Source organism: uncultured Hymenobacter sp. (genome assembly GCF_964243305.1).
Lineage (GTDB): Bacteria > Bacteroidota > Bacteroidia > Cytophagales > Hymenobacteraceae > Hymenobacter.
In genome coordinates this window covers 1-55,845 of sequence record NZ_CAXTEF010000011.1, presented here as the reverse complement: position 1 = coordinate 55,845, position 55,845 = coordinate 1, and the positions used below count along the sequence as shown (strand labels likewise).

Below are 55,845 nucleotides of genomic sequence, written 5' to 3'. Positions count from 1 at the left end.
ACCTACAACCGCGTCGCATTCAGCGGCAACAAGTTTCCAATTGAGGCGGAATTGGCGTTTGAGGACTACGCCGGCAGCGCGGCGACCGTGGAGCTGCGCGAGGCCGGCCGGGTGCTGGACAGCCGCCGCGTGGCCCTACCCCCCGGCCGGCGCCGGACCAAGACCACGTTCCAAATCACGGCGCCCGCGCCCGGCAAGCGGCGCTACGAGGTGCGCATCGTGCCGCAGCCCGGCGAGTTCACGGCGCTTAACAACGCCCGCACGGCGTTCATCGAAATCGTAAAGGGCAAGCTGCGCGTGCTGCTGGCCGGCGCTGCCCCGCACCCCGATTTCAAGGCGCTGCGGGCCGCGATTCTGAGCAACGACAACTTCGACCTCACGCTGAGCCTGCCCGGCGTGGCGCCGCTTAAAGCCGGTGCCAGCTTCGACGTGGCGATTCTGCACCAGCTGCCGGCGCTCGATGGGCTTAATAGTGAGGCGCTGGCTTTGGTGCGCAATGGCCGGCTGCCGGCCCTCTATATTCTGGGCGCGCAGTCTGATTTGAGCGCCTACAACCAGCTTGGTACGGGGCTGACCATTAGCCCGCGCGGCGCCCAGACCGACGAGGTGACGCCGCTGCCCAACCCGGCCTTCACGCGCTTTTCGTTTGAGGAAGAAACCGCCCGGCGCTTTGCCGCCTACCCCCCCGCGCCGGTGCCATTCGGCGACTACCGCCTGGGCCGGGGCGCCGAAGCCGCCCTCTGGCAGCAGGTCGGCCGGGTGCCCACGCAGAAGCCGCTGCTGGTGTTCGGCGGCCTGCCCACGCAGCGCCAGGCTACGCTGCTCACCGATGGCGGCTGGCAGTGGCGCCTGACTGAAGCCGCCGCCCACGACGACCGCCCCGAAGCCTACGACCGCCTCATTATCCGTACGCTTCAACTGCTGACTCAAAACGCCAACAAAAAGCGCCTCGACGTGTACCCCACGCAGGACAGCTTCGGCACCCAGGACGACGTGACGCTGGGCGCCGAAACCTACAACGCCGTCTTCGAGCGCATTTATAACCAGCCCGTTACCGTCACCCTCACCGACGCCCGTCAGAAGACGCGCACCTTCAATTTCAGCCCCGCCGAAGACGGCGCGCCCCTGCACCTGGGTTCGCTGCCGGCCGGCCTCTACCGCTACCAGGCCCGCGCCACGCTCGGCGGCCAGCCCCAGCAGGACGCCGGCGAGCTACTAGTCGAGAGCCAGCCACTGGAAGCCCTGGAGTCGCGCGCCGACCACAATTTGCTTTCGCAGCTGGCGCGCCGCAGCGGGCAGCGGCTCTACTACCCGGCGCAGATGACGCAACTCGGGCAGGATATTCTCAGGGCTGGTTATAAACCCGTGATTACCGAGGAAGAGGAATTGAAAGATTTGATAAATCTGAAGTGGCTGTTTTTCCTGATTGTCGGATTTCTAGCCGTGGAGTGGGCCGTGCGCAAGTATTCGGGCAGCGTGTAAGCTAAGTAGCGTGGACTCTGCGAGTCCGCGCGGGCACCTGACCCAGCTTGTAAAGTAGAATAATGCTGGATACGTCTGCCGCACCGATTACTGAGGCGCTGGCTCACTGCAAAACTGCCGCGCCTACCCATGAGTAAACGCCTCAAAACTTTCCTTGTGACCACCAGCGGCATTCTCGGCACTTTACTTCTGGCGGTGGCCGCCTTCACCGGCCTCAGCCCGCAGCTCGGCGGCACCCCTACCAAGGCGGAGCGGCAGGCTTACGCCCGCTCAGGTCACTACGCCGATGTCGAATTCGTGAATCTGGTGCCGACGAGGGTATCGACCGGCAAGAGCTTCGCGGCCACGATGTGGAAGTTTATCTTTCACAAAGACCCGCGGGCCAAACCGCCTGGCCCGCTGCCAATGCAGCCGCTGGACTCGCTCAGCATTGTCCGCAAAACGCCGGGGCTGACGCGCGTCACCTGGTTCGGGCACTCGGCCAGCCTCGTGGAGCTGGCCGGCTACAACATCCTGCTCGACCCGATGCTAAGCATCGAGATGGGCCCGGTGAGTTGGGCGACGCCCAACCGCTACAACCGCCGCCTGGCCATCACGCCCGAACAGCTGCCGCCCATCGCTGCCGTGCTCATCTCGCACGACCACTACGACCATCTCGACTATCAAACTATCCGCAAAATCAAGGATAAAGTGGCGCAGTTCTACGTGCCGTTGGGCCTGGGCCCGCACCTGCGCCGCTGGGGCGTGGCCTCCGCGCGCATCACCGAAATGAACTGGAGCGACAGCGTGCAACTGCCGGGCCTGACGCTGCGCTGTACCCCCGCCCGCCACTTTTCGGGCCGCGGCCTCACCAACCGCAACTCCACGCTCTGGGCCTCTTGGGTGCTGCAAACGCCCAGCAAACGCATCTTTTACAGCGGCGACGGCGGCTACGGCCCGCACTTCGCCGCCATCGGCGCTGCCTACGGCCCCTTCGACCTCGCCCTGATGGAATGCGGCCAGTACGATGCCGATTGGGCTGAAATCCATATGCGCCCTGAGCAAAGCGTGCAGGCCGCCCGCGACCTGCGCGCGCACGTAATGCTGCCCGTGCACTGGGCCGCCTTCACCGAGGCCAACCACGCCTGGGACGACCCCATCCGGCGGGCCACCGCCGAGGCCGCCCGCCTGGGCCAGTCCCTGACCACGCCGCGGCTGGGCGAACCGGTAACTTTGGGCGCTGGCCCGCTGCCGCAAGCCCGGTGGTGGGAACAGTAGCGCGGACTTTGTAGTCCGCGAGTCGAACAAATTTAACTAACGGCCCCCGCGCGGACTTGCAGAGTCTACGGTACATTCTTCCACTCGCGGACTACAAAGTCCGCGCTACCCCTGCCATGCGCTACATCCTCGTCAACAAGCCCTACGAAGTCCTCACGCAATTCACCGACGAGCACGGGCGGGCTACGCTCAAGCAGTTCGTGCCGCTGCCGGGCATCTATCCGGTTGGGAGGCTGGACTACGACAGCGAGGGCCTGGTTTTGCTCACCGACGACAAGCCCTTGCAGCACCGCCTGAGCGACCCCAAATTCAAAGTCCCGAAAACCTACTGGGCGCAGGTCGAGGGCGTCCCGACCGAGGAGCAGCTGCAAAAACTGCGGCGCGGCGTGCCGCTTAAAGACGGCCTCATGACCCCTGCCCAGGCCGACCTGCTGCCCGAGCCCACTGCCCTACCCCCCCGCTCGACGCCCATCCGCTACCGGGCCAGCATCCCCACGTCGTGGCTGCGCCTGACCATCTCGCAGGGCAAAAACCGGCAGGTGCGCCGCATGACGGCCGCCGTGGGCCTGCCCTGCCTGCGCCTGCTGCGCGTCAGCATCGCCTTTCTCACCCTCGACAGCCTTGCCCCCGGCGAGTGGCGCGAGCTGACCGAGGCCGAGGCTAAGAAGCTGAAAGCCGCCTTCTCGGCCTCGAAGAATCCGGCGCAGCGCGGCCCCTTGCCCAAGGCCGGCGGGGCCGCCGCTACCCACGCCGCTCGCCCAGATCCTACGGCCGCCGCTGTCCGGACGGCACCTAAACCAGCCGCTTCGGGGCGCCGCAATGGCTGAACTGATTTCGCGCCTACCCCCCTCTTTAGCGGCAATCGGCCCGGACCCGGCGTGGAGTGTGCTGGAAGTGGCCGCCAGCCGCGGGCAGTCGCGGCTGGTGCGCTGCCACAACGTGCAGCCCCTGAAGCTGTTGCAGCCGGCGGCGCCTGGCGGCCTCTGCCACGTGGTGTTTTCTAGCTACGGCGGCGGCCTGGTGGCCGGCGACTGCCTCCGGCTCCGCGTTCGGGGCCAGGCCGGCACGCGGCTGTTGCTGAGCACCCAGGCCAACACCCGGATTTTTCGCTCCCCCGACGGCGCCGTGGCCGAGCAGCACACCATCGGCGAGCTGGCCGACCAGGCCCTAGCGGTGGTTTTTCCCGACCCTGTGGTGCCGCAGGCCGGCAGCCGCTACCGCCAGCGGCAGCATTGGCACCTGGCGCCCACGGCCACGCTGCTGCTCGTCGACTGGTTTCACGCTGGCCGCACCGACCAGGGCGAGCAGTTCGCCTTCCGCACGTTTGAAACCGAGCTGCGCGTGAGCGTGGCCGGCCGCCTCGTGCTGCTCGACCGGTTTGCCTTCGCCCCGGACGAGCACATTGCCGCCGCGCCGGCCAATTTCGCCGGCCACCAGACCTTCTTTTCCGCCTATCTCATTGGCCCGCCCGGCGACCCGCGCTTCCAGCGCTTGGCTGCCTGCTTGCAAGCTCAGCAGCTGCCCGGCCGCGTCGAGCCGCATTTCCAGCTGCGCGGCCGCCGCTACGTGGTGGCCGTCGCGCAGGCCCGCGAAAACGTGTGGGTGCTGCGCGCCGCCGCCCACAGCCGCCAGGAGCTGCAACCGCTGTGCGATGAGATTTTAGCGGCGCTGGCAAATGAGAAACTGCTGGGATTTAACCCCTTACAGCGGAAATACTGAGCAACTGCGCTCATAGCGCCTGGCAAACAGGCGGTCATGCAGAGTGCAGCGAAGCATCTCGCATAGGGGAGTAATCTAATTGTTGTTTATCATTGATTACTACCCGCCCGAGATGCTTCGCTCTGCTCTGCATGACCGTGTTACGAGCCTGTAGTGGCCCGGTATCTTCAACGGTGTCGTTCACGCGCCGGGCGGGGGCCGGCCCCCTACCGCCGGTCTTCACGCACGGCGGCCAGGGCCCGGACTTTGGCGGCCTGAATGTGGGCAATTACCTCGTCCAGCCCGAACCCGTCGATGGCGCGGGCGAAGAGAAAGGGGCCGTTGCCGCGCATTCGGCGCGAGTCGCGCTCCATCACGCCGAGGTCGGCTTTGATGAGGTCTTTGAGGTCAATCTTGTTGATAATGAGCAGGTCGGACTGCGTGATGCCGGGGCCGCCTTTGCGCGGGATTTTGTCGCCGCCCGACACGTCGATGACATAAATCGAATAGTCGACCAGCTCGCGGCTGAAGTGGGCAGCCAGGTTGTCGCCCCCGCTTTCCACGAACAGGAAATCCAGCTCGTAATTAAAGCGCACCATCAGACCCTCCAGCGCATCCATATTGAGCGAAATGTCCTCCCGGATGGCCGCGTGGGGGCAGCCGCCAGTTTCGACGCCCACAATTCTATCCTCGCTCAGGGCGCTGTGCCGAATCAGAAACTCGGCGTCCTCGCGGGTAAAGATGTCGTTCGTGACGACGCCCAATTCGTGCTGCTGGCGCATTCGCTCGCATAAGGCCTTGAGCAGCGCTGTTTTGCCCGTGCCCACCGGCCCGCCGATGCCCACGGTGAAGGCGCGCTTGCGGAAGTTGCGGTAGGAGGGCAGCCGCCGCGTTTCGCGCTCGGCGAAGTCGCCCGGCGACTCATACGCCTCATGGCCGTGGCCGTGGAGCAAAAGCGCAAGTTTTTCAACGAAAGCCATTTTGAGGGGGGTAGGAATTTGAGGATTAATTTCAGAGCGTTATGCCGAAAGGCGGTCATGCTGAGCAAAGCGAAGCATCTCGCGTGGGAAAGTAAACCAATCGTTGCAGAAGCTGATTACCACCCGCCCGAGATGCTTCGGCAAGCTCAGCATGACCGCCTTTCGGTGACGTTTTCTAATTCTGAAACAGCCGGGAATACAAATCATTGTGCAGCACCTGCGCCATTTCCAGCACGAACGCCGAGCGCGCCGCCTCACCATATTCCCTACCCCCCTCTTGAGCCAGAATGTGTTCGAACACCGCGTAGAAATCGTGTTGGAGGCGGTGGCCTTCCAGCGGCCCCAGCAGGCCCAGCCGGATGGCGGCGCTGAGCTGGTCGCGCAGCAGCAGGTGCAGCAGCATGGCTTGCAGCTCGGGCAGCGCAAAGCCGGCCCGTTGCAGTCCCAGGGCGAACACGAGAGTGAAATGCGGCGGCAGCTCCTGTGCCGCGAACCACTGCCGCAGCGCCGTGATGCCTGCTTCGGGGTAAAACGAGGCCAGCAGCTTCAGCCAGGTGCGGCCCTGGACCGCGCTGGCCCGGTGCAGGGCCGGCACCAGCAGCTGCGCGTCGTAGTCGGCGGCCAGCTCGCGCAGCTCGTCGCCCAGGGCCGGGCCGAGCGCGAAGCAGGAGTTCAGAAACGGCAGCTCCAGGCGGCCGGCCTGCTGCAAGTAGGCGTAGAGGTAGTTGCGCAGCCCGGCGTCGTCGCGCACCAGGCCCAGGGCGAGGCTGCTTTCCAGGCCATAAGAATAGGCGAAGGCGCCGGTGGGCAGGGCCGAATCAACGAGGTGCAGCAGGCGGGCGAAGTGCATGTTGTAGGGTGCGGGGCTTGTCCCCGCCCGGTGCGTGAATAACGTTGTTGGTCGAGAACATACCGGCGCGAACGTCGGGCGGGGGCAAGCCCCGCACCCTACCCCAACACTGCCCTAAAACAGGTTATACAGCTGCGCCAGCGGCAGTTTCTCGGCCGGCGCGCAGGTCAGGTGCACGCCGTCCACGGTCACGCGGTAGGTCTCCGGGTCGACTTCAATGTTGGGCAGGTAGTCGTTCAGGGCCATATCCTTTTTAGTTACCGCGCGGCAGCCGCGCACCGCCACCACGCGCTTGCGTAAGCCGTACTCGGCCTGCACCTTCGCTACCGAAGCCTGCGAGACGAACACCAGCGCCGCCTGCCCCACGGCCCCGCCCAGCGCTCCGAACATGGGCCGCGAAAATGAGGGCTGCGGCGTCGGAATCGAGGCGTTGGCATCGCCCATCTGCGCCTGCACGATGATGCCGCCCTTGAGTATCAGCTCCGGGCGGGCGCCGAAAAAGGCTGGTTTCCAGAGCACCAAATCGGCCAGCTTGCCCACTTCCACCGAGCCCACTTCGTCGGCGATGCCGTGGGCGCGGGCCGGGTTGATGGTGTACTTGGCCACGTAGCGCCGCACCCGGAAGTTGTCGTGCGGCGCGTCGGCGGGGCCGGCGGCGTCTTCGGGCAGCGGGCCGCGCTGCTGCTTCATCTTGTGGGCCGTCTGCCAGGTGCGGGTGATGACCTCCCCTACCCGGCCCATCGCCTGCGAGTCGGAGCTGATGATGCTCAGCGCGCCCAGGTCGTGCAGAATGTCCTCGGCCGCGATGGTCTCGCCCCGGATGCGGCTCTCGGCGAAGGCCACGTCTTCGGGGATGTTGCGGTCGAGGTGGTGGCAGACCATGAGCATGTCGAGGTGCTCGTCGAGCGTGTTCACGGTGAAGGGCCGCGTGGGGTTCGTGGAAGAGGGAATGACGTTGGGCTCGCCGCAGATTTTGATGATGTCGGGCGCGTGGCCGCCGCCGGCGCCTTCGGTGTGGTAGGCGTGGATGGTGCGGCCCCTGAACGCGGCGGTGCTCGTTTCCACGAAGCCGCTCTCGTTGAGCGTATCGGTGTGGATGCACACCTGCACGTCATATTCCTCGGCGATGCTCAAGCACCTGTCGATGGCGGCCGGCGTGGTGCCCCAGTCCTCGTGCAGCTTGAAGCCCAGCGCGCCGGCCTCGATTTGCTCGCGCAGACCTTCGGGCTTCGATGAGTTGCCTTTGCCCAAAAACCCGAAATTGAGGGGGTAGGCCTCGGTGGCCCGGAGCATCATTTCCAGGTAGAAGGCGCCGGGCGTGCAGGTGGTGGCGTTGGTGCCGGCGGCCGGCCCGGTGCCGCCCCCAATCATAGTCGTAACGCCCGAAGCCAGCGCCTCCGGGATTTGCTGCGGACTGATGAAGTGAATGTGGCAGTCGATGGCGCCGGCCGTGAGGATTTGCCCCTCGCCGGCCACGACTTCCGTGGTCACGCCCACCACCATGCCGGCCGTCACGCCGGGCATGATGTGCGGGTTGCCCGCCTTGCCGATGCCCACGATGCGCCCGGCCTTAATGCCGATATCGGCCTTGTAAATGCCGGTGTAGTCCACGACTAGCGCGTTGGTAATCACCAAGTCCAGCGCGGCGGCCGGGCCGATGCCGGCGGCCTGCCCCATGCCGTCGCGCAGCACCTTGCCGCCGCCAAACTTGCATTCCTCCCCATACACGCAGTAGTCGCGCTCGACCTGAATCAGCAAATCGGTGTCGCCCAGGCGGATACGGTCGCCCACAGTGGGCCCGTACATGTCGGCGTAAGCGCGGCGGGAGAGGGGTAGAGACATGATATCTATTTTACAGGTGGTTTACTTTGTTCAAAAACTCGTCCCCTACCCGTTTATTCTCTTTTTGTTCAGTAGGGAGCAATGAAGAATCAATGTTTATAACCCTGCCACTTAGTGTGCTTTGTAATAGCTTGTAGTCTTGTGTATCAATCTCAATCTTGCTTTTACTTATGAGGGAATGTAATGCAAATAGTAAATAGGTTTTAGGGTATGGCAAAATACTCTCTGGCAGAAAATACTTGCCATTGTATTGGCTCTCAATAATTGCGTTACGACATTCCATCACTATTTCTCGCAAGAAAGAATGAGCGCCGTAACGATGATTAAGTTCATGTACGTTAGGCAACATTAGTTCGCTAGCTGTTATTCCGGCCAGAATAGAATACCTTTTCGCATCTAGTTCAGGCTGTGAAGTCGTGAGTACATTTACCGATACATAACTAAAGATTTTATCATGAGCTACCTTTGAAGCCCATAGTTTCTCAAGCTTAATTTGTCTTAATTCCTCCGCATCATTCTTCATTGAAGCTAATCTTTCTCTTTTATTCAGAACCCTAATATACTTGTGATATGGCTTAGTCCTGTTTGTGAAATAGTTGTAAATTCTGAATAATGCAACAGCTATTATCAAACCGGCGAAAATCCAGCCTGCAATATCATCTTCGAGTGATATACCAAACATGGTTTGTTGTTAATCTCTAGATTTATTCAACGCCGCCTGCTTATTCTCCTCACCTAGCTGCCCATCAATCCACCCGTTGCCGCCGTACACGATGCGCTCGCCGGCTAGCGCCACTAGCGTCACGCGCTTGCGCTCGCCGGGCTCGAAGCGCACCGCCGTGCCAGCCGGAATGTTGAGGCGGAAACCGTAGGCGGCGGCGCGGTCGAAGTGCAGGGCCGCGTTGGTTTCAAAGAACGGGTAGTGCGAGCCGACCTGCACGGGCCGGTCGCCCATGTTCACAACGTCCACGTCCACCGTGGCGCGGTTCTCATTCAGGATGAGGTCATCCGAGCGCAGCTGGTATTCCCCTGGCAGCGCGTGGCTGGCGTTGTCGGGCGCGGCGAGGGGGGTAGGGATTCTGGTCAGGCCGGAGCCGTAGAGGGCCAGGGCGGGGTTGCCGGTTTCGCGGCAGATGGGGTGGTGCACGGTCACGAGCTTGGTGCCGTCGGGGAAGGTGCCCTCGATTTGGACTTCGGCCAGCAGCTCGGCCACGCCGGGCAGCACGTCGGCCAGGCCCAGCAGTTGCTTGCCCTTGTCCATGAGCACGGCCACCCGCTCGCCGTCGCGGATGAACTCCAGCAGCTGCGTAGCGAGCAGGGCCAGGGCTTCGGGGTAGTTGAGGAGCAGGCCGCGGGCATAACGCTTCTGCGCCACCACGCCGGCCTGGTGCAGAATGAGCTTGTCGAGGTCTTTGGGGGAGAGGTGCATGGGTAGGGTGCGGGGCTTGCCCCCGCCCGGCGGGCGCGCCGCTTGGTTTAGTATTTCACCGGCTGGTTTGTCATCTCAACTTCCAACGAATATCGTTCACGCGCCGGGCGGGGCAAGCCCCGCACCCTACAGGTTCCCATACATCATCCACCCGCCGTAGCCGATGCACAGCAGCGAGGACAAGGTAACGAAACTGCCCTGCAACGTCCGGCTGATTTTCATGCGCCTGGTGAACGGCACGCCGCACAGCCCCGCCACGGCCACCATGCCCAGCAGCGAGCCGGCGCCGAAGAGCAGGAAATACAGCATACTCAGCCCCAGGCCCCGGATTTCGCTCAGCACCAGCAGCACCAGGGCGCCGCTGCCGGCCAGCCCGTGCAGCAGCCCCACGGCAAAGGCGGCGCGCGAAGGCACCGCGCCGGGCCGCACCTTGGCGGGCGGCCGGCGCTGGTCGAGCAGGCGGCTGATGCCCATCAGCACGAGCACGCCCCCCACGGCGGCTTCGAAATAGCCGGAAGTGAGGACCGTAGCCCGCCCCAGCAGGATGAGACTCCCTACCCCCACCAGCATGGTCGTGTGGCCCAGGCCCCAGTAGAGGCCGTCGCGCAGGGCCTCGGCCAGCGTGTCGCGCCGCGAGACGAGGTTGCCGACGGCCAGCAGGTGGTCGGGCTCGAAGGCGTGGCCAAGTCCGGCGAGCAGGGCGAAGAAGAGTGGCAGCAGGGCGCCCATAGGTGCGGCTTTTGGCGCAAGATAAAGCCAGCCGGCCGGTAGCTACGCGCGGGCTGCGCGCAGGAATGGCAGATTCGGCGCGGGCAACGGTGGCCGCAGCCGCAACAACGACAGCATCAGGGCATAACCACCCGCGGGACAGCCCCTAAACGGGCGCCGACAAGCCAATCTGTCACCCGCCGGGGCCTTGGTACGCGGCTTGTAAAAGCCCCGGCGCGACCAGTTCGCACTCTTGAACCTGACACTCATCACTTCTAACATACTTCCCAACATGGGCAAAATCATCGGTATTGACCTGGGTACTACCAACTCCTGCGTGGCCGTCATGGAAGGCAACGAGCCGGTCGTCATCCCGAACTCCGAAGGCCGCCGCACTACCCCCTCTATCGTGGCCTTCCTCGACGGCGGCAAGGGCGAGCGCAAAGTGGGCGACCCGGCCAAGCGCCAGGCCGTGACCAACCCCAAGAACACCATTGCCAGCATCAAGCGCTTCATGGGCCGCAACTTCTCGGAAGTGTCGGCCGAAAGCAAGTACGTCGCCTACGACCTCACGCCGGGCTCCAACGCGACCGTGGCCGTGAAAATCGGTGACCGCAACTACACGCCGCAGGAAATCTCGGCGATGGTGCTTCAGAAAATGAAGCAGACCGCCGAAGACTACCTCGGCCAACCCGTCACCGAAGCCGTCATCACCGTGCCGGCCTACTTCAACGATGCCCAGCGCCAGGCCACCAAGGAAGCCGGCGCCATCGCGGGCCTCGACGTGAAGCGCATCATCAACGAGCCTACGGCCGCCGCGTTGGCTTATGGGCTTGACAAGCAGCATAAAGACCAGAAAATCGCCGTCTATGACCTCGGCGGCGGCACGTTCGACATCTCGATTCTGGAGCTGGGCGACGGCGTGTTCGAGGTGCTGAGCACCAATGGCGACACCCACCTCGGTGGCGACGACTTTGACCAGGTAATCATCAACTTCCTGGCCGACCAGTTCAAGTCTGACAACGAAGGCCTCGACCTGCGCAACGACCCGATGGCCTTGCAGCGCCTGAAGGAAGCCGCCGAGAAAGCCAAAGTGGAGCTGTCCAGCTCGAACGAAACCGAAATTAACCTGCCCTACATCACGGCCACGGCCTCCGGCCCCAAACACCTGGTGGTGAAGCTGAGCCGCGCCAAGTTTGAGCAGCTCGCCGACGACCTCGTGCGCCGCTCGATGGAGCCCGTGAAAAAAGCTTTGCAAGACGCCGGCCTGAGCACCTCGGATATTAACGAAGTGATTCTGGTGGGTGGCTCGACCCGCATCCCGCGCATTCAGGAAGAAGTCGAGAAATTCTTTGGCAAGAAGCCCAGTAAGGGCGTCAACCCCGACGAAGTTGTAGCCATTGGCGCCGCCATTCAGGGCGGCGTGCTGACGGGTGAAGTGAAGGACGTGCTGCTGCTCGACGTGACCCCGCTCTCGCTTGGTATCGAGACGATGGGCGGCGTGATGACCAAGCTCATCGAAAGCAATACGACCATCCCGACCAAGAAATCGGAGACGTTCTCGACGGCTTCCGACAGCCAGCCCAGCGTGGAAATCCACGTGCTGCAAGGCGAGCGGCCCCTGGCCAGCCAGAACCGCACCATCGGCAAGTTCCACTTGGATTCGATTCCGCCCGCGCCGCGCGGCGTGCCGCAGATTGAGGTCATCTTCGATATCGACGCCAACGGCATCCTGAACGTGACGGCTAAGGACAAGGGTACGGGCAAAGAGCAGAAAATCCGTATCGAAGCCTCGTCGGGCCTCTCCGACGCCGACATCGAGCGGATGCGCACCGAAGCTAAGTCGAACGAAGCGGCTGACCGCGCCGAAGCCGAGCGCATCAAGAAGGTGAACGACGCCGACTCGATGATTTTCCAGACCGAAAAGCAGCTCAAGGAGTACGGCGACAAGCTCAGCGGCGGCAACAAAACGGCCATCGAAAACGCCCTCGCCGACCTGCGCAAGGCCCACGAAAGCAAGGACCTGGCCCAGATTGACACCGCCATGACGGCCATCAATGCCGCCTGGCAGGCCGCCTCGCAGGAGATGTACGCTCAGGGCGGCCAGCCCGGCGCCGACGGTGCGGGCAACCCCTTCGGCGGCGACGGCCAAGCACCCAACGGCAACGGCCAGCAAGGCCAGCCCCAGGCCGCCGATAACGTAACCGACGTGGACTACGAGGAAGTCGGCACCAAGTAATCACTGATTTTAGCTGATCAGGCTGATTTCGCTGATTAATTTTAGTTGAACTAAGAGGGCCCGGAGCAATTGCTCCGGGCCCTCTTAGTTTGCAAAGTTGTTGGGGAATTAAGGCGGGGCGGGCGGGCGGCGAAAAGCCAACCGCCCGCTTGAAGTAAGAACGAGGAGGTAGGAAATCGGCGCTAACGGCGCACCCTTCGAGCGGGCGAGCGGCGAAAAGCCACCCGCCCGCCCCGCCTTACTGCGCTCTTTAGCCTTGCTCAAACCTCCTTCCGTAGTAGAAAACAACGTCTTTGAGCCATGAAATTTTCAATCATTGGGGCCGGAATCGGGGGGCTGACGGCGGCCCACGCGCTGCTGCAACTCGGGCACGAGGTGCAAGTGATGGAAGCGGCGGCCGAGCTGCGCGAAGTGGGCGCGGGTGTGGTGCTGGGGGCCAATGCCATGCGGGCGCTGCACCGGCTGGGCCTGCACGATGTGGTGCGGGCGCTGGGGCAGCCGGTGCGGCGGCTGGCCTTGCGCGGGCGCCGGGGGCAGCTGCTCAGTGAGGTCGATACCGACCCGCTCACGGCGCGGCTGGGGTTTGAGAACCTGGCCATTCACCGGGCGGCGCTGCAAAAGGTGCTGCTGGCGGCCCTACCCCCCGGCAGCGTGCGGCTGGGCCAGCGGCTGACTCATTTTGAAGCCAACTCGGCGGGCGTGACAACTTTTTTTGATAATGGCAATTCGGTAGCGGCTGATGCGCTGCTGGGCGCCGATGGCCTGCGTTCGCGGGTACGGCAGCAGCTCGTGCCAGCCGCCCAGCCGCGCTACGCCGGCTACAGCTGCTGGCGCGGCGTGATCGACGCCCGGACGCTGGACCTGCCGGCCGGGGACTCCTGCGAAATCTGGGGCGCCGGAGGCCGCCGCTTCGGCTACGTGCCGCTGGCCGACGGGCAGGTGTACTGGTTTGCCTGCCTCAACAGCCCTACCCCCCAGGACCCGCGCTTCCGCGGCTTCCGGCTCGCCGACTTGCAGCGGGAGTTTGCTGGCTTTGGCGCGCCGGTGCCTGCCCTGCTGGCCCTGACCTCCGACGAGCAGCTGCTCTGGAACGACATTCTGGACCTCAAGCCCCTGGCGCAGTTTGCCTTCGGGCGGGTGCTGCTGCTCGGCGACGCCGCCCACGCGACCACGCCCAACCTGGGGCAGGGCGCGGGCCAGGCTGTGGAAGACGCTGCCGCGCTAGCCGCCTGCCTGACGGCCCAGCCGGGCGACGTGGAGGCCGCATTCCGGGCCTTCGACCAGCGCCGGCGGCACCGCACGACGCGCATTGTGGCGCAGTCGTGGCACCTGGGCAAGCTCGCGCAGCTGGAAAATCTCCTGCTCGCTGGGGTACGCGATGCAGTGCTAAGCCGGGTGCCCGCGCGGATTAACGAGCAGCAGATGAGATTTTTGTACGAAGGCGAGTAGGTGCCCGTCTACCTGGCTTGGTTGTCGCGGCGGCGCAAGACCATCACCTGGCCGCCGCCGGGGAGTAGGGAAATTTCCAATTGGTCTTTTCGACTTACCGTGCGGGTCTGCTTCACCAGATGATTGGGGTTAGACGCCACGTCGGGGGCGTCGGCGTAGAGGGTGGCTTCGTAGAGGCCGGGGGGTAGGAAATCCAGCGGGAGCGTCAGGGTGCGGGCCTCGCTGTTGTTGAGCGTGCCGACAAACCAGTCGGCGCCTTTGCGGCGGGCGAAACAGACGTATTTCGCCACCTCCGCCAGCGGCACGCGGGTTTCGTCCCATGTGGTGGGCAGGAATTTGATAAACTCGAAGCCGGGCTGGTTTTCGTAGGCCGCGGGCTCGTCGCAAACCATACCCAGGTAGCTTTCCAGCACCACGTACATGGCCAGCATATGGGCGCGGGTGCCCACCATCAGCGGCCGGACGTAGTGGGAGCGAAACCGCGCCTCCGGCACCGCCCGGAAGCCGCCCAGGTGGTAGTCGGTGGGGCCGGCCAGCAGCCGGCTAAAGGGCATGTTGAGGTCGTGGTCGGGCCGCATCGGGCCGCCCCACTTGTTGTTTTCGTAGTTGAGCGTGGCCTCGCGGGTCAGCTCGTTGGGGTAGGTGCGGCTCAGGCCGCTGGGCTTGGCCACGCCGTGAAACTGCACGTGGATGTGGTGCTGGGCGGCTTTGCGCAGGATTTCTTCCTGCATGTTGACCATGAGCTGGTCGTCGCGGTCCATAAAATCGACCATCATGCCCTGCACGCCCCAGTGCGCAAACTGGGCCAGCGCCGCGTCGAGCTGGGCATAAAACGGCTGCCAGTGCACCCACACGCGCAGCCCTACCCCCCTGCTTTTGGCATAGTCACCGAGGCGCTGCATGTCCAGGCCGGGCACGGGCCGCGTCACGTCGGAGTGCGGGCCGGGCGCGTAGCTCTCGCCATCGTTCTGGTACCAGGCCACGCCGCCGTAGCCGATGACGGTGTGGTAAGCCAACTTATTGCGGGCGCAGAAGTCGATGTAGTATTTATTAAACTCAAAGTTCAAGCCTGGGCTGAAACTGGTGTCGGGCAGCACGTCGCCATTCCACCAGTGAAAGGTGCTCATCCCCGGCCGGAGCCAGCTCAGGTCTTTGATAGCCGTCGGCTCGTTGAGGCTGGTGAGGATGTTGGATTCGAGCAGCGTTTTCACCTCGCGGCCCAGCAGCAGCACGCGCCAGGGCGTGCGGTGCGGCAGCGTGGCGCGCACCTTTTCCGCGGTCTGGCCGGGCAAGGGCGAAAGCCGGCTGGTCAGCGCGCCGTCGGGGCGGCGGGCCAGATACATCGTGGCGTAGTCGCGCACGGCCGCCTCGGTGATGGCCAGGTACGCCCGGCCCGGATACTCGAACAGGGTAGGCAGGTCCAGTAGTGTGTCGGCCTTGATTTGGCGCAGCGGCAGGCGGCTGTAAAATCCTTCATGCGAGGTCAGGTAGCTTTCCCGGAACAGCGTGAGCGCGGTCGGGTCGCCGGTCAGGTTGAAAGTCGTGTTTTCGGCGGTGAGCACGTAGGACGGCCAGTTGGGTTGGGCTGGAAATTCGTAGCGAAACGCCAGGCCGTCGTCAAACGCCCGCACCCGCACATCCAGCCGGCGCCCCTCCCTACCCCCCTCCTGGAGCCGCAACACGACCTCCTGGCAGCGGTTATGCACCCGGCTGGCTTTGCCCACCGGCAGGCGATAGAACTCGTCAATCTTTCGGCGCTCGGTGCCCAGCAGCCGCAGCCCGGCGCCCAGCGGCGGCGCCCCCTTGAACGTCAGGCCCAGCGCCGAGGGCAATACCACCGGCTGCCCCTCGAACTCCACCCGGTAGGTGGGCGCGGCCGGCGTCAGCGTCAGCGTGCAAACCAGGTGCCCATCGGGCGAGGTGAGCCGGACCGGGCGTTGGGCCCGCGCGGCGCCGGCCGCGCTCAGCAACAGGAAAAGCACCCAGACCAGGCGAAGTAATGAAGCCATCATATGGGTGGGAAAGGGGTAGAAGCTGTCGGGCCGGGGCGGGCCGGCCGCCGCTAACTTTAAGCTACTAAAGCAAAGCTAAAACCATGTGCTTACCGGCTACGCCTGCTGTGGTGTCACCCTCAAGCACTTCAAGGGCCACGGCCCCAACACTTGAGGCCTGACGGCCTCCGACAGCTACCAGGGCTATGGGGCCCACAACCCCAAAGAGGACGTGGGCGTGATTTCGGCCACCGCCGCGCTCTCGGCCTTTCCCTACGCGCCGGAGCAATCCATGCGTGCGCTCAAGCACTTCTATTTCGACCTGAACGACCAAATCTGGGGCGAGTATGGCTTCGTGGACAGCTTCAGCGAGCAGCACAACTAGGCGGCCGAATCCTGCCTGGCCATCGACCAGGGCCCCATCGTGGTAATGATGAAGAATTACCGCTCCGGCCTGCTCTGGGAACTGCTGATGAGTTCGCCGGACGTGCAGCGCGGGCTGACGAAGCTGGGATTTGAGAGCCCGCTGATTAAGTTAGTTGGCAAGTAAATCAGTATTGTTGGCTCTGACGGCCTATCGGCGCGGGCAGTAGCGGTGGGGCAGAGAATCTAATCCCGGTGCCTGGCTAAAATTGCACCACTCTGAGGCTGCCGACCCTGAGAACCGGCGGCGAACCCAGCCCTACCCCCTTGCGTATGCCCGGCGCGTAGTATCTTAGGCCATTCATCTGACGCAGCAATTTTATATTTTGCACTTTTCCAGCTTATGATTTCAGTGTTTCCTATAAATTATCGCCAGGCCCTGGCCCTGGGCACCCTGCTGGCGGCTGCGGCCGGCTGCTCCGTGAGCGAGCAGCGACAGGAAGGCGGCAAGTTCCCCGTAACCAGCGCCGTCCCGGCCGCGCCAAGTCAGCGCCAGCAGCTCAAGGCCGTGCGCACGTTCGCCAAGACTACTTTTCAGCTCGCCGCGGTGGAGGAAGTCCGGCTGGCCGGAGTAGATATTCCGGCGGCAGCGAACAATTCCCTACCCCCCTCCGCGCCGGCCAGCGAGCTGAAAGCCGCCGCCAGCGGAACCGGCGCCGTGCCGCTGCACCTGCGGCTGCGCCTGGAAGCCCGCAACCCCAACCGCGACAAGGTGCTGCTCAACCAGCTGGAATATCTGGTGCTGGTGGATGGCCGCGAAGTGGCCACTGGCAGCACCGACAACATGCTCGAAATTGAGCCCCGCAGCACGTTGAGCATTCCGCTTACCCTCGATGCCAACGTGCGCGAAGCCCTGGCCGCCGGCCTCGCCCCCGAAACGCTGGCCAGCGCCCTCGGCACCTGGAACCGCCCCTCGGCCCGCCTGCGCGTGCACGTGCGCCCCACGTTTCAGAACGCAACGGGCCGCGCCTTCCGCACCACCGATTTCGAGCCTATCGAGGTCCTGGTCGCCGGGCGCTAGCAGCGGCGGGGGCAGGAAGCCAGCCGGGGGCAGCGGCGCTTTGTGCAGCAGAAACTGCGGTTTGTGTAGTCCCGGTCCGGGTGGAAGCCAGACCTTTGCGGGGCCGTTGCCAGTCAGGCCGGCGCGCCGTTCACTTCCCTACCCCCCCCTCCGCATGAGCAACCTCACCGACTTTCGCACCCTGGGCCGCTCCGGCCTGATTGTCAGCCCGCTGGCGCTGGGCACCATGACCTTCGGCACCCCGCGCTGGGGCTCGCCCGATGAGGTGTCCGAAAGTATTTTCAAAGCCTATACTGAAGCCGGCGGCAATTTTATTGATACGGCCGACGTGTATTCGGGTGGGCGCAGCGAGGAGCTGGTGGGCCGCTACGTGGCCGGCCACCAGCTGCGCGACCAGCTGGTGCTGGCCACCAAGTTCGGCTTTGGCTCGCAGCCCGGCAACCCCCACGGCGGCGGCAACGGCCGCAAGCACATCTACCAGGCCCTGGAAGGCTCGCTGCGCCGGCTGAAAACCGACTACGTGGACCTCTACTGGCTGCACGTCTGGGACACGGTGACGCCCGCCGAGGAAGTGCTGCAAACGCTCGGCGACCTGGTGCGGGCCGGCAAAATCCGCTACTTCGGCTTCTCCGACATGCCCGCCTGGTACACGGCCAAGGCGGCCACGCTGGCGCAGGTGCACGCCGTGCCCGGCCCCATTGCCATGCAGCTCGAATATTCGCTCGTGGAGCGCACCATCGAGCGCGAGCACCTGCCCGCCGCCCGCGAGCTGGGCCTGGGCATCCTGCCGTGGAGCCCGCTGGCGGGCGGCTTCCTGGCTGGCAAGTACGCGCGCGAAACGGCCGGGGCCGGCGGCGCGGGCCGGCTTAGCGGCCCGAATCCATTCGCGGGCGAGCACACGAAGTTCACCGACCGCAACTGGGCGGTGCTCGCCAAGCTGCGCGAGGTGGCCGCCGAGCTGGAACGCCCCTTGGCGCAGGTGGCGCTGGCCTGGGCGGCGGCGCAGCCTGGCATCACGGCGCCCATCATCGGGGCCAGCCGGGTCGAGCAGCTGCACGACAATCTGGCCTCGCTCGACGTCCAGTTTGTTCCCGCTCAGCTGCAAGCGCTCAACGAGGCCAGCGCCCCCGCGCCCACGTTTCCCTACCCCATCTTCACCCCGGCCCTGAACCGGGGAGCCGTGTTCGGGGGCGCAAGCGTGCAGGGCTGGCGGTAGCAGCCGGCACGCGCCGAATCGTGTACTGGCTGGCGGTAGCTTTGCATCCTCATCTTAAAAAGAACAGCGAATGCAGCTTGGCATTGACAGTTTTGCGGCGGCCGTAGCCGCGAGCGGCGCCGGCCCCGCCCACGACGGCGCCGCGTCCATCGAGCAGCTGCTAGCCCGCATCGTGCGGGCCGACGAGGTGGGCTTGGATGTGTTTGGCGTCGGCGAGCACCACCGGCCGGAGTTTCTGGACTCGGCGCCCACCATCATTCTGGCCGCCGCTGCCGCCCGCACCCGGCGCATCCGCCTGACCAGCGCCGTCACGGTGCTCTCGGCCGCCGACCCCGTGCGCGTGTTTCAGGAGTTCGCGACGCTGGATTTGATTGCGCAGGGCCGCATCGAAATGGTGGTCGGGCGCGGCTCGTTCACGGAGGCGTTTCCGCTCTTTGGGCTGAAGCTCCAGGACTACGACCAGCTGTTCAGCGAAAAGCTGGAGCTGCTGCTCAAAATCAGGGATAATGAGCAGGTGCACTGGGCGGGGCGGTTCCGGCCCGCGCTCACGGGGCAGGGCATCTATCCGCGGCCGTGGCAGCAGCCTTTGCCGGTGTGGCTGGGGGTAGGCGGCACGCCCGAGTCGTTCAGGCGGGCGGGCGCGCTGGGTTTGCCCCTGATGGTGGCCATTATCGGCGGCGAAACCCACCGCTTCCGGCCGCTCGTGGACCTCTACCGCGAGGCCGGCCGCCGCGCCGGCCACCCGCCGGAGCAGCTGCAAGTAGGCCTGCACTCGCTGGGCTACGTGGCTGACACCGACGCGCAAGCGGCCGAGGAGTTCTTTCCCGGCTACGCCCGCACCTTCACCAAAATTGGCCGCGAGCGGGGCTGGGGGCCGGTCACGCGGGCGCAGTTCGAGCAGCTGCGCGGCCCGCGCGGCGCCCTGCTGCTGGGCGGTCCTGAGGAGGTGGCCGAGAAGATAAGGCGCCACAGCGAGGCGCTGGGCGGCATTTCGCGCGTCACGTTTCAGATGGATAGCGCCGAGCTATCGACCGCGCAGCTGCTGCACGCCATCGAGCTGCTGGGCACGCGCGTGGCCCCGCTGCTGGCCGAAGCGGTGGCCCCCGCCGCGTAGGCTGCTCAGGGCCGCCGCGCTGGCTTTGCCTACGCTGCTGGCTGATATGCTACCAATTCCCTACCCCCCGCTGCTGCTTCAAGCCCAAAGCGGGGGGTAGGGATTCGGCGAGTTGGGCGGCGTTTTGTGTTGGAGAAACCGGGATTTATGTAGCCCGGAGCTAAGGGCGCCGCCGGACCTTTGTAGCGTAAAACAACCGCTTTATTTTCCGCACTATGAGCACCCTCAAACAAGTAGCCCTGGGCAGCCAGGGCCTGGAAGTCGCTAATGAAGGCCTGGGCTGCATGGGTATGACCACGCTGGCCGGCATGACTATCTACAGCCCCGCCGACGAAACCGAGAGCATCGCCACCATTCACCGGGCGCGGGAGCTGGGCGTGACGATGCTCGACACGGCCGACCTCTACGGCCCGCTGCTGAATGAGCGCCTGGTGGGCAAAGCCATTGCCGGCCGGCGCGACCAGTATAGTATCGCCACCAAGTTCGGCTACGAGATTGATGACAGCGAAAACTTGCGGCCGGACTTCGGCATCAACGGCCGGCCCGACTACATCCGCAAGGCCATCGACCGCTCCCTGCGCAACCTGGGCACCGACTACGTGGACCTCTACTACATGCACCGCCCCGACCCCAACGTGCCCATCGAGGACTCAGTGGGCGCGATGAGCGAGCTGGTGCGGGCGGGCAAGGTGCGCTACCTGGGCTTGTCGGAAGTATCGGCCGACCTCATCCGCCGGGCCCACGCCGTGCACCCGCTCACGGCCATCCAAACTGAGTATTCGCTCTTCGACCGGGGCGTGGAGGAAGACGGCGTGCTCGAACTCACCCGCGAGCTGGGCATTGGCTTCGTGGGCTACTCACCGCTGGGCCGGGGCTTTCTGACGGGCGACATCAAGAGCCTGGACGATATGGATGCCGGCGACTTCCGCCGCCACATGCCCCGCTACCAGCCCGAAAACTTCGCCAAAAACCTGGAGCTGGTCGAGAAGCTTAAGCAGATGGCCCAGGCCAAAGGGGTGACGCCCGCCCAGCTGGCCCTGGCCTGGGTGCTGGCCCAGGGCGTGGTAGCTATTCCGGGCACCAAGCGCGTGAGCTACCTGGAAGCCAACGTGGCCGCTGCCGGCCTGCCGCTGAGCGCAGCCGAGCTGGCGGAGCTGGACGCCATTATGCCGGTGGGCAGCGTGGCCGGCGCCGCGTATTAAGCCGCGTATTAAATGGGGGGTAGGCTTTTATTTTAGTAGACCGTCATGCGCTACGGCGCATGACGGTCTTTCAGGTTAAGTAAGCTATCAGTAGCTCCTTCTTTATGAAACAACCCGCCCAGGAATTCCAGGTGCTGGCTTCCGTCACCGAGTACACCCGGTTCTACAGCTTGCCCGCTCCGGTCCACCCGCTGCTCACCATCGTGGACCTGGCCAGCCTGCGTGAGCGGAGCCCGTCCGCGCAGGCTGCGGCCACGGCGGCGGCGCTGATGCCAGTTGTGTCGCAGCTTTATCAGGTGTCGCTCAAGCGCAACTTGCAGGGCGCCGCGCTGCGCTACGGCCACCAGTCCTACGATTTCAACGAGGGCGTGCTCAGCTTTCTGGCGCCGGGGCAGGGCTGCTGGCTCACGCGCGAGCGGCCCGATGCCGCCGCGCTCAGCCGCTACCTCACGGAGCTGGACGGCTGGATGCTGCTCTTTCACCCCGACCTGCTCAGCAGGTTTCCGCTGGGCCGGAAGATAGCTGGCTACGGGTTTTTCTCCTACCAGGTGCACGAGGCGCTGCACCTCTCGGCGCCGGAGGAGCAGCTGCTCGACGGCCTGCTCAGCAATATTCGGGGCGAGACCGGGCGCGCCCTCGATGCCTTCAGCCAGGAGGTTATCGTCGCCCAGCTCGACGTGCTGCTGACCTATGCCAACCGCTTCTACCACCGGCAGTTCCTGACCCGGCGCGCCGCCGAGCACGATTTGCTCAGCCGCTTCGAGGCCCAGCTCAGCGCCTATTTCGCCCGGCAGGAAGCGGGCCAGCCACTGCCCAGCGTACAGCACTTTGCCGACGCCTTGCGCGTCTCGCCCGCTTACCTGAGCGACATGCTGCGCACGCTCACCGGCCAGAACACACAGCAGCATATTCACCAGGCTCTGATTGAGCGCGCCAAGCGCCTGCTCCTAACTACTTCACTCACCATCAATGAAACGGCGTTTCAGCTCGGCTTCGAGTATCCGCAGTATTTCTCGCGGCTATTTAAGAGCAAGACCGGCCTGACGCCGGCCGCGTTCCGGTTCTCGGCGCAGTAAAGGCTTGCGGGCGGTGCAACCTGGCGCGGCACTTCCCTACCCCCCTGCCCGCGCTCAGGCCGGCGTCAGCGTAGGAGCCTGAACCTGCTCTTCTTCCGCCTCTTCGGCGTAGCCCTCGGCAATTTTCTCGTTGGCTTCGGCCAGGTCATCGTGGTCGGCCTGGTCGGCGTTTTCTTCCTGCTCAGCCTTGTGCTGGGGCTCGTAGCTCAGGCGCACGAAGATGGGGAAGTGGTCGGAGCCCACGTAGGGCAGCCGCTCCATGCCCACCACCTGAAAGTGGGGCGAGACGAACACGTGGTCGAGCGGCCAGCGCAGCAGGCGGTACTCGGCGTGGAAGGTGGGCAGCAGGCCGCGGCCCACGCGCGGGTCGAGCAGGCCCGAGACGCGCCGGAATAATTCCGAGGTGTGCGACCAGGCCACGTCGTTCATGTCGCCGAACACGATGGTCGGCTCGTCGCGGCGGTCGACTTCCTTGCCCACCAGCAGCAGTTCGGCGTCGCGCTTGGTGCTGGTTTTGGCTTCCTGCGGGGCGGGCGGCTTGGGGTGCAGGCCGTAGAGGCGCACCCAGGTCTGGCCGTCGGGCAGCTGCACGTGAGTGTGCAGCGACGGGATGTGATCGTCAAGCAAATACTTAATCGCGCAGTCGCGCAGGGGCAGGCGCGAGAAAAACAGGAGGCCGTAAGTATTGTCGAGCGGCTCGTGGCAGACGTGCGGGTGCGTTTTTTCGAGGGGCCGCAGCTGCTCGCGCCACCAGGGGTCAGTTTCGACGGCCATAATCACGTCGGGGTCGGCGGCTTGCAGCGTGGCCAGGGCCAGCGGCGCCTGCCGGTTGTATTGCAGCACGTTCATCACGGCCAGGCTGAGCTGCGCGCGCGGCTCATCGGCGCGGGTGCTATCGGCGACTTGCTTGCGGTGCAGCGGCGTGTAGGGCAGAATGCGCCACGCCTGGTAGAGCATGGCCGCCGCCAGCACCGCCCCGAAGCCCAGCCGCCCCGGCCCCGCCGCCCCGATGCCCAGTGCCAGTCCGCCCGCCAGCGCCACCAGCAGGCCCAGCACGATTTGCAGGCGCGGGAAGTCAAAGATGCGAATCCACCAGGCCGTTTGGCGCAGCAGGGGCAGCAGCGTGGCCAGCAGCCCCAGGCCGCCCAGCCCCCAGACCAGGCCCCGGCTCAGATTAAGCAATACTTCGGGTAGCGTTGGCAACTGCGGGATAATTGGGAAAAACAGGTGGAAGAGAAGTAGCGTTAGCTAAGCGAGGGGGGGGTAGGCGCCGGTGGCGCCCGCCGATTTCCTACCCCCCCTCGCCCGGTAAAGCCCAGCAAAGAAAGGTGCTTTTGCGCCGCAGCTTACATGTCGTCGCTGAAGCCGCCCTTGCGCAGCTCCTCAATGGTGCGCATTACGCGGTCTTTCAGCGTGTTGCGGTGCTTTTCCAGCACGTCGGCCAGGCGGGCGTTGCTCAGGGCCAGCATCTGGGTGGCCAGGATGGCGGCATTGGCGGCCCCGTCGATAGCAACCGTAGCGACAGGTACGCCGGCCGGCATCTGAATCATGCTCAGCACGGAGTCGAGGCCCTGAATGGACGTCGTGGAGTTTATCGGCACGCCGATGACGGGCAGCGTGGTGAACGAGGCCACCATACCCGGCAGGTGGGCCGCGCCGCCCCCGCCGCAAATCAGCACCCGCAGCCCGCGCTTGCGGGCGCTTTCGGCGTACTCGACCATGCGGTGCGGCGTGCGGTGGGGCGAGACGAGCGTGATGTCATAGGGAATGCCGAACTGCCGGAGCATGTCGGCGGCGGCGCCCATGATTTTGAGGTCCGATTTCGAGCCCATGATGATGCCCACCAAGGGCGTTTCGGTGGGCGCGGGGCGCTCGTCGGCCGAAGCCGAAGGAGTAGAGTCTGAACTCATGCAGGGGGGTAGGAAATGGGGCCGGGCCGGCAGCGGCCCAGACGATACAACAGGCAATACGAGCCGGTCGGGCTGGGCAATTTGGGGGCCAAAATAGTGGCTTTCCTGCCAGCCCGGTGCCGGGGCTACCTTTGCGGCGACCAACGGCCCGGTCCGGGTTATTTTGCTGGTCGCCGCGCCGCCTTTGTTTGCATGGAAATCCTGCTTGCCACCTTCACCACGCTCTTTTCGGTTGTCAATCCCTTCAGCGCCATGCCCGTGTTTCTCACCCTCACCGAGGGCGACAGCGGCAACGCCCGCCTCGGCATCGCCCTGCGCTCGTGCGTTTACATGGTGGCTATTCTGAGCGTGGCGTATCTGGGCGGGCAGTATCTGCTTAACTTCTTCGGCATCAACATTCAGCACCTGCGCATCGCGGGCGGCGTGCTGCTTATGCGCTCGGCCTTCGAGCTGCTCACGCCCGGCGCCAACCGCGACCGGGTGGGCCCGGCGGCCCTCGAAGAAAGCAAGCAGAAAGACGACATCAGCTTCGTGCCGCTGGCCATGCCCATGCTCTCGGGGCCGGGCTCGATGGCCGTCTGCATCGGCCTCATCCGCCCCACCTACGCCGACAAGGCCCTGACATTGTTTGGCTTCGTACTCGTAGCGCTGGCCAGCTTTTTCATCCTGGCCTCGTCGCTGCGCCTGACTCGTTTGCTGGGCAAGCCCGGCATGGCCGCGATGGCGCGCATCATGGGCTTTATTACGCTGGCGATTGGGGTTAACTTTCTGGCCTCGGCAATTGGCGCATTATTTCCCGGCTTAAATCGCTAGGATTAGCAGTTTGAATGAATGTCATGCTGAGCCCCGCGAAGCGTCTCTCCCGCAGCAGTAATTCAATCGTTATTCATCATTGATTACTTCCCCTGGCAAGCTGCTTCGGCAAGCGGACGCCAGATGAAGCATGACGTTCTAATTTAGTAATATAACTGCCTTCCCGTGACTAAAAACGACCTTTTCCTGCGCGCCGCCCGCGGCGAATCTGTAGAGCGCACGCCCGTCTGGCTCATGCGCCAGGCCGGGCGCATCCTGCCCGAATACCGCGCCCTGCGCGGCCAGCTTTCCGGCTTCAAGGAGCTGGTCGAGACGCCCGCGCTGGCTTCGGAAGTCACCATCCAGCCCGTCGACGCGCTCGACGTGGACGCGGCCATTATTTTCTCCGACATCCTCGTGGTGCCCGATGCAATGGGCCTGCCCTACGAGATGGTCGAGGCCCGCGGCCCGCTCTTTCCCAACGTCATCAAGACCGCCGCCGACGTAGACCGGCTCAGCATCCCCGACCCGGAAGACAAGCTCGGCTACGTGCTGGAAGCGCTGCGCATCACCAAAAAGGCGCTGAATGGCCGCGTGCCGCTCATCGGCTTCGCCGGCGCACCCTGGACGCTGCTGGCTTACATGGTCGAAGGCCACGGCTCCAAAACTTTCAGCAAAGCCCGCGGCCTACTTTATACCGACCCCAAGCTGGCCCACGCGCTGCTGGCCAAAATCACGGCTACGACCATCGCCTATTTGCAGGCGCAGGTGGCGGCCGGCGCGCAGGTCGTGCAAGTGTTTGATTCCTGGGCTGGCACCCTACCCCCCGCCCACTACCGCGAGTTCTCCAGCCGCTACATCAGTGAGATATGTGAGGCGCTGGCCCCGCTCGTGCCGGTCACGGTCTTTGCCAAGGGCGCCTGGTTTGCCGTCGAAGACTTTGCCGCCATGCCCTGCCGCACCATCGGCCTCGACTGGACCGAAGACCCTGCCGCCGTGCGCCGCGCCGCGCCCGGCAAAACTCTGCAAGGCAACCTCGACCCCTGCGCCCTCTACGGCACGCCCGAGCAGGTGCGCGACGCGACCGAAGCCATGCTGCGGCAGTTTGCCGGCGGCCCCCACATCGCCAACCTCGGCCACGGCGTCTACCCCGACACGAACCCGGAGCGCGTCAAGGTTTTCGTGCAGACGGTGAAGGGGTTTCGGGGGTAGGGCAATTATCACATTAAGCTGACGCGAATGCAGAACCCAGTCCGTAATCCGTGGCTTGAGAAATACTGGGTATCGTTCGATGAGCGGTCGAATTATCCGCTAGGAGTCGGCCTGACAGCTTACAGTCCTGATGATGCTAGAAAGCTGCTGGCAGAAACTTTATTCAAAAATTGCAGTCTGCCGACTCATCAGATTAGAGTCATTAAAAGCCTTGATGAATTAGAGCAAAATCATGTTTTGCCTAATATCGGTTTGGTAATCTTTAGAGGAATTTGGTATCCTAAAATTGGGGCTATGCTTCGCTGATTTACCTACCCCCCTCCTAAATCCCAAACGCCGCAACCGCATCCGCTCCCCCGCAGGCGTTTAACCCAGCTTCATGCAAGGCCCTTTCATCTCGCTCCTCTCGGATTACGGCTTCAAGGCCACGTTCGGCAACGAGCGCGACAGCCTGTTTCTGCGCCGCGCCCTGCAAGCGCTGATTCAGTCCGACACGCCCATCGCGGAAGTCACCTTTCTGCCCAATGAGCTGGTGCGGCTCAACCCCGACAGCCGCGGCGGCGTCTACGATTTAGCCTGCACCGACGAGCTGGGCCGCTACTTCATCGTGGAGATGCAGCTCAGCAACTACCCGGAGTTTTTGCAGCGCATGAAATTCTACTCGCTCTACCGCTTCAACACGCTGGTCTTGCGCGGCGACTACAGCTTTAAAAACCTACCGCGCATCTACTGCATCGGCATTCTGGGCACGACCATCTTCCCTGAAATCAGTGCCTACCACAACACGGCGGTGCTGCGCAATGAGGCCGGGGAGCTGATGGACGACCAAACCGTGTTCATCACCGTGGAATTGCCTAAATTCGTCAAGCCCGCCGCGGCCATCATCACGGACCTCGACAAGCTGCTCTACACCATGAAAACGCTGCACCAAGCTCCCGAAGACCAAACCAAGTGGCCCGAATTCTGGACCGAAGAGTGGATTCGCACCGCCATGCAGGAGCTGGACTGGCGCAGCATGGACCCCGAAGAGCTGCTACTCTACCAGATGACGATGACCAAAAACGCCCACGCCGTGCAGGTCGTCAAAAAGCAAGTTGAGAAAGCTGAGCAGGAAGCCCGGCAAATTGGCTTGGAAGAAGGGATGCAGGAAGGAATGCAGCAGGGAATGCAGGAAGGAATGCAGCAGGCTGCCACCGCCACAGTCAGGAATTTGCTGGCGATGAACCTGCTGACAACTGCGCAAATCGCCGCTGCCGCTAACGTTACGCCCGCTTTTGTCGAAGGTGTTCGGGCGGCGGGTGCGGGCAGTGCGTAAGCAGATTCCCCTACCCCCTGCCTCAAACTCAAAGACAGTGACGGCACCGTCCAGGCCGAAGGCGGCTCGGGCACGCTCCTCAAAAACCTGAAGCCAACGCCCGCCGCGTATGCTCAACGAAAAAGAGAAAATGCTAGCCGGCGAGCTGTACCTCGCCGCCGACCCGGCCCTGGTGCAGGAGCGCACCCGCGCCAAGCAGCTGCTGCACCGCCTCAACGTGACCGAGTACCTGCTCACTGATGCGGCCCGGCAAGTGCTGGCCGAGCTGCTGCCGCACGCTGGCCCCAATCTCTACATCGAGCCGCCCTTCTTCTGCGACTATGGCAGCAACATTTACTGCGGCGCCAATGTGTATTTCAACGTGAACTGCGTGGTGCTGGACACGGCCAAGGTCACCATCGGCTCCCACGTGCTGTTTGGGCCCGGCGTGCAGCTTTATACCGCCAGCCATCCGCTCGATGTGCCCACGCGCCGCACCCTGGAGCTGACGCGGCCCATCAGCATCGGCGACGACTGCTGGCTCGGCGGCGGGGTCATCGTGTGTCCGGGCGTCAGCATCGGCGCGGGCTGCGTCATTGGGGCCGGCGCCGTGGTTACGAAAGATATTCCGGCGTATTCGCTGGCCGCCGGCAACCCGGCCAGGATAATTCGTAGTCTGGCGCCTGAAAGCTAGAGGGTTAAGGAAGTTAAAATTTAAAAGGTCCGCCTGCTTTTAACTCGCAACTTCTAACTCCTTGATTTTCCTACCCCCTCTTGGCGCTACAACCCCGCCGCCCGCGCCTCTTCCAGCAGCCGCTGCTTGTTAATCGGCACGACGCCCACCTGCTCACAGACCAGTCCGCCGCCGAGGTTGGCCAGCGCGGCGGTGAGGGTGGCGGGCTGACGCAGCGCCACGCAGAGCGCAGCAATGCTGATGACCGTATCGCCGGCGCCCGACACGTCGGAAATACTGCGCACGTGGGCCGGCAGGTAAGCTTTCTCGTTTCCCTGCTGGCTAAAAACGCCGCGCTCAGAGAGCGTAACCAGCACGATAGCGGGGTGCAGCAACTCGCGCAGCCGCGCCACAGCAGCTTCGAAGGCGGGCCGGTCGGCGGCAGTGTCGTCAAATTCCAGTTTGAGGCCTTCGCGCAGCTCCTTGAGGTTAGGCTTGAAAAGCGTGCAGCCGGCGTAGGCTAGAAAGTTGCGCCGCTTGGGGTCCACAACGGTGGGAATATTCTTCGCCCGCGCCAATTCCAGGCAATGGGCAATGCTGGTGGCAGTGAGCACGCCCTTGTCATAATCCTCGAAAATGACCACGTCGGCCTGCGCCAGCAGCTGCTCGTAGCGGGCCAGGAGCTGCTCGTTTTCTTCCGCGTTCAGTTCGGTTTCAACTTCCGAATCCAGGCGGAGCAGGTGCTGGCCGGCGGCCAGAATGCGCTGCTTGACGGTGGTGGGGCGGTGCGGGCTGCGAACGATGCCCTCAGCCGTTAAGCCATTGGCGCTCAGCAGCTCCAGCAGCTCGTCGCCACCGCGGTCGTCGCCCACCACGGCGCAGAGCAGCGGCGTGGCCCCCAGCGCCTGCACGTTCAGGGCCACGTTGGCGGCCCCGCCCAGGCGCTGCTCGGTGCGAGCCACGTTCACCACGGGCACCGGCGCCTCGGGCGAGATGCGACCGGCGCGGCCCCACACGTAGGCGTCGAGCATCACGTCGCCGATAATGAGGACGCGCAGGCGGTTGAAATCGTGAAAGAGCGTGGCGAGCGGGTCGGCGGGCATTGCGGCAAGTGAGGGGGGTAGAGGCCGCAAAGGTAGGTTTGAGGACCTGCCGCGCCGCTTTGCGCTAACAGACCGTCATGCAGAGCGCAGCGAAGCATCTCGCGTGCGGCAGTAATCCAATCGTTGTTTACCATTGATTACTGCCGCACGCGAGATGCTTCGCTGCGCTCTGCATGACGGTCTTTTTTTCTCGCCTCGCCGTCTACAGCTTAGCTAAACTGCCTTTAATGCGCTCGCACGCCTCGATAAGCTTCTCATCACTGGCAGCGGTGCTGATGCGCAGGCACTGCGGCGCCCCGAAGGCGGTGCCCGCCACGGTTGCCACGTGGGCATCATTGAGCAGAAACATGGCCAAATCGTCCGACGTAGCCAGCGTCAGGCCATCGGGGGCCGTCCGGCCCAGGTAGGCCGATACGTCGGGGAAGACGTAGAAGGCGCCGCTGGGGGTCGGCGTGGGCAGATTGGGCACTTCCTTCAGCAAATCCAGCACGAGGTCGCGGCGGCGGTGGTAGGCGGCCACCATCTCGTCGGCCGAATCCCTACCCCCTTGCAGGGCGGCGAGGCCGGCGCGCTGCGCGATAGAGCAGGCGCCCGACGTGACCTGGCTCTGCATTTTCTCGCAGGCGCTGGCGATTTCGGGGCGGGCGGCGAGGTAGCCCAGGCGCCAGCCGGTCATGGCGTAGCCCTTGGAGAAGCCATTGACGGTGATTACCTGGTCTTTAATCTCCGAAAACTGCGCCAGACTCACGTGCTCGCCCACGAAGTTGATGTACTCATAAATCTCGTCGGCCAGCGCAAAAACCTGCGGGTGCCGGGCCAGCACGGCGGCGATTTCGCCCAGCTCCTCCCGCGAAAACACGCTGCCCGTCGGGTTGCAGGGCGAAGAATACATGATGAGCTTGGTGCGGGGCGTGATGGCCGCTTCCAGCTCGGCGGCAGTCACCTTGTAGTCGTTTTCGAGGCGCCCGACCAGCGGCACGGGCACGCCCTCGGCCAGCTTCACCATCTCCTCGTAGCTGACCCAGTAGGGCGCCAGCACAATTACCTCCTCGCCCGGATTGACCAGGCTCAGCACCACGTTGGCCAGGCTTTGCTTGGCGCCGGTGCTCACCACAATCTGGTTGGGCTGATAGTCTAACTTATTGTCGCGCTGAAACTTGTCGCAGATGGCCTGCCGCAAATCCAGGTAGCCGGGCACGGGCGTGTAGAAGGTGTAGCCCTCATCGAGCGCCTGTTTGGCGGCGTCCTTGATGTACTGCGGCGTCTGAAAATCGGGCTCGCCGAAGCTCAGGTTAATTACATCAACGCCCTGCGCGGCCAGGGCGCGGGCTTTTTTGGCCATCGCAATGGTCTGCGACTCCTGCATGGTGTTGATGCGCTCGGAAAGAAAACTCGTGGCGGCGGGCGGCGGGACGATGGGCAACATAAGGTGATGAGGAGGAAGAGAAAGCAAAAGTAAAGCAGAGTTGGTAGCGTGGCACCAAGCTGGCGCAAGGCTAAGCCCCGTGTCAATTAGGAATAGGCCGCTTAGGAGTAGGCCGCTGGCTCACCGAACGACCACGCCCAAACAATAAACCACGAAACCAACCTCCTGGCGGCGCGACCCGGCCGGCGCGGGCCGTGGCGGCGCGGCCCCTACTGCCCCAGGCGGCGCCAGCAGCGGGCCACGATGCGCAAATCCATTTCCGGCTCGTAATCTTTGGCGTAGAGCAGCTCCAGCCGGCGCCGGGTGGCTTCGGTGAGCGGCGCGGCGGGCACCGGGGCCGCGTCGAGGGGCGAGAGCACGGCGCGAGCTGGCGGGCGCCCGCCGGCCGGGTAGCGCAGCCCCACCCAATGGTAGCGGCCCAGCAGCACTTGCCCGGCATTGCGCAGGAAACCCAGCTTATCTCGTTGAAAACCAATCAGCAGCGGGGCGAGCAGCAACAGCCCCACGCTGAGCCCCACGTCGAGCACCCGCTTGGCCTGCACCTGCGCGGGCTGGTGCAGGCGCAGCAGCTGCGCCGGCACGTAGTAGTCGCCGGGCGCGTCCTTGTCGCGGCTGCCGATAATGTACTGGCTGTTTTCGGGCAATATCTTAAAGCTCACAGCCGGGCTCTGCACGCGCTGCATCAGCGTCATTATCTGGCTGGCCGGCACGTCCTGGCCGCAGAAAATCAGCTCCTCCAGCGCGTAGAGCTGAATCAGCTCGTCGAGCTGCGAGCTGTCGCCGAGCCAGTCGCCGGCCGGGGCTGGGGATGAGGCTTTGGCCGGGGCGGGGGGGGTAGGGATTTCTTCGGCCCAAGCCGGCGGCTGGTTTACTTCCCCTTTCCCTACCCCCCACGCCGCGCTCAAAGCCCCGACTCCGGCCCCGGCCGGACTGATAAAGCCGATGACGCGGGCGGGCACGGCCGCGGCGGCCAGGAGCTGGCTTACGCGGCGGCTTTCGATTTCGGAGCCCACGATGGCGATGTTCTGCTGGCGCCGCTCGCTGAGGCGGAAGTCGCGGTAGCGCAGGAAGTGGGCCAGCAGCTGCCGTCCCACCAGCGCCGCGACGGCCCAGGCGCCGCCCAGAATGAGGAGCGCCTTGGAAAAGCGCCAGTAGTCCAGGAAGTTAGACAGCGCCGAAATCAGCACCGTGCCCCCGGCGATGCCGCGCACGACGCGGCCAGTTTTCAGGGGGCGGGCGTAGCCGCCGCTCAGGTAAGCCGAAAGCAGCCAAACCAGAATGTAAACGGGCACGGCCACTAGCATATAGCGCGGCGGGTAGAGGCCGGGCGCGAACTTGTGGTTGCGCTCCCAGTAAGTTTTGAGCAGGTACAGGCCGCCCCAAATCAGGCTGCCATCGAGCAGAAACGGCGCGGCCCGGCCGGCCAGCCGCTGGGCTACGGCCGCGCCCGCCCGCAGCCAGATGGCGGCGTTGATAAGCAGCGAAAACAGCCCCGCCCGGCCTGGCGCGAAGTGCTTGCGGGCAAAAATCACCATCGCCCGGTAGAAAACAAACACGTAGTTGACGCTCGTGCGCCGCGTGCTTTCGCCCTTGTAGTGGATGATGCGGGCGCCGGGAAAGTAGTAATTGAGCCAGCCGCCGCGCTGCAGCCGGTACGAGAGGTCAATGTCCTCGCCGTACATAAAATAATCCTCGTCGAGCAAGCCGACCTGCTCCAGGGCGGCGCGGCGCAGCCACATAAATGCGCCGCTGAGCACCTCAATCTCGTGGGTTTGATTTTTATCGAGAAAGCCCAGGTGGTAGCGCCCAAAGGTGCGCGACTTCGGAAACAGCCGCGCCAGCCCAAATATCTTGTAGAAGGCCACGGCCGGCGTGGGTAGGCCGCGCTTGCTTTCGGGCAGAAACCGGCCCTGCCCGTCGAGCATCAGCACGCCCAGGCCGCCGGCCCGCGGGTGCTGGTCCATAAAGTCGGAGCAGGCGCGGAAGGTGCTTTCCTCCACCACGGTGTCGGGGTTGAGCAGCAGCACGTACTCGCCGCGGGCTCGGCGGATGGCCTGGTTATTCGCCTTCGAGAAGCCCGGATTGTGCTGGTTGGCTAGCAAAACAACCTCCGGGAAGCGCGCCCGCACCATCGCCACGGAGTTGTCGGCCGAATTATTATCTACCACGAGCACCTCTACGGGCTCACCCAGCTCCTGCGCCGCCCGCCGCACCGAGAGCAGCGCCTGCTCCAGAAAGTAGCTGACGTTGTAGTTGACGATGACGACGGAAAGCTTCACGTTGGTTGAGCTGTAGCTGACCGGCAAAGCTAAGCGTAGGGTGCGGGGCTGGCCCCCGCCCGGCGTGGGCGGCATCGGGTTACTCGTCCAGTGGCGCGCACGCCGGGCGGGGGCAAGCCCCGCACCCTACATTTTGCGCAGCACCCACACGTCCTGGCTGGCGGTGTGGCCCTGCCACTGGCCGGGCTCGTGGCGCAGCACTTCCAGCCGCCCCGCAAACAAACGGTGCAGGAACGGCGCCGGCTGAAACGCGGCAAATACGCGGTGGCCCTCGCGCACGTGGCGGCGCTCCACGAGCTGCCCAGCGTCGAAGAGCGCCCGCTCGGCCGGGGTGAGAATGGGCCGAAACGCGCCGCCGTGGGTGGTGAGCAGCAGCACGCCGCCGGGCCGCAGCACCCGCAGCAGCTCGGCCAGCCAGCTTTCGTGGGCGGACGCCGAGAGGTGGGTGAAGATAGAGATGCCGTAGGCCGCATCAAACGCGCCGGCGTCGGCGGCCAGCGGCGGAATCATCTCATTGAGCAAGAACGTGATGCCCGGCAGCTGCGCCCGGCACCAGGCTACCGACTCGGCGTTTGCATCGGTGCCCACGAAGCGGCAGCCGCCCCCGATAACCGCCGGCAGGTGCCGAATCACGCGCCCCGGCCCGCAGCCCCAGTCCAGGATGAGCTGATTTTGCAGGGGTAGGAACGGGGCCAGATGGCCTTTCACCCACGCCGCCGTTTCGCGCCCGCCCTCATAGTAGCTGCGGTAGCTGAGCTTGAACGACTCGTACATCAGATAGTCGGGGGGTAGGGAAACCCCCGGATTCTCCCGCCGAAATGCCTCGTTCCCGGCCCGGTAGCGCCGTTGCAGCAGCCGGAAGCGCACCGTGTCGGCCAGGTGCATGAGCCCGGCGCGCCGGAGCCAGGTGCTGAGCGCGGCTTTGGTCATAAAGGCAATGTTAGAGCAAAAAGGCGGTCATGCTGAGCGCAGCGCAGCATTTCGCGCGGGGAAGTAATCCAATCGTTGTTCTGCCATCTTGATTCCTGCCGCAAGCGAGCTGCTGCGCTGCGCTCAGCATGACCACCTTTTTGCTCTAACATTGCCACTGCCCTACCCCCCTACCGCGCCTGGCGCTGGCGCTCGACGATGCTGCGGCCGAGCGTGATTTCGTCGGCATATTCCAGCTCGCCGCCCATCGGAATGCCGCGGGCAATGGTGCTGAGGTTGACCTTGGGCAAATCGCGCAGGCGGCGCGAAAGGTAAAAAGCCGTCGTGTCGCCTTCCATCGTGGGACTGATGGCGAGAATAATTTCGTGAATCTCGCTGTCGTCGGCGCCGGCGCGGCTCACCAGCGAGTCGATGTTCAAATCGGCCGGGCCGATGCCCTCGATGGGCGAAATCACGCCGCCCAGCACGTGGTACACGCCCTGGTACTGGCCGGTGTTCTCGATGGCAATTACGTCGCGCACGTCCGAGACGACGCAGACCGTGCCGTGGTCGCGCAGCTTATTGGCGCAAATGCCGCACTCCTCGCTGTCGGAGATGCTGTGGCAGGTGCGGCAGTAGGTAATGTCAAACCGCATCTTGGCCAGCGCCTCGGCCAGGCTGACCGTGGTCTCAGTCTGGGCCTTGAGCAGGTGCAGGGCCAGGCGCAGGGCGGTTTTGCGGCCAATGCCCGGTAGGCGCGCCAGCTCCAGCACCGCGTTTTCAATGAGTTTGGAAGGGTACTCCATATAAGTAGACCGTCATGCTAAACGACCGTCATGCTGAGCGCAGCGAAGCATCCCGCGTGCGGCACCAACTCAATCGTTATTTACCGTTGGTTAGTGACGGGCGAGATGCTTCGCTGCGCTCAGCATGACGGTCGTTTAGCGTAATTACAAATCAAACAATATCAGCCGAGATGCCGCGGTCGTGGATGGCGGTGCACATGGGCGCCAGCTCCTCGAAAACGCCGTTCTTGACCGTGCACTGGCCTTTGTGATGAATCAGCAGGGTGCACTGCTCGGCCTGCTCGGGCTCGTGGCCGCACACGTCCATCAGGGTTTTAATCACGTGGTCGAACGTGTTGATGTCATCGTTGTACACGACGAGGTTGCGCAGCTCGACGGTTTCTTCGAGCAGCAGGACGTCTTCCTCAAAATCAATCTGGGGGCGGGTGTTCATGGCACAAAATTACGCCCGAAGCGGGCGCGCAGGTTAGCGCTGGTTAACTTCAATTTCGCCGAAATCGTTTCGGCCCTACCCCCCCCGCGCCTGGCCAAGCCGCCCGGCGGCGCGCCTAGACCGTGCTCCCAGGCTGTGCCGCCGGCCGGCGCTACCTTGCCCCTGGTTTAGCCCCGCTCCTACCCCCCTGTTTTTGCTTTTCGCCGCCATGCCCGTTGTTCCGTCCGCCGATTTCAAGCGCGCCCTGCGGCAGCTTTCCGACAAGGAAAAGGAAACGCTGCTCTTGCGCGCCGCGCGCCGCGACGCCGAATTCTACGACGCGCTCCGCTTCGAGCTGCTGGAAGACGTGACGCTGGCCAGCGTGCAAAGCGACGCCGAAGACCGCATCCACGAGCTGTTCAACGTGAGCGTGTCGGGCTATTTGCTGCACAAAAGCCTGCCCAAGGTGCTCAGTAAAGCCCAAAAGGAAGTGGCCCGCGCCCGCCGCATCACCAAAAGCCGGCAATTAGAAGCTGACCTGGACATGTATATCCTGCGGCTGATTTTCGGCAACTATACCGGCTCGCTCGACTCCTCGCACAACCTCTTCTACAAAGCCACCGCCCGCCTCACGGTGCGCACCGCGGGCCTCGTGCTCAAAAACCTGCACCCCGACCTGTGGCTGGAGTATAAAAGTGAGCTGGACGATTTTTTCCAGCAGCTGCACAGCTATGATAATCGGTGGCAACTAGCCTTTGAGCTGCCGCGGAAGCTGCTGCTGCCGGACTAAAATTAAGAAAGCCCCGGCCAGACAAACTGGCCGGGGCTTTTTCAATAATCAGCAAAATCAATTGCAAAGCTTACTTGGCAATCACGTTGAAGCTCAGGGTGAACTCGTCGTTGATGGCCTTGTCGCCGATGCTGTCGAAGAAGGTTTTCGAGCCGTATTTGAGGCCGAATTTCGTGCGGTCGATGGTGACGGTGCCGCTGGCAGCGGCGGCGCCATTCTTCACGCCCACTTTGGCCGGGAAGCTGATACGCTGCGTCACGTCGCGGATGGTCATGTCGCCGGCGATGGTGGCGTTGTTGGCGTCGGCCGCCGCACCCTTGATGGGCGTCACGCTCACGATTTTAAACGTGGCAGTGGGAAATTTCTCGGAAGCGAAAAAGTCGTCGCCGCCCATGTGGCCCACAAATTTGGCCTGGCTGTCGGCGTCCTTGATGTCGGTGGCCTTCATCGTTTTCATGTCCACCACCACCACGCCGCCGGTGAGCTGCGTGCCGTTGCCAATCAGCACGCCATCGGCAAACTGCATGGTGCCCTCGTGGCCGTGGGTCACGGCTTTGCCCTCCCAGCCCAGCGTGCTAAGCTGCGGCTGAAGCTTGTATGTAGTGGCCGCCTTGGCAGCTTTGGTGGCCGCGCGGCTTTCTTTGGCCGGCTTGGCGGTGGTGCTGGCCACGGTTTGGGCGTAGGCCGGGGCGCTCAGCAGGGCAGCGGCCAGCAGGGCGGGCATCAGGATTTTTTTCATGATTGCAAAAAAAGAGAGAATGATTTGAAAGATAACGAGTTAAAAATTAAAAGTCAGGCCCGAAAATCATCTCAGGAAGTTCGGATTTTATCGAGCAGGCTGTTGAGTTGGCGCAGCTCCGTTGGACTGAGCTGGTCGAGGCCAATCGGACCGGGGCTGGCGGCCTGCACATCGTCAATCTGGCGCAAAAGCCGCAGGCCGGCCTCGGTGATGCGAATATCCACGGCGCGGCGGTTAGCCGGGCACACCCGGCGCGTGACAAGCTGCTTTTCCTCCAGCCGGTCCACGATGCGCGAAGCGTTGCTGGTTTTGTCCAGCATTCGCTCGATGAGCAGGGCCACGGTGGCGGGCTCCGGGTGACGCCCGCGCAAAATGCGCAGCACGTTGAACTGCGGCAAGCTCAACCCAAAAGGCTTGAGCATGGCCGCCTGCCGCACCGCCAGCCAACCGGCGGTGTACACCACGTTAATGTAGGCTTTCTGGAAGTCGTCGCGGAAGTGGGGCTGCTTGATTTCGTCTTCGAGGCGCATGACGGCGGGCCGGTTGAGGCTGCAAAACTAATGTAGATACATTAAATGTCGCAACATTGTTCGGATTTATTTTCGTAGCGCGGACTTTAGTAGTCCGCGCGGGCGCTGCTAAACTCGTCCACTCGCGGACTACAAAGTCCGCGCTACACTTCCTACCCCCTATCCTAACTCAACCATTCACGTAAAGGCGTCTTTCTCATTTCTACCCCCTCTGCCATGCCGCTGCTGCCCCGCGCTATGAGCTTCGCTCTTCTTCTGGCCGTGCTGGCCGCCACCCCCCAACTGGCCGCTGCTCAGGAAGGCGGCTTTCCCGTCGCGACCACCGCCAGCTCGCAGTTTGTGCTGCTCAACGGCGCGGTTGTGCACCGCCAGGGCACCCAGACCACCGCCCTGAGCCAGAACGTGCGCCTGGCCGGCGGCACCAAAATCAACGTCAAAAGCGGCATCGTGGAGCTGCCGGGCGGCAAGATGACGACGCTGCGTGAGGGCGACTACGTGAAGCCCGACGGCGGCATCGTCTTCGCCACGCCCGCCAGCGCCGCCGCGGCCCGCGGCGAGCAGGCCAGTTCGGGCGCTGATACCCCGTATGATAAGCTCGTGCAGGGCCCGATTTCGACCAACGATAGCCCCGCCGAAGCCCGCGCCAACGTGCTCGGCCTGCGCGTGCAGCTCCTGAATCGTAAAGTCGAGCTATTGAACCAGAAATCGCGCTGCTGAGCAAAGGCAAGCCCAAATCAGCCCGCACCTCGGAGCTGGACCAGCAGCTGCGGGCACTCGATGCGCAGCTGGCCGGGGTGAAGTAGGGCGCGAAGTAAAGTAGACGCGAAGCCGGGCGAAAACCTAGCTTATCCCTACCCCCTCCTGCGCCGTCAAAGCCCCATTGGCTTCCTGCACCAGTCCGAAAGGCTCGTCGCGCACCACCAGCGCGCCGTCTAAATCGTGCACGTCGGCCAGGGTGCTGATTTGCAGCGCCGACCAGATGCCGAGCGAGGTTTCGACCATGCAGCCAATCATGGGGAGCAGGCCGTGGGCGCGGGTTTGACGCAGCAAGTCCAGGCCGCGCCGGTAGCCGCCGGCCTTCATCAGCTTCATATTCACACCATGAAACTGCTGGGCAATGGCGGCAAAGTCGGCCGCGTCCGTCACCGATTCGTCGGCGATGAGGGGGTAGGGTGAGCGGGCGCGCAAGGCGCGGTAATCGGCCTCGGCGGCGGCCGGCAGGGGCTGTTCCAGCAGGCGCACATTTAAGCCGGGCAGCGCCTTTATATTTTCTAAAAACCGCAGTAACCCATCCGCGTCGGGCCAGGCCTCGTTGCCGTCGAGCAGCAGCGGGTGGCCGGGCAGCCGGCGCGTGACTTCGCGCAGCAAATCCAGACCCTCGTCCTGGTTGAGCTTGATTTTCAGGGGCGAAAACCGCGCCGCGCCCTGCGCCCGCAGAAAGCCGGCCACCTCGCCGGGCGGCATGATGGGCAGCGTGAAGGCCGTGGGCACTTGCCGCGCCGGCCGCGGCACCCCTAGAAACTGCCACACCTCCTGCCCGGCCCGCGCCGCCAGCCAGTGCGTGAGCGCCGCCTCCAGGGCAAAGCTGAGCGCGTGCGAAACGGGCCCGGCCGCCAGCAGCTCATCGAGCGCGGCCAGCGACCCAACCTGGTCGAGCCCCGCGGCTTGCAAGGCGGCAAACTCGGCTTGCAGGGCGGCGGGCGTCTCGCCGTAGCGCAGGTTGGGGGCGGCCTCGCCGCGGCCCGCCCGCCCCTGCCGATGGAGGGCGACCACCAGGTTGGTTTTGGTGCTGGCCGCGCCGCGCGCGATTTTCCAGACGTAGCGCAGCGGCAGCTCGTAGGTGGTCAGGGTCCAGGACATGGGGGGGGTAGGGAAAACGAGGCGCCGGGCCCGGCCGCCGCGGGGCCGAACGGCGCGGCTCCTGCCGCCAGGACCGCCAGCGGGGCCGCGGCAAGCCGGCGCCGCAAATCTACCTTTGCCGTCCGACGCGGCCAGCTGCGGCCAGCTCTTCCTGATTCCTTTTTTCCTTATGACGTTTTCCCGCCCCGCTCTCATCGCGCTGCTGCTGTTCCTGGTGGCCGCCGTTTGCACCGTTCTCACGTCGTTTGTCGTGCCGGGTCCGCCGCCGGTGGTATCATTGGTGGCGCGCTGGGCCTTTCTACTGGCGCTGGCGCTTTACGCGGTGCAGCGCCGCTCGCTCACGTTCTGGATTGTGGTGAGCATGTTTGTGGGGGCGGAAATTGGCAACGACTTCCCCGCCTTCGCCGTGAGCCTGAAAGTGCTCAGCGACATCTTTTTGCGGCTGGTCAAGACCATCATCGCGCCGCTGGTCTTCGCCACGCTCGTCGTGGGCATTGCCGGCCACTCCGACCTCAAACAGGTGGGCAAGATGGGCGTCAAGGCGCTGGTTTACTTTGAAGTCGTCACCACGTTTGCCCTCTTCATCGGGCTGGCCGCCATCAACCTGACCAAGGCCGGCGTGGGCATCAGCCAGGCCGGCGTGGCCGCCGAAACCGAGCAGCTGCAAACCGTAAAGCAAACCCCGGCCGACATTATCCTGCACATTTTCCCCGAAAACATTGCCAAGTCGGTGGCCGAGGGGCAGGTGCTGCAAGTCGTAGTGTTTGCCATCATCTTCGCCATCGGCCTGGCGATGGTGCACCAGAGCAAGCGCCGTCCGATGCTGGAAATCGTGGAAAGCCTCTCGGAGGTGATGTTCAAGTTCACCAACGTGGTGATGTTTTTCGCCCCGATTGGCGTGGGCGGCGCCCTGGCCTACACGGTGGGCAAGATGGGGTTTGAGCCGCTCAAGAATGCGTTCTATCTGCTGCTGACGCTCTACGCGGCGCTCGTGGCGTTCGTGCTGCTGGTCTTGCTGCCCGTGGCGCTGCTGGCCCGCATTCCGGTGCGGCGCTTCGTGCAGGCCATTGCCGAGCCGGTCAGCATCGCCTTCGCCACCACCTCATCGGAGGCGGCGCTGCCGCGGGCGATGGAGGCGATGGAAGGCCTCGGCGTGCCGCGCCGCATCGTGGCCTTCGTGATGCCCACGGGCTACTCCTTTAACCTCGACGGCACCACGCTTTATCTGTCTTTGGCAGCGGTATTTGTGGCGCAGGCGGCGGGCATCGAGCTTTCTTTGGGCGAGCAGCTGGTGATGGTGTTCACGCTCATGCTCACCTCCAAGGGCGTGGCGGGCGTGCCGCGGGCCTCGCTCGTGATTCTGCTGGCTACGGTGGCCTCGTTCAAGCTGCCTACCTGGCCGGTGTTCATCATCCTGGGCATCGACGCGCTCATGGACATGGCCCGCACCGCCGTCAACGTCATCGGCAACTGCCTGGCCACGGCCGTGGTGGCCCGCTGGGAAGGCGAGTTCGTGGACAACTACGTGGCCGACCCCGCCCTGACGGCCGTCGAGCCCGTGGCCGCCGAGGCCTGATGACCCCGGCCGCCACGGGCTAAGCACCAGAAATATCCCACTCCACCAAGCTCACGCAGACATCCTTCCATTGGCAGATATTTCCTAGTAACTTAGCAGTATAAATCCTGTTTTTAGGCGCTTTAATAGCTTTAAATCCTGAATCAGCTTGAAATTATACTGTTTTGTTATATCCTGCCGCATGAAGATTATTCTGACTTTAAAGCCCGCTTTGGCGCTCGCCGCCGCCCTGCTGCTGGCCTCCTCCTGCATATCGGTGAAGCACGCGATGAGCGACACACCGCAGGCCCAGATTGCCCGGCGCCTACCCCCGCTGGAAGTGGCGGCCGACAACGGCCCGCTGGCCAGCACCGACGGCGCCGAGCCCGACGACGCCCTGCGCGTGCTCCGGCGCGAGCTGACCCAGAACGTGGTCGAGCCCACCGATACGGCCACTTTTGGCTACGCCAAGCTCACCGTGACCGAGGCCCGCGTGCGCCGCACCAACCGCGGCCTGCAGGCCGTGCAGATGGCCACGCTGATGCTGCCGAGCCTGCTGGGCGTGCCGCTGGAAAACTACAAATCCAACGTTACCGTCGAGCTGCAACTGCTCGATGCCCAGGGCCAGGAAGTGGGCTGCTACGCCGGCTACGGCGAGTCGAACGTGCGCGTGGCCATGTACCACGGCTACTCGCAGACCGCCGCCCCGCGCCTCTCCGACGTGCAGGCCCTGCGCGCGGCACTGGCCCGCATCCGTCCGCAGCTGGATTCAGCCGCCAGCCGGGTGCGCCCGCGCCTGCTCGGCACCGGCCCCGTGGATAATCCGACGCTGCCCGCGGCCGGCCCCACGGCTCAGCGCGCCGCTAACTAATGCCCCAGGCGGCCGGGAGAGCGGCCGGGGCCAGGCCAAAAGCCAGCTTTGGCTATTGGCTGAAGGACCCGTGGCTAAAGGGCAGCTTCGCGCCGCCCGCCCCGCCCAGGGCGGGGGTTGGAGCGGGAGGAGGGGGGTAGGGGGCAGTGGCAGCGCGCGCCGTACCTTTGAACTACTTATGCGCCGCTCCTCTCCCTTCGCTGCTTTGGCCTACCTGCTCGGCTTGGCCGCGCTGCTGGCCGGCTGCTGCGCCAATAATACCTGCGACTGCGACGACCAGCTGGAGGATGCCATCCAGCTGCAATTTCGGGTTGGCGACCCCGCCCTGGACCCCAGCAGCTTCCGGCCCGAAGAGGTGGATACCGTGCGGCTGGTGCGCTATCGCCTACCCCCCAAAAAAGACCCGCCGGCAACCCCGGTGCCGCCGGCGCCCATCGTGCCCGATACCGTGGTGCTGGCCCGCCCCACGGCGCGGCAGGCCAATGATATTATCACCATCAGCAACACGGCGCCGTTTCCCATTAGCGGCTCGCTGCGCGTCAACGCTTACCGCTACGCTATTCTGCTCACGAATGGCCGCCGCCAGACGAGCCGCCTGCGGGTGCGGCAGCGCTACGATGTGTCGAGCATCACGCTTGATGGCGGCTACCAGGCCGATGGCTGCTGCACCTGCTATGAGAACCGCCAGAAGCAGGCTTACCTGCGCATCTCCGCGCCGGGCAGCAGCCAGCCAACCCGGAGCGACTCGGCTTTTTATAACCTCAAACAGGCTTCCAGTCAGCTTATTGAGCTGACGCGTCCCCGGTAGCAGCCGGCCCCGACTGGCCTGCGTATAGCAGCCGCCAGGACCAGGCATTCGCCGGCCCCCCTACCGCGTTGTTCCGCCGTTCCGCCGTTTTGCTATGGCTACCGAAACTTCTACCCTACCCCCCCCCGCCGCGCCCGACGCTATTGTCCCCGGCTTTCCGTTCGAGACGGTGCTGAGCCTGGAGCCGCTGCTGGCCTACTGGCAGGCCCGCGAAACCGACGCCAACGCCGGCCTGGCCCGGCTGGCGCGCGCCATCGGCGAGCAAGCCGCGGCCAACGCCTGGGCCATTGGGCCGCTGACTAATCCGGAGCAGCTGGAGTGCGCCGAGGCCTGCGATTTGCTCAGCACGCTCATGCTGGCCGTGTTTCCGCCCGCCTCGTTCGACACCGATATCAGCGGCGCCATTGCCCCGTTTCAGCGGCGCAGCTTCTACCACACGCCCCACTTTGCCGAGGTGCTGCTCAGCAAAGACCAGACAATTAAGCAGCCGCTCAACATCGATATGCCCACGATGGAGTTGTATTTGGAGCGCGCGGCCTACCTGCACATTCTGCGCGAAGTCTACCAGGTCGAGCTGCCGCTCTCGGGCACCATCATCTTCACCGTGCCCGACTACCGCATTGGCCTCTACCGCCACTACGGGGTCAGCTTCAACTCCGATTTTGTGCGCGTGCGCCTCAAGGGCCCCAAGCCGGAGCTGAGTGCCGCCCAAATTGAGCACATCACCCACCAGCGCCACCGCCGCGAGGTGTGGCACGAGCTGCTGCCGCCCGAGTCTTTCGTGCTCGAAGGCTTCAACATCATTCACCTGACCGACGTGACGGAAACCGAGATTCTCTCGGAGCTGAAGTACGATTTGCTGGAGCGCGACGTGCTCCAGGCCTCCGACCGGCTGGAGCAGATTCAGGAAAAGCTGCGGGTGCTTTTTGCCCGGCCCACCTTGCAGCTGGGCATCGCGGCGTTTGATGAGAAAAAGCACGCCTTCGTGGATTTTGGGCGCAAAATCAACCACAGCTTTCTCACCAAACAGATGCCGAGCCAGAGCCTGGCCGGCGGCTTCAAGCAGCTCTACGCCCGCCTGCTGAGTGAGCGCAAGCCGCTGGTGCTGCCCAACGTGGCCCGCGCGCCCGAGCTGCCCGAGGACCTGCGCCAGCAGATTCTGGGCCTGGGCATTCACTCAGCCATCCTGGCCCTGCTGCCCTACGGCAACGACACGGTGGGTTTGCTGGAGCTGGGCTCGACCGGCGTCGATGACCTCGACGAGTTCGACATGGAGCTGGTCAACCAGTTCGTGCCCTTGTTCGCGGTGGCCGTCAAGCGCAACGCCGAGGACCTGCAAACCCGCATTCAGGCCGTCATCAAGGAGAAATTCACGGCCATCCACCCGACGATGGAGTGGCGCTTTACGGACGCCGCGCGCAACCTGCTGGCCAAGATTGACGAGGGCAACCGCGGGGCCGAGATGGAGGCCATCGTGTTCCATGACGTGTACCCGCTGCACGGCTCCAGCGACATCCGCGGCTCCAGCACGGCCCGCAACGAGGCCATTCAGGGCGACTTGATTGAGCACCTGACCCTGGCGAACAAGGTCCTGAAAAAGGCGTCTGACTACCAGGCGCTGCCGATTCTGGACGAGCTGAAGTTCTACGTGGGCAAGCACCTGCGGCGTTTGCGCCAGGGCGTGCTCTCGGGCGACGAGGTGAGCATCTACGAGTCCTTGAAATCCGAGGTGGAGCCGCTGTTCGAGTACCTGGCCCAGAATACGCCCGAGCTGCGGCCGGTCATAACCTCTTACTGGGATAATATCGACCCTGAGCTGGGCATTCTCTACAAGCGGCGGCAGGCGTTTGAGCTGAGCGTGACGCGCATCAACGACGCCATCAGCGACTACCTCGACGAGGAGGAGGGCAAGGCCCAGCAGATGTTTCCGCACTACTACCAGCGCCTGAAAACCGACGGCGTGGAGCACAACATCTACGTCGGCGCCTCGCTGGTCGAGAATAAGCCCTTCGACCTGGTCTTTCTTAAAAACCTGCGCCTCTGGCAGTTGCTGGCCATGATAGCCATCACGCGCCGCACGGCCGCCCTCAAGCCGGAACTACCCGTGCCGCTCGACACGACCCAGCTGATTCTGATTCATTCCCAACCGCTTAACATCCGCTTCCGGCAGGACGAGCGGCAGTTCGACGTGGACGGCGCCTACAACATTCGCTACGAAATCATCAAGAAGCGCATCGACAAGGCCACCGTCGAGGGCACCGGCGAGCGCCTGACTCAGCCTGGCCACCTGGCTTTAGTCTATGCCCAGGCCCGCGAAGCCGTTGAGTACTACGAGTACATCGACTACCTCCAGGACCGGGAGATGCTCGAATCAGACGTCGAGGAGTTGGCGCTGGAAGAATTGCAGGGCGTGAAAGGGCTGATGGCCCTGCGAGTAAAGGTCAGGCTGTGAGGTTAAGATAAAAAGAGGGGGGTAGGGAAATAAGCTAGCTAGTGAAGCTTGTCCTTGATTTCCCTACCCCCCTCTTTTTTCCGAAAGCCGCCCGGCCCGGCCTTGCTATTCGGGCCAGCTTGAAGCTTGGCGCCGGTCTTTGGATTGGAAGAACAGGCGCAGCCCGGCGCGCAGCAGCAAGAGCCAGCCTACGCCGCCGGCGAAGCCGGCCAGCACGTCGGTGAAGTAGTGCACGTGCAGATACACCCTGGTCAGGCCAATGAGCCCGGCCCAAACCAGCAGCGCCGCGGCCCAGCCCCAGCGCCCGTACTCGCGGGCCAGGAGCCAGGCCAGGCAGCCGTAGAAGGCGGTGCTCATCATGGCGTGGCCGCTCGGAAAGCTCAGCCCCAGCTGAAACAGGAGCGCCGACGTGGGCCGGGGCCGCTGAAACCAGGCCTTGAGCAGCTCGTTGAGGGCCCAGCCGCCGCCCATCGCCAGAAACAAAGCCAGCGCGGGGCGGCCGTAGCCGCCGCGCCGCATCCAGTAGGGCGCAATCAGGCTGGCGGGCAGAAAAAACTTGAGCGAGCCGAAAAACGTGATGAACGAGACCACCGGCGTGAGGCCGGGCGCGGCGGCCCGCCAGCCATCAGCCACGGCAAAGGCCTGCTCATCGAGCGCCACCGTGGGCTGCCCGAACACGACCCTGGCCAGGTAAAAGAAGAAGGCAAACGCCAGCACGAACGCCAGCGCGCTGCCCAGCAGCTCGGCGGTGAGCAGGCCGCTGAGCGCGGCCAGGCGGGAGGTTGATTTCTGCATGATAGATAGCGCCGGCTCTTAGCCAGTTAGCCGTGAGCGCCCTGAAAATGAGCTGACCGGAACAGAAACGGTTGCGGTCAGCTAATGATTTAACCGCTCAGGCCGTCTGCTGCCTGGGCCGGGCCCCGGCGCAGCCGAACGAAAAAAGGCCAGCCCGGAAGAGGCTGGCCTTTTTAGTACTCGAAGCGTGCGCTCGGGGAGACTCGAACTCCCACACCTTGCGGAACTGCCGCCTGAAGACAGCGCGTCTACCAATTTCGCCACAAGCGCAACTCACATTCTCAAGCGGCGCCAGCCCGGTCGGTGGGCGCTGCTTGGTGGGGCAAAGATAGGCAGCCGGCGCGGCCGGGCGCAAGTAATGGGCGCATATTTTTAGGGCACTGGCAGATTGGGGCCCGGCGGGCGCTTGTTTTTCAGTTACTTGCCAGGCAGGCGTTTCACCCAAAATATTATCAGCCGGGGCCAGGGACAGTCGAATTCCGAATCCCTACCCCCTTACTTTAAGCCAAGGTGCCACATACTTCTCTCATATTTACCATCCTGGTGGGGGCGCTGGCCTCGGGCAACTACGACCGGGTGGCGGGGTTTTACGACGCGCTGGCCGGGCTCGTGTTTGGCCGCGCGCTGCGGCAGGCCCAGCGCGCAGCCCTGCGGGCCGGCCTGCCGCCGGGCAGGCCAAGGGTGCTGGTGCTGGGCGGCGGCGCGGGCTGGGTGCTGAGCGAGCTGCGGCGACAGCGGCCCGCCGCGCCGGTGCTCTACCTCGAAGCCTCGGGCCGGATGCTGGCCCGCGCCCGGCAGCGCCTGCAACGGGAGGACGCCGCGTTGCCTGGTGCGCCAGTGGCCGGGCAGGTGGAGTTCCGGTGCGGCACTGAGCAGGACCTGCGGCCGGATGAGCAGTTTGACGCGATAATCACGTTTTTTGTGCTTGACTGCTTTCCCGCTGACCTTCTGCCCGCCGCGCTGCGCCGGCTGGACGCGGCCCGGCGTCCGGCCGCGCCCTGGCTGCTGGCCGATTTCCGCCTACCCCGCCGCTGGTGGCAGCACCTGCTGCTGAGGGCGATGTACACCTTCTTCCGGCTGACCACGGGCCTGCGGGCGCGCCACCTGCCCGACCTGCCGGCCGCCCTCGCGGCGCTAGGGCTGCGCTACCGGCCGGTGGGCACGTTCTACGCCGGGGCCGTGGAAGCGGCCGTTTTTGAGCCGGACCGGGCGCCGACGCCGGCGGGCGGCAGCAAATCAAGTTAGTGCCCAATTTATTCTTGCCGAAATTCAACTAGTATTACTATTGCTAGACAAGGCTTTCTTTCCGTACTGAGAATTGTACGCTAAATTGCACCGTGGTAAGGCACGTACCTTTGATAGCGCCGTTCTGCATTACTTATTTTATTAACTGTCCGCTTTATGAAAATCCCTACTTCCCGCCTGCTGCTGGCCAGCGCCTTGCTGCTGGGCGGCGCGGCTGGCCTGCAAGCGCAGCCCACCGACCCCGGCGCGGCGGTGCGCTACAACGTGGCCTTCCCCAACGCCGTGCACCACGAGGCCCGCATCACGGCCACGTTTGCGGGCGTGCCGGCCGGGCAAACCCTGCACGTGCGCATGGCCCGCTCCTCGCCGGGGCGCTACGCGACGCATGATTTTGCCAAAAACGTGTACTATGTGCTGGCTACCGACGGCGCCGACAAGCCCCTGCCCACCACCAAGCCTGACCCTTACGGCTGGGACGTGACGGCCGGCGCCGACGGCACCGTGCGCTTCAATTACACGCTCTACGGCGACCGCACCGACGGCACCTACGTGGGCATCGACCAGCAGCACGCCCACCTCAACATGCCCGCTACGCTCTGCTACGCCCGCGAGCAAGCTAACCGCGCCGCCGTGGTGCACTTTGAGGTGCCGCCGACCTGGAAAGTCGCCACCCAGCTGCGCCCCGACGCGGGAGGCGACAAGAACACCTACACGGCCCCCAACCTGCACTACCTGATGGACAGCCCGACCTCGCTGGGCGTGCAGCAGGAGCGCGCCTGGCAGGAAGGCGATAAGAAGTTTGAAATCAACGCCTTGCACGCCGGCCTCAACACCGAGCTGGACGAGTTCATGAAGGGTACCCAGAAGCTGGTGCGCGAGGAAATCGGGGTGTGGGGCGAGCTGCCCAAGTTCGATTTCGACCGCTACACCTTCGTGGTGAATTTGCTGCCCCAGGCCAGCGGCGACGGCATGGAGCACCGCAACTCCACGTCCATCACCAACCCTACCCCCCTGCGCGGCGACGAAGGCCAGGTGCAGAACCTGGGCATCGTGGCCCACGAGTTTTTCCACGCCTGGAACGTGGAGCGCCTGCGTCCTAAATCCCTGGAACCCTTCGACTTCGACCGCCCCAACATGAGCGACGAGCTGTGGTTTGCCGAAGGCTTCACCCAATATTACGGCGACCTGGCCCTGTGCCGGGCCGGCATCATTGATGAGGATAATTTCTACGAGCGGCTGAGCGGCTACGTGAACGCCCGGCAGAACTCGCCCGGCGCCCGCTACGCCTCGGCCGTGGACATGAGCCGGCAGGCCGTTTTTGCCGATGCCGCCGTGAGCATCGACCCCACCAACCGCAGCAACACCTACCTCTCCTACTACTTGCAAGGCGCCGGCCTGGCCCTGAGCCTCGACATGCAGCTGCGCGCCACCAAGCGCACCGACCTCGACGCCCTGATGCGGGCCATGTGGGCGCAGTTCGGCAAGAATCAGAAGGACTATGCCCCGGCCGCGCCCTACACGGTCAAGGACTTCCAGCGGGTGCTGGGCGAAGTAGCCAAAGACACGGCCTTTGCCAGCCGCTTCGTGCGGCAGTACGTGACAGGCCGCGAAGCGCCGCGCTTTGCTGATAATCTGATGGCCGCGGGCCTCGTGGTGAAGCCCACCCACGTGCTGGGCGCCGCCCTGCCCCGGCAGGTGCGCTTTGAGAATGGTCAGTGCCTCGTGGCCAACGCGACGCAGATTAATTCCGGCCTCTACCGCGCCGGCCTCGACCGCGGCGACGTGCTGCTCGCCCTCGACGGCCAGACCCTGACCGACGCAGCCACGCTCGACGCCATCATGCGCCGCCACTCGCCGGCCGACATGGTGCTGGTGAAGGTGCGCACCCGCGGCGGCATCGAGCGCACCGCCCAGCTCGTGCTCACCGAAGACCCCAACGTGGAGGTCGTGCCCGGCGAAATCGTGCAAACCTTCAACCTGACCCAGCCCCAGAAAGATGTGCGGGCCAATTGGCTGGCCAGCCGCGCCACGCCGCCCAACGTGCCACTGCCCAAGAACGTGAAGCTCAAGCCGATTACGGCGCCCAGCGCTGGTGTTCGCCCGGCGGCGAAGAAGAAGTAAGCGTTTCCCTACCCCCCTTCGCTGGACAAGGGGGTAGGAAAGCTGCTGAACCAGCTATTCAGACGAGGACAACCCAACAAAAAGCCCTCCCGGCGCTGCCAGGAGGGCTTTTTACGGAGTAAACTGAACTGCTTAGCGGCGGTTGCCGAAAAAGCGCAACAGGAACAGAAACAAATTAATAAAGTCCAGGTACAAGGTCAGCGCGCCCATCAACGCCACTTTAGCGCCCGCCTCGCCTTCGCTGCCCATTTCCAGAGCCTGGGCTTTAATTTTCTGCGTGTCGTAGGCCGTCAGGGCGGTGAAGAGCAGCACGCCCACGCCGCTGATAACGGTTTGCAGCAGGCTGTTGTGCAGGAACATATTCACCAGCGAGGCGATGACGAGGCCCACGAGCGCCATAAGCAGCAGATTGCCGAAGCGCGAGAGGTCGGTTTTGGTGACGTAGCCGTAGATGCTCATCGCGCCGAAGGTGCCGGCCGTGACGGCAAACGTGGCGGCGATGGACGTGCTGGTGTAGAGCATAAAAATAGCGGCCATCGTCACCCCATTGAGCACGGCATAAACCATAAACAGGAAAATGGCCGTGCTGGCTTGCAGCGCGTGAATGCGGGCCGAGATGAACATGACCAAGCCCAGTTCGCCGAAGATGAGCGCGTAGAACACGAGGCGGTTGCTGAAAACCGCCTCGATGGCAGCTGGCGAACTGGCGACCATCAGGGCCGTGGCGGCGGTGAGCAGCAGGGCAGCGGCCATCCAGCCGTAGACTTTGGTCAGGAAAACCGAAAGGTTGTACTGCTGGTCGCCGAGCGGCAGCGGGGTTTGGCGGGGAGAACTAAGACGAGGGTCCATGCGGGTGTAGCTTTGAAAAGTTAAAGAAGGGTACGGCTTAAACGCAAAGCGGCGGGCGAAGTACTCCTTTTCACTTTAAAAAGTTAGCTGGCATGGCGGCGGTTTCTTATCTGCGCAACGAGGCGCTTCTTACCATCCGGCCGGGCTACCCCGGCAACAAGCTCTTCGGCGCACAATTCGCCAACGGCGACGTGCTCTACGAGTCCGAGCTGAGCACTCTGCTGCGCTGGCAGCTCACCGAAAACCCCCAGAAAGCCGAGAAGAAAGCTGACCTCTGGGTGCCGGAAGTGGTGGACTGCACGGCGTTTCTGCGCAGCACCGAAGAAGGCTTGGTTTGGCTGGGCCACGCCACGTTCGTGCTGCGCATGGGGAGTAGGACGCTGCTGTTCGACCCGATTCTGTTTTCCTCCCTGGGCCTCAAGCGGCGCCACGAGCTGCCCTGCGCGCCCGAGGATTTGACGGGTATCGACCTGCTGCTGCTCAGCCACGGGCACCGCGACCATCTGGACGAGTTGTCCATCAAGCTGCTGGCGCGGCAGAACCCTGCTATGCAGGTACTCAGCTCGCTGCGCATGGCGCCGCTGCTGCGTGGAATGGCGCCCCAACTGCGCGTGCAGGAAGCCGGCTGGTGGCAGCAGTACGACCTGGGCCCTACCCCCCCTTTTGAAATCTACTACCTGCCCGCCGCCCACTGGCACCGCCGCGGCCTGCTCGACATGAACCGCGTGCTCTGGGGCAGCTTTCTGATTAAAGTCAGGGCGCCAGACGGCGACAAGCTGATTTATTTCGCCGGCGACACCGCCTACGGCCCGCACTTAGAGCAGATTGAGCAGCAATTTGGCCCGCTGGATATTGTGCTCATGCCCATCGGCGCCTACAAGCCGGAGTTTATGATGGGCCAGAGCCACGTCAACCCGCAGCAGGCCGCCAAAGCTGCCAACGTGCTGCGGGCCGGTCACGTCGTGCCCATGCACTACGGCACCTTCGACCTGAGCGACGAGCCGGTTTCGGAGCCGCTGCATCTGCTGCAACGCATGGCGGCCGAGGGCAACCTGCGCGGTGAGCTGCACGCGCCGGCCGTGGGCGAGGTATTGCGCTGGCGGGAGTGGGAATAGGTTGCCGTTTTGGCTTACCTCTTGATTTCAGCCAGGAGTTCAACCGCATCGTCGGCGCCTTTATTGGCCTTGGCGGCGGCGGCAACAGCTTCGTTGGCGACGCTGGCTGCTTGCTCATTATCGCCCAGCTTGCGCAGCAGCTTGGCCCGCGTCAGCAGGTGCAGGTAGCTGCGGTCGGCGGCCAGGGCTTGCCGAATTATCGGGTCCGCTTTGGCCAAAACCGCGCGGTCCTCGACAAAGGCCGTCATGTACACCGTGGCTTCGTAAAGCGTGTAGCTATCCTGCCCGGCGTACTTGGCGCCGTAGGCCAGCACCGCGTCCGCATAGGCGGGCCAATCGCGCTGCGGCTGCCCCAGCAGGTAGTGAACGCGGGCCAGGGCCTGCCACTGCGCGGCCCCGTCAGGCACAAGCCGGCCGACAGCCTGCTGCAAATTACTCAGCGCGGCCAGGTCATTTTTTTGGCCCAGTTCACCAGCTTCCCGACTAATCGTGCCCTTGACTTTTTTCGTCACCGCTTCCTGCCCAAACTGCGCGACCATCGCCGACTGATGCGTTAAAAAGTACTGCGTTAGCGGCGAGCCGAAATCGGCATAGGCGTTAAAAATAAAATCCGTGTTTTTCTGGGAAGCCAAGTCTTTGGGCTGCTGGCTTTTCAGATACTCGCCCGTTACCTGGTCGTACAAGGCGGGCTCCTGCGCCAGAGCCGGCGCGGTGCTGAGCGCGTAGAGCAGTTCGGCGGTCCGGTCGCCGGCCTGGTATTGCTCTTTTAGCGAGAAAAAGGCTTTTTTGGGGTTGAAAGCATCTCTGCCATCTACCACAAAATCGGCCGCGGGTTCGTAGCCGCTGCTCAGGTGAAGCAATTTGCCCTGCGGGCTGAAGTAGAGGTAGGCCGGCAGCGTCCGAATGGCGAAGCGCTCGGCCAGCACTTTGCCTTCGCCCTCATCCACGTTAATCTTGTGGCTGAGAAAGGTTGCGTTGTAGTAGCGGCTCACGGCGGGGGTAGGGAAAACCTCGGTTTCCATTGGCCGGCAGAAGTGACAGCTGGGCGAGCCAGCGTACAGGAAAACGGCCTTATTCGCTTTTTTGGCCTGCGCCAGGGTTCCCGCCCAGTCGCCCTTCGTGAAGGCTACCGTGGGGCTTTGGCCCTTGGTAAGAATCGAGCCGAGCAGGAATACGAGGGCGAGAAAGCAGCGCATAGGAAGCTGTTGCGAGTAGTTAGGTAGGAGTACGCCAGTCTGGTTTCGAGCAGTTGCGGTTAGCTACATCTTCCGCGAAAGCTACCATTTTAAGTTGAAATCAGCTGGTTCTCGGCAACGAATGCTCGCCACCCCGGCCAAGCTAGGAAGCATACTCAACGGCGCGCCCGGCCGCTACCTTTGCCCGCTATGTCCCCTACCCTTGTTTTAAGCCTCGTCGGCGGCTACTTCGCCGTGCTCATCATTATTGCCGTGCTCACCTCGCGCGGGGCGACGAGCGAGAGCTTCTTCGTCGCCAACCGCAACGCGCCCTGGTACATGGTCGCCTTCGCCATGATTGGTACCTCGCTTTCGGGCGTCACCTTTATCTCGGTGCCGGGCAACGTGTACGGCAAAAGCTGGAGCTATCTGGCCGTGGTGCTGGGCTACGTGGCCGGCTACGTGGTCATCGGCACCGTGCTCCTACCCCTCTACTACCGGCTCAGGCTGGTCAGCATCTACACCTATCTGGAGCAGCGCTTCGGCTACTGGAGCTACAAAACCGGCGCCTTGTTCTTTCTGATTTCCAGAGCGTTGGGCTCGGCCTTGCGGCTGTACCTGGTGGCGGGCGTGCTGCAACTGGCCGTGTTCGACGCGATGGGCGTGCCGTTTGCCGTGACCGTGGTGGTCAGCATCCTGTTCATCTACCTCTACACCTTCAAGGGCGGGCTCAAGACCATTCTCTGGACCGACACTTTCCAGACACTAGCCATGCTCACTTGCGTGGCTTTGAGCATCTATTTCATGGCCGACGCCCTGAATTATTCCTTCGGGCAGCTCATCGGCACGGTGCGCGAAAGTGAGATGTCCAAGGTCTATTTTGCTGATTTTCGGGATGATAAGTTTTTTTGGAAGCAGTTTGCGTCGGGCATGTTCATCACCATCGTGATGACTGGCCTCGACCAGGATTTGATGCAGAAAAACCTGAGCTGCCGCAGCCTCGAAGACGCGCAGAAGAACCTGTTCTGGTTTACGCCGGTCATCGTGGGCGTCAACGTGCTGTTTCTCACGCTCGGCGTGCTGCTTTATAAATACGCCGCCGCCCGCGGCCTGGCCCTGGAGCAATTGCCGCAGCTGCTTAACCTCAAAGGCAGCCTCGACACCGATAAGGTGTTCCCATTTCTGGCGACCACGCAATTCTCACTCTTCGCCGGTATCATCTTCATTCTCGGCATCATCGCCGTCACCTACGCCTCCGCCGACTCGGCGCTCACGGCCCTCACCACATCGTTCTGCGTCGATTTCCTGGACATTAAGCAGTACCCCGAAGCCCGGCAGGCGCGCCTGCGGCAGCTCACGCACTTGGGCTGGTCCGTGGCGCTCATCGGCATCATCCTCATCTTCCGCGTCATCAACGAGCAGAGCCTGATTGACGCCGTGTTCAAAACCGCCGGCTACACCTACGGCCCACTGCTGGGCCTCTTCGCCTTCGGCATCCTCACCGGCCGCAACCTGCGCGACAACCTCGTGCTGCCGACCTGCTTCGCCGCCGTGGGCCTGACCTGGCTTATCGTCTCGCACTCCGTGGAGTGGCTCGGCGGCTACAAGTTTGGCTTTGAAATCCTGCTGCTCAACGGTTTACTGGTATTTCTGGGGCTGCTGGCCATTTCCCTACCCCCCTCATCCAGCTCAGTGAACCTTCAAGCCGAGCCGGTGTTGGGATAACAGCCATTCGCGGCTGGTTTTTTGATTATTCTGATGTTTCACCAGTTTGCTGAAGCTCAGCATCGCCGCCCTTTATGAATCACCGCTTATCAGGCATGAAGTTTTTAATATTGGCGCTGCTGTTTCCCGTCGCCGCGTGGGCGCAGCAGCCGGCCGCGCCGGCCGCCGCAGTCCCTACCCCCCCTTCCGCGCCTAAGCCCATCGTGCTGCGCCCCGGCCACATGCAGGTGCAGGCCAACCCCGCCGCCAACCGCCCCGACCGGGCGCCGGTCTACCCGGGCGGGGCCGAGGCGCTGGGCTTGTTTTTCCTCCAAAACATCAAATATCCCGAAGCCGCCCGCGTCAAGCAGCTCAGCGGCACGGTGCTCGTGCGGGCCACGGTCAATGTGGACGGTACGGTCAGCAACCCCACGGTTGCTAAATCCTTATCGCCCGAATGCGACGCCGAGGCCCTGCGCGTGGTGGTCCTGCTCACGGGCTGGCAGCCGGCCATGCGGCGCGCCCGGCCGCTGCCGGTGCTCATTGAGCTGCCCGTGCCATTTGGCGGCGCCGGCGAGGTGAGAGTAGAGCAGAAGCGCCGCAAGCCTAAAAGCTAGGATAGACTTATTAATAAGCCTGTCATGCTTTATCTGGTGTCCGCTTGCGAAGCACCTTATCACGCGGGAACGATGCACTAATCAATCGTTCTGGTTTCGTTCCCACGTAAGAGGATGCTTCGCAAGCGGACGCCAGATAAAGCATGACAAACGTTTTTGTTACCCCTGATTTATACCTAGCATATACCCTGCTCTAACCTATCCTTTCTAAATGGCCCGCAGCGGACTCAATACCAGCAATACCGACCCGGCAGCCGCCGACGCCCCCAAGCCCAAGCTTACCAAAGAAACCCTGCGGCGCAGCCTGCGCGTGTTTCGCTACGTGCTGCCCTACCGCACCAAGTTCATCATTGGCATGGTGCTGCTCACCTTCAGCAGCGCCACTACGATGGCCTTTCCCTGGGTGATTGGCAAGCTGGTTGATTTAGCCAACGGCAAGGCCGTGGTGCTGCCCGGCGGCTTTGGGGTAAGCATCAATAAAGTCGGGCTGTTTCTCTTCCTGATTATCCTCCTGCAAGGGCTGTTTTCGTTCGGGCGCATCTGGTTTTTCACTCAGGTGAGCGAGTTCACGGTGCGCGACATCCGGCAGGCGCTCTACGCCAAGTTCGTGACCCTGCCCATTCCGTATTTCGAGAAAAACCGCGTCGGGGCCATCACCTCGCGTATTACTTCTGACGTGTCGCAGATTCAGGATACGTTTTCTATCACCCTGGCCGAGCTGTTCCGGCAGGTGACGACGCTGCTGGCGGGCATCATCTTCATCATGGTCGTGTCGGTCAAGCTCTCGCTGTTTATGCTGGCCACGTTTCCGCCCATTGTCCTGCTGGCGATGGTATTTGGTCGCCGCATCCGCAAGCTGGCCAAAACCACGCAGGACGAGCTAGCCAAGGCCAACGTCGTGGTTGAAGAAACCCTGCAAGGCATCAACACCGTCAAGGCCTTCACCAACGAGCTGTTTGAAACCCAGCGCTATACCGCGGCCCTGACCCGCGCTGTGCAGGCCGCCCTCACCAGCAACCTCTACCGCGGCGGCTTCGTGCTCTTCGTCATCGTGGGTTTGTTCGGCGGCATTATCCTGGTGCTCTGGCGCGCTGCCACACTCACCCAGACCGGCCTGATGACCATCGGCGACCTCACTTCGTTTGCGCTCTACACCATGTTTATCGGCGCCTCCGTCGCGGGCCTGGGCGAGATTTATAGCAAAGTTCAGAGCACGCTCGGCGCCTCCGAGCGCATCCTCGAAATCCTGGATGAGCCCAGCGAGCCGACCCACCAATCCCTACCCCCCGGCCAGCCGGCGCTGCAAATCCACGGCGACATCGAGTACCAGCACGTGGCCTTCCGCTACCCCACGCGCCCCGATTTGCCGGTGCTCCAGGACATCAGCTTCGACATTCAGGCGGGCGAGAAAATCGCGCTCGTCGGTCCCAGCGGCGCCGGCAAAAGCACCATCGTGAGTTTACTGATGCAGTTCTACGAGCTGAGCGCCGGCCGCATCCGCATCGACGGCCGCGACGCCTCCTCCTACGACCTGACCGAGCTGCGCCGCCACATCGGCATCGTGCCCCAGGAAACGCTGCTCTTCGGCGGCACCATCCGCGAGAACATCGCCTATGGCCAGACCGACGCCTCCGACATGGCCATCATTGGCGCCGCCGAGCGTGCCAACGCCTGGCAGTTCATCAGCACGTTTCCCGAAGGACTTGACACGGTCGTGGGCGAGCGCGGCATCAAGCTCTCGGGCGGGCAGCGGCAGCGCGTGGCCATTGCGCGCGCCATCCTGAAAAACCCCGCCATCCTGATTCTGGACGAAGCCACGTCCTCGC

49 protein-coding genes, 1 tRNA gene and 1 pseudogene (1 of these 51 only partly in view) are annotated in these 55,845 nt (G+C 63.8%); 29 read left to right on the top strand and 22 right to left on the bottom strand.

Annotation, left to right across the window (positions count from 1 at the left end; genetic code table 11):
- The 4 genes from ACFE70_RS08795 to ACFE70_RS08780 all read left to right on the top strand — a co-directional run.
- Positions 1-1,482, top strand: the 3' portion of a protein-coding gene (locus ACFE70_RS08795; protein ID WP_375417361.1) for a VWA domain-containing protein. Its footprint begins 609 nt before the window's first position; only the last 1,482 of its 2,091 coding nucleotides appear in the window; the start codon falls outside the window, past its left edge; the stop codon is at positions 1,480-1,482.
- A 129-nt stretch (positions 1,483-1,611) separates the two neighbouring features.
- Positions 1,612-2,739: an MBL fold metallo-hydrolase gene (locus ACFE70_RS08790; RefSeq protein WP_375417360.1), complete on the top strand. Its 1,128-nt coding sequence runs from the start codon at positions 1,612-1,614 to the stop codon at positions 2,737-2,739.
- 116 nt (positions 2,740-2,855) lie between these two features.
- Positions 2,856-3,566: a pseudouridine synthase gene (locus ACFE70_RS08785; protein WP_375417359.1), complete on the top strand. Its 711-nt coding sequence runs from the start codon at positions 2,856-2,858 to the stop codon at positions 3,564-3,566.
- Complete coding sequence (locus tag ACFE70_RS08780) at positions 3,559-4,458, top strand: urease accessory protein UreD (RefSeq protein ID WP_375417358.1); 900 nt, start codon at positions 3,559-3,561, stop codon at positions 4,456-4,458. The genes ACFE70_RS08785 and ACFE70_RS08780 overlap by 8 nt, the downstream gene beginning before the upstream one ends.
- 206 nt (positions 4,459-4,664) lie before the next feature.
- Here the strand turns inward: ACFE70_RS08780 and ureG are convergent, their stop codons facing one another.
- From ureG to ACFE70_RS08750, 6 genes are all read right to left on the bottom strand, one after another.
- A complete protein-coding gene (gene ureG, locus ACFE70_RS08775) occupies positions 4,665-5,417 on the bottom strand; it encodes an urease accessory protein UreG (RefSeq protein ID WP_375417357.1) in 753 nt (250 codons plus the stop codon).
- 175 nt (positions 5,418-5,592) lie between these two features.
- The gene (locus ACFE70_RS08770; RefSeq protein ID WP_375417356.1) at positions 5,593-6,267 is read right to left on the bottom strand and encodes an urease accessory protein UreF; all 675 of its coding nucleotides are present in this window, start codon (positions 6,265-6,267) and stop codon (positions 5,593-5,595) included.
- Between the two features lie 114 nt (positions 6,268-6,381).
- Positions 6,382-8,109 (bottom strand): urease subunit alpha, encoded by a 1,728-nt coding sequence (ureC, locus tag ACFE70_RS08765; protein ID WP_375417355.1) that lies wholly within the window; start codon positions 8,107-8,109, stop codon positions 6,382-6,384.
- Positions 8,110-8,119: 10 nt separating this feature from the next.
- Positions 8,120-8,791 (bottom strand): hypothetical protein, encoded by a 672-nt coding sequence (locus ACFE70_RS08760; protein ID WP_375417354.1) that lies wholly within the window; start codon positions 8,789-8,791, stop codon positions 8,120-8,122.
- A 9-nt stretch (positions 8,792-8,800) separates the two neighbouring features.
- On the bottom strand, positions 8,801-9,538 hold the full coding sequence (locus ACFE70_RS08755) for an urease subunit beta (protein ID WP_375417353.1): 738 nt from the start codon (positions 9,536-9,538) through the stop codon (positions 8,801-8,803).
- Positions 9,539-9,664: 126 nt separating this feature from the next.
- Entirely contained in the window at positions 9,665-10,267 is a 603-nt protein-coding gene (locus tag ACFE70_RS08750; protein ID WP_375417352.1) for an urease accessory protein, read from the bottom strand.
- A 271-nt stretch (positions 10,268-10,538) separates the two neighbouring features.
- On the opposite strand from ACFE70_RS08750, the gene dnaK reads away from it, so the two are divergent.
- Positions 10,539-12,485 (top strand): molecular chaperone DnaK, encoded by a 1,947-nt coding sequence (gene dnaK / locus ACFE70_RS08745; protein WP_375417351.1) that lies wholly within the window; start codon positions 10,539-10,541, stop codon positions 12,483-12,485.
- A gap of 300 nt (positions 12,486-12,785) precedes the next feature.
- Entirely contained in the window at positions 12,786-13,934 is a 1,149-nt protein-coding gene (locus tag ACFE70_RS08740; RefSeq protein ID WP_375417350.1) for an FAD-dependent monooxygenase, read from the top strand.
- 8 nt (positions 13,935-13,942) lie between these two features.
- Here the strand turns inward: ACFE70_RS08740 and ACFE70_RS08735 are convergent, their stop codons facing one another.
- Positions 13,943-15,943, bottom strand: coding sequence for a glycoside hydrolase family 97 protein (locus tag ACFE70_RS08735; protein WP_375417349.1), 2,001 nt, complete (start codon positions 15,941-15,943; stop codon positions 13,943-13,945).
- Between the two features lie 160 nt (positions 15,944-16,103).
- Between ACFE70_RS08735 and ACFE70_RS08730 the strand changes: the two are divergent.
- From ACFE70_RS08730 to ACFE70_RS08705, 6 genes and pseudogenes are all read left to right on the top strand, one after another.
- A pseudogene (locus ACFE70_RS08730) lies at positions 16,104-16,475 on the top strand (glucoamylase family protein).
- A 216-nt stretch (positions 16,476-16,691) separates the two neighbouring features.
- Complete coding sequence (locus ACFE70_RS08725; RefSeq protein ID WP_375417348.1) at positions 16,692-17,369, top strand: hypothetical protein; 678 nt, start codon at positions 16,692-16,694, stop codon at positions 17,367-17,369.
- A gap of 154 nt (positions 17,370-17,523) precedes the next feature.
- Positions 17,524-18,585 (top strand): aldo/keto reductase, encoded by a 1,062-nt coding sequence (locus ACFE70_RS08720; RefSeq protein ID WP_375417347.1) that lies wholly within the window; start codon positions 17,524-17,526, stop codon positions 18,583-18,585.
- Between the two features lie 70 nt (positions 18,586-18,655).
- A complete protein-coding gene (locus tag ACFE70_RS08715; protein WP_375417346.1) occupies positions 18,656-19,699 on the top strand; it encodes an Atu2307/SP_0267 family LLM class monooxygenase in 1,044 nt (347 codons plus the stop codon).
- Positions 19,700-19,914: 215 nt separating this feature from the next.
- On the top strand, positions 19,915-20,901 hold the full coding sequence (locus ACFE70_RS08710) for an aldo/keto reductase (protein ID WP_375417345.1): 987 nt from the start codon (positions 19,915-19,917) through the stop codon (positions 20,899-20,901).
- 104 nt (positions 20,902-21,005) lie between these two features.
- Positions 21,006-21,977, top strand: a complete 972-nt coding sequence (locus ACFE70_RS08705; protein ID WP_375417344.1) for a helix-turn-helix domain-containing protein — start codon at positions 21,006-21,008, stop codon at positions 21,975-21,977.
- 54 nt (positions 21,978-22,031) lie between these two features.
- Here ACFE70_RS08705 and ACFE70_RS08700 read toward each other — a convergent pair whose 3' ends face one another.
- A complete protein-coding gene (locus tag ACFE70_RS08700) occupies positions 22,032-23,180 on the bottom strand; it encodes an endonuclease/exonuclease/phosphatase family protein (RefSeq protein WP_375417343.1) in 1,149 nt (382 codons plus the stop codon).
- A gap of 143 nt (positions 23,181-23,323) precedes the next feature.
- Positions 23,324-23,887: a 5-(carboxyamino)imidazole ribonucleotide mutase gene (gene purE, locus ACFE70_RS08695; RefSeq protein ID WP_375417342.1), complete on the bottom strand. Its 564-nt coding sequence runs from the start codon at positions 23,885-23,887 to the stop codon at positions 23,324-23,326.
- A gap of 192 nt (positions 23,888-24,079) precedes the next feature.
- Here purE and ACFE70_RS08690 point away from each other — a divergent pair, with 192 nt between their 5' ends.
- The 5 genes from ACFE70_RS08690 to ACFE70_RS08670 all read left to right on the top strand — a co-directional run bounded on the left by ACFE70_RS08690 (position 24,080) and on the right by ACFE70_RS08670 (position 27,879).
- Positions 24,080-24,700: a MarC family protein gene (locus ACFE70_RS08690; RefSeq protein ID WP_375417341.1), complete on the top strand. Its 621-nt coding sequence runs from the start codon at positions 24,080-24,082 to the stop codon at positions 24,698-24,700.
- A 165-nt stretch (positions 24,701-24,865) separates the two neighbouring features.
- A complete protein-coding gene (gene hemE, locus ACFE70_RS08685) occupies positions 24,866-25,891 on the top strand; it encodes a uroporphyrinogen decarboxylase (RefSeq protein ID WP_375417340.1) in 1,026 nt (341 codons plus the stop codon).
- A gap of 27 nt (positions 25,892-25,918) precedes the next feature.
- A complete protein-coding gene (locus ACFE70_RS08680) occupies positions 25,919-26,197 on the top strand; it encodes a hypothetical protein (protein ID WP_375417339.1) in 279 nt (92 codons plus the stop codon).
- A 73-nt stretch (positions 26,198-26,270) separates the two neighbouring features.
- Positions 26,271-27,206, top strand: a complete 936-nt coding sequence (locus tag ACFE70_RS08675) for an Rpn family recombination-promoting nuclease/putative transposase (protein WP_375417338.1) — start codon at positions 26,271-26,273, stop codon at positions 27,204-27,206.
- Positions 27,207-27,315: 109 nt separating this feature from the next.
- Positions 27,316-27,879, top strand: a complete 564-nt coding sequence (locus tag ACFE70_RS08670; RefSeq protein ID WP_375417337.1) for a sugar O-acetyltransferase — start codon at positions 27,316-27,318, stop codon at positions 27,877-27,879.
- 86 nt (positions 27,880-27,965) lie between these two features.
- Here ACFE70_RS08670 and ACFE70_RS08665 read toward each other — a convergent pair whose 3' ends face one another.
- The 6 genes from ACFE70_RS08665 to ACFE70_RS08640 all read right to left on the bottom strand — a co-directional run bounded on the left by ACFE70_RS08665 (position 27,966) and on the right by ACFE70_RS08640 (position 34,814).
- On the bottom strand, positions 27,966-28,961 hold the full coding sequence (locus ACFE70_RS08665; protein ID WP_375417336.1) for a bifunctional heptose 7-phosphate kinase/heptose 1-phosphate adenyltransferase: 996 nt from the start codon (positions 28,959-28,961) through the stop codon (positions 27,966-27,968).
- A 202-nt stretch (positions 28,962-29,163) separates the two neighbouring features.
- On the bottom strand, positions 29,164-30,387 hold the full coding sequence (locus tag ACFE70_RS08660) for a pyridoxal phosphate-dependent aminotransferase (RefSeq protein WP_375417335.1): 1,224 nt from the start codon (positions 30,385-30,387) through the stop codon (positions 29,164-29,166).
- A gap of 209 nt (positions 30,388-30,596) precedes the next feature.
- Positions 30,597-32,741: a glycosyltransferase family 2 protein gene (locus ACFE70_RS08655; RefSeq protein WP_375417334.1), complete on the bottom strand. Its 2,145-nt coding sequence runs from the start codon at positions 32,739-32,741 to the stop codon at positions 30,597-30,599.
- A 51-nt stretch (positions 32,742-32,792) separates the two neighbouring features.
- A complete protein-coding gene (locus tag ACFE70_RS08650; protein WP_375417333.1) occupies positions 32,793-33,596 on the bottom strand; it encodes a class I SAM-dependent methyltransferase in 804 nt (267 codons plus the stop codon).
- A 170-nt stretch (positions 33,597-33,766) separates the two neighbouring features.
- Positions 33,767-34,381 (bottom strand): recombination mediator RecR, encoded by a 615-nt coding sequence (recR, locus tag ACFE70_RS08645; protein WP_375417332.1) that lies wholly within the window; start codon positions 34,379-34,381, stop codon positions 33,767-33,769.
- 151 nt (positions 34,382-34,532) lie between these two features.
- Positions 34,533-34,814 (bottom strand): ATP-dependent Clp protease adaptor ClpS, encoded by a 282-nt coding sequence (locus tag ACFE70_RS08640; protein ID WP_375417331.1) that lies wholly within the window; start codon positions 34,812-34,814, stop codon positions 34,533-34,535.
- Positions 34,815-35,022: 208 nt separating this feature from the next.
- On the opposite strand from ACFE70_RS08640, the gene ACFE70_RS08635 reads away from it, so the two are divergent.
- The gene (locus ACFE70_RS08635) at positions 35,023-35,583 is read left to right on the top strand and encodes a hypothetical protein (RefSeq protein ID WP_375417330.1); all 561 of its coding nucleotides are present in this window, start codon (positions 35,023-35,025) and stop codon (positions 35,581-35,583) included.
- Positions 35,584-35,653: 70 nt separating this feature from the next.
- Here the strand turns inward: ACFE70_RS08635 and ACFE70_RS08630 are convergent, their stop codons facing one another.
- Entirely contained in the window at positions 35,654-36,322 is a 669-nt protein-coding gene (locus ACFE70_RS08630; protein WP_375417329.1) for a YceI family protein, read from the bottom strand.
- 71 nt (positions 36,323-36,393) lie between these two features.
- Positions 36,394-36,852: a MarR family winged helix-turn-helix transcriptional regulator gene (locus ACFE70_RS08625; RefSeq protein WP_375417328.1), complete on the bottom strand. Its 459-nt coding sequence runs from the start codon at positions 36,850-36,852 to the stop codon at positions 36,394-36,396.
- Positions 36,853-37,068: 216 nt separating this feature from the next.
- Here ACFE70_RS08625 and ACFE70_RS08620 point away from each other — a divergent pair, with 216 nt between their 5' ends.
- Positions 37,069-37,569, top strand: a complete 501-nt coding sequence (locus ACFE70_RS08620) for a DUF6799 domain-containing protein (RefSeq protein WP_375417327.1) — start codon at positions 37,069-37,071, stop codon at positions 37,567-37,569.
- Between the two features lie 123 nt (positions 37,570-37,692).
- Here the strand turns inward: ACFE70_RS08620 and ACFE70_RS08615 are convergent, their stop codons facing one another.
- Positions 37,693-38,712, bottom strand: a complete 1,020-nt coding sequence (locus tag ACFE70_RS08615; protein ID WP_375417326.1) for a dipeptide epimerase — start codon at positions 38,710-38,712, stop codon at positions 37,693-37,695.
- 169 nt (positions 38,713-38,881) lie between these two features.
- Between ACFE70_RS08615 and ACFE70_RS08610 the strand changes: the two genes are divergently transcribed.
- From ACFE70_RS08610 to ACFE70_RS08595, 4 genes are all read left to right on the top strand, one after another.
- A complete protein-coding gene (locus tag ACFE70_RS08610; protein ID WP_375417325.1) occupies positions 38,882-40,288 on the top strand; it encodes a dicarboxylate/amino acid:cation symporter in 1,407 nt (468 codons plus the stop codon).
- 181 nt (positions 40,289-40,469) lie between these two features.
- Positions 40,470-41,138, top strand: coding sequence for a hypothetical protein (locus ACFE70_RS08605; RefSeq protein WP_375417324.1), 669 nt, complete (start codon positions 40,470-40,472; stop codon positions 41,136-41,138).
- A 178-nt stretch (positions 41,139-41,316) separates the two neighbouring features.
- Complete coding sequence (locus tag ACFE70_RS08600; protein WP_375417323.1) at positions 41,317-41,946, top strand: hypothetical protein; 630 nt, start codon at positions 41,317-41,319, stop codon at positions 41,944-41,946.
- Between the two features lie 94 nt (positions 41,947-42,040).
- On the top strand, positions 42,041-44,398 hold the full coding sequence (locus ACFE70_RS08595; protein ID WP_375417322.1) for a GAF domain-containing protein: 2,358 nt from the start codon (positions 42,041-42,043) through the stop codon (positions 44,396-44,398).
- 105 nt (positions 44,399-44,503) lie between these two features.
- Here ACFE70_RS08595 and ACFE70_RS08590 read toward each other — a convergent pair whose 3' ends face one another.
- Together ACFE70_RS08590 and ACFE70_RS08585 are read right to left on the bottom strand one after the other, a co-directional pair.
- The gene (locus tag ACFE70_RS08590; protein ID WP_375417321.1) at positions 44,504-45,193 is read right to left on the bottom strand and encodes a phosphatase PAP2 family protein; all 690 of its coding nucleotides are present in this window, start codon (positions 45,191-45,193) and stop codon (positions 44,504-44,506) included.
- A gap of 188 nt (positions 45,194-45,381) precedes the next feature.
- Positions 45,382-45,463: transfer RNA gene (locus ACFE70_RS08585), tRNA-Leu, on the bottom strand.
- A gap of 240 nt (positions 45,464-45,703) precedes the next feature.
- Here ACFE70_RS08585 and ACFE70_RS08580 point away from each other — a divergent pair.
- Positions 45,704-46,438 carry a class I SAM-dependent methyltransferase gene (locus ACFE70_RS08580; RefSeq protein ID WP_375417320.1) on the top strand — a complete coding sequence of 245 codons (735 nt, stop codon included), beginning with the start codon at positions 45,704-45,706 and terminating at the stop codon, positions 46,436-46,438.
- A 156-nt stretch (positions 46,439-46,594) separates the two neighbouring features.
- On the top strand, positions 46,595-48,559 hold the full coding sequence (locus ACFE70_RS08575) for a M61 family metallopeptidase (protein ID WP_375417319.1): 1,965 nt from the start codon (positions 46,595-46,597) through the stop codon (positions 48,557-48,559).
- A gap of 132 nt (positions 48,560-48,691) precedes the next feature.
- Here the strand turns inward: ACFE70_RS08575 and ACFE70_RS08570 are convergent, their stop codons facing one another.
- Positions 48,692-49,408, bottom strand: coding sequence for a Bax inhibitor-1/YccA family protein (locus ACFE70_RS08570; protein ID WP_375417318.1), 717 nt, complete (start codon positions 49,406-49,408; stop codon positions 48,692-48,694).
- 92 nt (positions 49,409-49,500) lie between these two features.
- On the opposite strand from ACFE70_RS08570, the gene ACFE70_RS08565 reads away from it, so the two are divergent.
- A complete protein-coding gene (locus tag ACFE70_RS08565) occupies positions 49,501-50,523 on the top strand; it encodes an MBL fold metallo-hydrolase (RefSeq protein ID WP_375417317.1) in 1,023 nt (340 codons plus the stop codon).
- Positions 50,524-50,537: 14 nt separating this feature from the next.
- On the opposite strand, the gene ACFE70_RS08560 is transcribed toward ACFE70_RS08565, so the two are convergent.
- Positions 50,538-51,719: a thioredoxin family protein gene (locus tag ACFE70_RS08560; protein ID WP_375417316.1), complete on the bottom strand. Its 1,182-nt coding sequence runs from the start codon at positions 51,717-51,719 to the stop codon at positions 50,538-50,540.
- A 189-nt stretch (positions 51,720-51,908) separates the two neighbouring features.
- Here ACFE70_RS08560 and ACFE70_RS08555 point away from each other — a divergent pair, with 189 nt between their 5' ends.
- From ACFE70_RS08555 to ACFE70_RS08545, 3 genes are all read left to right on the top strand, one after another.
- A complete protein-coding gene (locus ACFE70_RS08555) occupies positions 51,909-53,423 on the top strand; it encodes a sodium:solute symporter (protein WP_375417315.1) in 1,515 nt (504 codons plus the stop codon).
- 74 nt (positions 53,424-53,497) lie between these two features.
- Positions 53,498-54,019 carry an energy transducer TonB gene (locus tag ACFE70_RS08550; protein ID WP_375417314.1) on the top strand — a complete coding sequence of 174 codons (522 nt, stop codon included), beginning with the start codon at positions 53,498-53,500 and terminating at the stop codon, positions 54,017-54,019.
- Positions 54,020-54,230: 211 nt separating this feature from the next.
- Positions 54,231-55,845: ABC transporter ATP-binding protein (locus tag ACFE70_RS08545; RefSeq protein ID WP_375417313.1), on the top strand; the 1,615-nt coding region annotated here is incomplete at its 3' end.

Excerpts from the sequence above, each read along its gene's own strand:
- ACFE70_RS08790 (WP_375417360.1), top strand. The coding sequence starts at position 1,612 with ATGAGTAAACGCCTCAAAACTTTCCTTGTGACCACCAGCGGCATTCTC.
- ACFE70_RS08785 (WP_375417359.1), top strand. The coding sequence starts at position 2,856 with ATGCGCTACATCCTCGTCAACAAGCCCTACGAAGTCCTCACGCAATTC.
- ACFE70_RS08780 (WP_375417358.1), top strand. The coding sequence starts at position 3,559 with ATGGCTGAACTGATTTCGCGCCTACCCCCCTCTTTAGCGGCAATCGGC.
- ureG (WP_375417357.1), bottom strand. The coding sequence starts at position 5,417 with ATGGCTTTCGTTGAAAAACTTGCGCTTTTGCTCCACGGCCACGGCCAT.
- ACFE70_RS08770 (WP_375417356.1), bottom strand. The coding sequence starts at position 6,267 with ATGCACTTCGCCCGCCTGCTGCACCTCGTTGATTCGGCCCTGCCCACC.
- ureC (WP_375417355.1), bottom strand. The coding sequence starts at position 8,109 with ATGTCTCTACCCCTCTCCCGCCGCGCTTACGCCGACATGTACGGGCCC.
- ACFE70_RS08760 (WP_375417354.1), bottom strand. The coding sequence starts at position 8,791 with ATGTTTGGTATATCACTCGAAGATGATATTGCAGGCTGGATTTTCGCC.
- ACFE70_RS08755 (WP_375417353.1), bottom strand. The coding sequence starts at position 9,538 with ATGCACCTCTCCCCCAAAGACCTCGACAAGCTCATTCTGCACCAGGCC.
- ACFE70_RS08750 (WP_375417352.1), bottom strand. The coding sequence starts at position 10,267 with ATGGGCGCCCTGCTGCCACTCTTCTTCGCCCTGCTCGCCGGACTTGGC.
- dnaK (WP_375417351.1), top strand. The coding sequence starts at position 10,539 with ATGGGCAAAATCATCGGTATTGACCTGGGTACTACCAACTCCTGCGTG.
- ACFE70_RS08740 (WP_375417350.1), top strand. The coding sequence starts at position 12,786 with ATGAAATTTTCAATCATTGGGGCCGGAATCGGGGGGCTGACGGCGGCC.
- ACFE70_RS08735 (WP_375417349.1), bottom strand. The coding sequence starts at position 15,943 with ATGGCTTCATTACTTCGCCTGGTCTGGGTGCTTTTCCTGTTGCTGAGC.
- ACFE70_RS08725 (WP_375417348.1), top strand. The coding sequence starts at position 16,692 with ATGATTTCAGTGTTTCCTATAAATTATCGCCAGGCCCTGGCCCTGGGC.
- ACFE70_RS08720 (WP_375417347.1), top strand. The coding sequence starts at position 17,524 with ATGAGCAACCTCACCGACTTTCGCACCCTGGGCCGCTCCGGCCTGATT.
- ACFE70_RS08715 (WP_375417346.1), top strand. The coding sequence starts at position 18,656 with ATGCAGCTTGGCATTGACAGTTTTGCGGCGGCCGTAGCCGCGAGCGGC.
- ACFE70_RS08710 (WP_375417345.1), top strand. The coding sequence starts at position 19,915 with ATGAGCACCCTCAAACAAGTAGCCCTGGGCAGCCAGGGCCTGGAAGTC.
- ACFE70_RS08705 (WP_375417344.1), top strand. The coding sequence starts at position 21,006 with ATGAAACAACCCGCCCAGGAATTCCAGGTGCTGGCTTCCGTCACCGAG.
- purE (WP_375417342.1), bottom strand. The coding sequence starts at position 23,887 with ATGAGTTCAGACTCTACTCCTTCGGCTTCGGCCGACGAGCGCCCCGCG.
- ACFE70_RS08690 (WP_375417341.1), top strand. The coding sequence starts at position 24,080 with ATGGAAATCCTGCTTGCCACCTTCACCACGCTCTTTTCGGTTGTCAAT.
- ACFE70_RS08680 (WP_375417339.1), top strand. The coding sequence starts at position 25,919 with ATGCAGAACCCAGTCCGTAATCCGTGGCTTGAGAAATACTGGGTATCG.
- ACFE70_RS08675 (WP_375417338.1), top strand. The coding sequence starts at position 26,271 with ATGCAAGGCCCTTTCATCTCGCTCCTCTCGGATTACGGCTTCAAGGCC.
- ACFE70_RS08670 (WP_375417337.1), top strand. The coding sequence starts at position 27,316 with ATGCTCAACGAAAAAGAGAAAATGCTAGCCGGCGAGCTGTACCTCGCC.
- ACFE70_RS08665 (WP_375417336.1), bottom strand. The coding sequence starts at position 28,961 with ATGCCCGCCGACCCGCTCGCCACGCTCTTTCACGATTTCAACCGCCTG.
- ACFE70_RS08660 (WP_375417335.1), bottom strand. The coding sequence starts at position 30,387 with ATGTTGCCCATCGTCCCGCCGCCCGCCGCCACGAGTTTTCTTTCCGAG.
- ACFE70_RS08655 (WP_375417334.1), bottom strand. The coding sequence starts at position 32,741 with ATGCCGCCCACGCCGGGCGGGGGCCAGCCCCGCACCCTACGCTTAGCT.
- ACFE70_RS08650 (WP_375417333.1), bottom strand. The coding sequence starts at position 33,596 with ATGACCAAAGCCGCGCTCAGCACCTGGCTCCGGCGCGCCGGGCTCATG.
- recR (WP_375417332.1), bottom strand. The coding sequence starts at position 34,381 with ATGGAGTACCCTTCCAAACTCATTGAAAACGCGGTGCTGGAGCTGGCG.
- ACFE70_RS08640 (WP_375417331.1), bottom strand. The coding sequence starts at position 34,814 with ATGAACACCCGCCCCCAGATTGATTTTGAGGAAGACGTCCTGCTGCTC.
- ACFE70_RS08635 (WP_375417330.1), top strand. The coding sequence starts at position 35,023 with ATGCCCGTTGTTCCGTCCGCCGATTTCAAGCGCGCCCTGCGGCAGCTT.
- ACFE70_RS08630 (WP_375417329.1), bottom strand. The coding sequence starts at position 36,322 with ATGAAAAAAATCCTGATGCCCGCCCTGCTGGCCGCTGCCCTGCTGAGC.
- ACFE70_RS08625 (WP_375417328.1), bottom strand. The coding sequence starts at position 36,852 with ATGCGCCTCGAAGACGAAATCAAGCAGCCCCACTTCCGCGACGACTTC.
- ACFE70_RS08620 (WP_375417327.1), top strand. The coding sequence starts at position 37,069 with ATGCCGCTGCTGCCCCGCGCTATGAGCTTCGCTCTTCTTCTGGCCGTG.
- ACFE70_RS08615 (WP_375417326.1), bottom strand. The coding sequence starts at position 38,712 with ATGTCCTGGACCCTGACCACCTACGAGCTGCCGCTGCGCTACGTCTGG.
- ACFE70_RS08610 (WP_375417325.1), top strand. The coding sequence starts at position 38,882 with ATGACGTTTTCCCGCCCCGCTCTCATCGCGCTGCTGCTGTTCCTGGTG.
- ACFE70_RS08605 (WP_375417324.1), top strand. The coding sequence starts at position 40,470 with ATGAAGATTATTCTGACTTTAAAGCCCGCTTTGGCGCTCGCCGCCGCC.
- ACFE70_RS08600 (WP_375417323.1), top strand. The coding sequence starts at position 41,317 with ATGCGCCGCTCCTCTCCCTTCGCTGCTTTGGCCTACCTGCTCGGCTTG.
- ACFE70_RS08595 (WP_375417322.1), top strand. The coding sequence starts at position 42,041 with ATGGCTACCGAAACTTCTACCCTACCCCCCCCCGCCGCGCCCGACGCT.
- ACFE70_RS08590 (WP_375417321.1), bottom strand. The coding sequence starts at position 45,193 with ATGCAGAAATCAACCTCCCGCCTGGCCGCGCTCAGCGGCCTGCTCACC.
- ACFE70_RS08575 (WP_375417319.1), top strand. The coding sequence starts at position 46,595 with ATGAAAATCCCTACTTCCCGCCTGCTGCTGGCCAGCGCCTTGCTGCTG.
- ACFE70_RS08570 (WP_375417318.1), bottom strand. The coding sequence starts at position 49,408 with ATGGACCCTCGTCTTAGTTCTCCCCGCCAAACCCCGCTGCCGCTCGGC.
- ACFE70_RS08565 (WP_375417317.1), top strand. The coding sequence starts at position 49,501 with ATGGCGGCGGTTTCTTATCTGCGCAACGAGGCGCTTCTTACCATCCGG.
- ACFE70_RS08560 (WP_375417316.1), bottom strand. The coding sequence starts at position 51,719 with ATGCGCTGCTTTCTCGCCCTCGTATTCCTGCTCGGCTCGATTCTTACC.
- ACFE70_RS08555 (WP_375417315.1), top strand. The coding sequence starts at position 51,909 with ATGTCCCCTACCCTTGTTTTAAGCCTCGTCGGCGGCTACTTCGCCGTG.
- ACFE70_RS08550 (WP_375417314.1), top strand. The coding sequence starts at position 53,498 with ATGAATCACCGCTTATCAGGCATGAAGTTTTTAATATTGGCGCTGCTG.